The organism is Lysinibacillus sp. GW821-FHT14F06, from assembly GCF_058803665.1.
The window spans coordinates 15874-58917 of sequence record NZ_JBXAPF010000027.1 but is presented as its reverse complement, the minus strand read 5'-3'; the positions used below and the strand labels follow the sequence as shown (position 1 = coordinate 58917).

The 43044-nt window shown below is 37.0% G+C and carries 54 protein-coding genes; 47 read left to right on the top strand and 7 right to left on the bottom strand.

Annotated features, from left to right (window positions below; genetic code table 11):
* Positions 1 to 233: 233 nt before the first annotated feature.
* The 38 genes from AC1RNS_RS19845 (at position 234) to AC1RNS_RS19660 (ending at position 24763) form a co-directional block, all read left to right on the top strand.
* The gene (locus AC1RNS_RS19845; protein ID WP_492995162.1) at positions 234 to 362 is read left to right on the top strand and encodes a hypothetical protein; all 129 of its coding nucleotides are present in this window, start codon (positions 234 to 236) and stop codon (positions 360 to 362) included.
* A gap of 26 nt (positions 363 to 388) precedes the next feature.
* Positions 389 to 931: a hypothetical protein gene (locus AC1RNS_RS19840; protein WP_492995160.1), complete on the top strand. Its 543-nt coding sequence runs from the start codon at positions 389 to 391 to the stop codon at positions 929 to 931.
* Positions 932 to 1148: 217 nt separating this feature from the next.
* A complete protein-coding gene (locus tag AC1RNS_RS19835) occupies positions 1149 to 2090 on the top strand; it encodes a terminase small subunit (RefSeq protein ID WP_492995158.1) in 942 nt (313 codons plus the stop codon).
* A complete protein-coding gene (terL, locus tag AC1RNS_RS19830; RefSeq protein WP_492995157.1) occupies positions 2071 to 3531 on the top strand; it encodes a phage terminase large subunit in 1461 nt (486 codons plus the stop codon). The genes AC1RNS_RS19835 and terL overlap by 20 nt, the downstream gene beginning before the upstream one ends.
* 13 nt (positions 3532 to 3544) lie before the next feature.
* The gene (locus tag AC1RNS_RS19825; RefSeq protein WP_492995156.1) at positions 3545 to 4885 is read left to right on the top strand and encodes an anti-CBASS protein Acb1 family protein; all 1341 of its coding nucleotides are present in this window, start codon (positions 3545 to 3547) and stop codon (positions 4883 to 4885) included.
* Positions 4878 to 6155 carry a minor capsid protein gene (locus AC1RNS_RS19820; protein ID WP_492995154.1) on the top strand — a complete coding sequence of 426 codons (1278 nt, stop codon included), beginning with the start codon at positions 4878 to 4880 and terminating at the stop codon, positions 6153 to 6155. The genes AC1RNS_RS19825 and AC1RNS_RS19820 overlap by 8 nt, the downstream gene beginning before the upstream one ends.
* Entirely contained in the window at positions 6148 to 6303 is a 156-nt protein-coding gene (locus tag AC1RNS_RS19815; RefSeq protein ID WP_427545358.1) for a hypothetical protein, read from the top strand. Before AC1RNS_RS19820 ends, AC1RNS_RS19815 begins: the two co-directional genes overlap by 8 nt.
* 82 nt (positions 6304 to 6385) lie before the next feature.
* Positions 6386 to 6613 carry an Acb2/Tad1 domain-containing protein gene (locus AC1RNS_RS19810; RefSeq protein WP_492995153.1) on the top strand — a complete coding sequence of 76 codons (228 nt, stop codon included), beginning with the start codon at positions 6386 to 6388 and terminating at the stop codon, positions 6611 to 6613.
* Between the two features lie 14 nt (positions 6614 to 6627).
* Positions 6628 to 7758 carry a DUF2213 domain-containing protein gene (locus AC1RNS_RS19805; RefSeq protein WP_492995152.1) on the top strand — a complete coding sequence of 377 codons (1131 nt, stop codon included), beginning with the start codon at positions 6628 to 6630 and terminating at the stop codon, positions 7756 to 7758.
* Between the two features lie 25 nt (positions 7759 to 7783).
* A complete protein-coding gene (locus AC1RNS_RS19800; RefSeq protein ID WP_492995151.1) occupies positions 7784 to 8230 on the top strand; it encodes a structural cement protein Gp24 in 447 nt (148 codons plus the stop codon).
* A gap of 14 nt (positions 8231 to 8244) precedes the next feature.
* Positions 8245 to 9144, top strand: a complete 900-nt coding sequence (locus AC1RNS_RS19795) for a DUF2184 domain-containing protein (RefSeq protein ID WP_492995150.1) — start codon at positions 8245 to 8247, stop codon at positions 9142 to 9144.
* Complete coding sequence (locus tag AC1RNS_RS19790; protein ID WP_492995149.1) at positions 9144 to 9473, top strand: hypothetical protein; 330 nt, start codon at positions 9144 to 9146, stop codon at positions 9471 to 9473. The genes AC1RNS_RS19795 and AC1RNS_RS19790 overlap by 1 nt, the downstream gene beginning before the upstream one ends.
* A gap of 20 nt (positions 9474 to 9493) precedes the next feature.
* Positions 9494 to 9859, top strand: coding sequence for a DUF4054 domain-containing protein (locus AC1RNS_RS19785; RefSeq protein ID WP_492995148.1), 366 nt, complete (start codon positions 9494 to 9496; stop codon positions 9857 to 9859).
* Entirely contained in the window at positions 9860 to 10315 is a 456-nt protein-coding gene (locus AC1RNS_RS19780; protein ID WP_492995147.1) for a hypothetical protein, read from the top strand.
* Positions 10315 to 10656, top strand: a complete 342-nt coding sequence (locus AC1RNS_RS19775; RefSeq protein ID WP_492995146.1) for a hypothetical protein — start codon at positions 10315 to 10317, stop codon at positions 10654 to 10656. Before AC1RNS_RS19780 ends, AC1RNS_RS19775 begins: the two co-directional genes overlap by 1 nt.
* Positions 10653 to 11138 carry a phage neck terminator protein gene (locus AC1RNS_RS19770; protein WP_492995145.1) on the top strand — a complete coding sequence of 162 codons (486 nt, stop codon included), beginning with the start codon at positions 10653 to 10655 and terminating at the stop codon, positions 11136 to 11138. The genes AC1RNS_RS19775 and AC1RNS_RS19770 overlap by 4 nt, the downstream gene beginning before the upstream one ends.
* A gap of 4 nt (positions 11139 to 11142) precedes the next feature.
* Positions 11143 to 12168 (top strand): DUF3383 family protein, encoded by a 1026-nt coding sequence (locus AC1RNS_RS19765; RefSeq protein ID WP_492995143.1) that lies wholly within the window; start codon positions 11143 to 11145, stop codon positions 12166 to 12168.
* A 13-nt stretch (positions 12169 to 12181) separates the two neighbouring features.
* Positions 12182 to 12571, top strand: coding sequence for a phage structural protein (locus tag AC1RNS_RS19760; protein WP_492995142.1), 390 nt, complete (start codon positions 12182 to 12184; stop codon positions 12569 to 12571).
* A gap of 22 nt (positions 12572 to 12593) precedes the next feature.
* On the top strand, positions 12594 to 12863 hold the full coding sequence (locus tag AC1RNS_RS19755) for a hypothetical protein (RefSeq protein WP_492995140.1): 270 nt from the start codon (positions 12594 to 12596) through the stop codon (positions 12861 to 12863).
* Between the two features lie 124 nt (positions 12864 to 12987).
* Positions 12988 to 13110, top strand: a complete 123-nt coding sequence (locus tag AC1RNS_RS19750; RefSeq protein WP_429987405.1) for a hypothetical protein — start codon at positions 12988 to 12990, stop codon at positions 13108 to 13110.
* A gap of 4 nt (positions 13111 to 13114) precedes the next feature.
* Positions 13115 to 15310, top strand: coding sequence for a phage tail tape measure protein (locus AC1RNS_RS19745; RefSeq protein WP_492995138.1), 2196 nt, complete (start codon positions 13115 to 13117; stop codon positions 15308 to 15310).
* A gap of 11 nt (positions 15311 to 15321) precedes the next feature.
* Entirely contained in the window at positions 15322 to 15843 is a 522-nt protein-coding gene (locus AC1RNS_RS19740) for a phage baseplate protein (protein WP_492995136.1), read from the top strand.
* Positions 15843 to 16166 (top strand): phage baseplate plug family protein, encoded by a 324-nt coding sequence (locus AC1RNS_RS19735; protein WP_492995135.1) that lies wholly within the window; start codon positions 15843 to 15845, stop codon positions 16164 to 16166. Before AC1RNS_RS19740 ends, AC1RNS_RS19735 begins: the two co-directional genes overlap by 1 nt.
* Positions 16159 to 16995 (top strand): phage protein, encoded by an 837-nt coding sequence (locus tag AC1RNS_RS19730; RefSeq protein ID WP_492995134.1) that lies wholly within the window; start codon positions 16159 to 16161, stop codon positions 16993 to 16995. The genes AC1RNS_RS19735 and AC1RNS_RS19730 overlap by 8 nt, the downstream gene beginning before the upstream one ends.
* On the top strand, positions 16992 to 17510 hold the full coding sequence (locus AC1RNS_RS19725; protein WP_492995132.1) for a Gp138 family membrane-puncturing spike protein: 519 nt from the start codon (positions 16992 to 16994) through the stop codon (positions 17508 to 17510). The genes AC1RNS_RS19730 and AC1RNS_RS19725 overlap by 4 nt, the downstream gene beginning before the upstream one ends.
* An 11-nt stretch (positions 17511 to 17521) precedes the next feature.
* Positions 17522 to 17818 carry a PAAR domain-containing protein gene (locus AC1RNS_RS19720; protein WP_492995131.1) on the top strand — a complete coding sequence of 99 codons (297 nt, stop codon included), beginning with the start codon at positions 17522 to 17524 and terminating at the stop codon, positions 17816 to 17818.
* A gap of 5 nt (positions 17819 to 17823) precedes the next feature.
* Complete coding sequence (locus AC1RNS_RS19715) at positions 17824 to 18168, top strand: contractile injection system sheath initiator (protein WP_492995130.1); 345 nt, start codon at positions 17824 to 17826, stop codon at positions 18166 to 18168.
* Positions 18158 to 19336 (top strand): baseplate J/gp47 family protein, encoded by a 1179-nt coding sequence (locus AC1RNS_RS19710; protein WP_492995129.1) that lies wholly within the window; start codon positions 18158 to 18160, stop codon positions 19334 to 19336. The genes AC1RNS_RS19715 and AC1RNS_RS19710 overlap by 11 nt, the downstream gene beginning before the upstream one ends.
* The gene (locus AC1RNS_RS19705) at positions 19329 to 19997 is read left to right on the top strand and encodes a hypothetical protein (RefSeq protein WP_492995127.1); all 669 of its coding nucleotides are present in this window, start codon (positions 19329 to 19331) and stop codon (positions 19995 to 19997) included. The genes AC1RNS_RS19710 and AC1RNS_RS19705 overlap by 8 nt, the downstream gene beginning before the upstream one ends.
* Positions 19994 to 20302 (top strand): hypothetical protein, encoded by a 309-nt coding sequence (locus tag AC1RNS_RS19700; protein ID WP_054770887.1) that lies wholly within the window; start codon positions 19994 to 19996, stop codon positions 20300 to 20302. The genes AC1RNS_RS19705 and AC1RNS_RS19700 overlap by 4 nt, the downstream gene beginning before the upstream one ends.
* Positions 20295 to 20894 (top strand): hypothetical protein, encoded by a 600-nt coding sequence (locus AC1RNS_RS19695; RefSeq protein WP_492995126.1) that lies wholly within the window; start codon positions 20295 to 20297, stop codon positions 20892 to 20894. The genes AC1RNS_RS19700 and AC1RNS_RS19695 overlap by 8 nt, the downstream gene beginning before the upstream one ends.
* 1 nt (position 20895) lies before the next feature.
* Positions 20896 to 22569 carry a hypothetical protein gene (locus tag AC1RNS_RS19690; RefSeq protein WP_492995124.1) on the top strand — a complete coding sequence of 558 codons (1674 nt, stop codon included), beginning with the start codon at positions 20896 to 20898 and terminating at the stop codon, positions 22567 to 22569.
* Positions 22569 to 22784 carry a hypothetical protein gene (locus tag AC1RNS_RS19685; RefSeq protein WP_492995122.1) on the top strand — a complete coding sequence of 72 codons (216 nt, stop codon included), beginning with the start codon at positions 22569 to 22571 and terminating at the stop codon, positions 22782 to 22784. The genes AC1RNS_RS19690 and AC1RNS_RS19685 overlap by 1 nt, the downstream gene beginning before the upstream one ends.
* On the top strand, positions 22784 to 22939 hold the full coding sequence (locus tag AC1RNS_RS19680; protein ID WP_492995120.1) for an XkdX family protein: 156 nt from the start codon (positions 22784 to 22786) through the stop codon (positions 22937 to 22939). The genes AC1RNS_RS19685 and AC1RNS_RS19680 overlap by 1 nt, the downstream gene beginning before the upstream one ends.
* A gap of 81 nt (positions 22940 to 23020) precedes the next feature.
* Positions 23021 to 23446 carry a hypothetical protein gene (locus AC1RNS_RS19675; protein WP_492995119.1) on the top strand — a complete coding sequence of 142 codons (426 nt, stop codon included), beginning with the start codon at positions 23021 to 23023 and terminating at the stop codon, positions 23444 to 23446.
* A 105-nt stretch (positions 23447 to 23551) separates the two neighbouring features.
* On the top strand, positions 23552 to 23752 hold the full coding sequence (locus AC1RNS_RS19670) for a hemolysin XhlA family protein (protein ID WP_492995117.1): 201 nt from the start codon (positions 23552 to 23554) through the stop codon (positions 23750 to 23752).
* A gap of 1 nt (position 23753) precedes the next feature.
* On the top strand, positions 23754 to 24023 hold the full coding sequence (locus AC1RNS_RS19665) for a phage holin (RefSeq protein WP_492995115.1): 270 nt from the start codon (positions 23754 to 23756) through the stop codon (positions 24021 to 24023).
* Entirely contained in the window at positions 24023 to 24763 is a 741-nt protein-coding gene (locus AC1RNS_RS19660; RefSeq protein WP_492995114.1) for an N-acetylmuramoyl-L-alanine amidase, read from the top strand. Before AC1RNS_RS19665 ends, AC1RNS_RS19660 begins: the two co-directional genes overlap by 1 nt.
* A gap of 757 nt (positions 24764 to 25520) precedes the next feature.
* On the opposite strand, the gene AC1RNS_RS19655 is transcribed toward AC1RNS_RS19660, so the two are convergent.
* Complete coding sequence (locus tag AC1RNS_RS19655) at positions 25521 to 26387, bottom strand: hypothetical protein (RefSeq protein WP_492995112.1); 867 nt, start codon at positions 26385 to 26387, stop codon at positions 25521 to 25523.
* Positions 26388 to 26668: 281 nt separating this feature from the next.
* On the opposite strand from AC1RNS_RS19655, the gene AC1RNS_RS19650 reads away from it, so the two are divergent.
* The 7 genes from AC1RNS_RS19650 (at position 26669) to AC1RNS_RS19620 (ending at position 33997) form a co-directional block, all read left to right on the top strand.
* Positions 26669 to 27100 carry a BrxA/BrxB family bacilliredoxin gene (locus tag AC1RNS_RS19650; protein ID WP_492995110.1) on the top strand — a complete coding sequence of 144 codons (432 nt, stop codon included), beginning with the start codon at positions 26669 to 26671 and terminating at the stop codon, positions 27098 to 27100.
* Positions 27088 to 27882, top strand: coding sequence for a class I SAM-dependent methyltransferase (locus AC1RNS_RS19645; protein ID WP_492995109.1), 795 nt, complete (start codon positions 27088 to 27090; stop codon positions 27880 to 27882). The genes AC1RNS_RS19650 and AC1RNS_RS19645 overlap by 13 nt, the downstream gene beginning before the upstream one ends.
* 127 nt (positions 27883 to 28009) lie before the next feature.
* Positions 28010 to 28222: a DUF6366 family protein gene (locus AC1RNS_RS19640; RefSeq protein ID WP_492995107.1), complete on the top strand. Its 213-nt coding sequence runs from the start codon at positions 28010 to 28012 to the stop codon at positions 28220 to 28222.
* Between the two features lie 142 nt (positions 28223 to 28364).
* Complete coding sequence (locus tag AC1RNS_RS19635) at positions 28365 to 29126, top strand: ANT(4')-I family aminoglycoside nucleotidyltransferase (protein ID WP_492995175.1); 762 nt, start codon at positions 28365 to 28367, stop codon at positions 29124 to 29126.
* A 471-nt stretch (positions 29127 to 29597) separates the two neighbouring features.
* Positions 29598 to 30425 carry a nucleotidyl transferase AbiEii/AbiGii toxin family protein gene (locus AC1RNS_RS19630; protein ID WP_492995106.1) on the top strand — a complete coding sequence of 276 codons (828 nt, stop codon included), beginning with the start codon at positions 29598 to 29600 and terminating at the stop codon, positions 30423 to 30425.
* 847 nt (positions 30426 to 31272) lie between these two features.
* Positions 31273 to 31959, top strand: a complete 687-nt coding sequence (locus AC1RNS_RS19625; protein WP_492995105.1) for a response regulator transcription factor — start codon at positions 31273 to 31275, stop codon at positions 31957 to 31959.
* Positions 31946 to 33997, top strand: coding sequence for a HAMP domain-containing sensor histidine kinase (locus AC1RNS_RS19620; RefSeq protein WP_492995104.1), 2052 nt, complete (start codon positions 31946 to 31948; stop codon positions 33995 to 33997). The genes AC1RNS_RS19625 and AC1RNS_RS19620 overlap by 14 nt, the downstream gene beginning before the upstream one ends.
* Positions 33998 to 34601: 604 nt before the next feature.
* Here AC1RNS_RS19620 and AC1RNS_RS19615 read toward each other — a convergent pair.
* Both AC1RNS_RS19615 and AC1RNS_RS19610 read right to left on the bottom strand, forming a co-directional pair.
* Complete coding sequence (locus AC1RNS_RS19615) at positions 34602 to 34943, bottom strand: hypothetical protein (RefSeq protein ID WP_492995102.1); 342 nt, start codon at positions 34941 to 34943, stop codon at positions 34602 to 34604.
* Between the two features lie 410 nt (positions 34944 to 35353).
* Entirely contained in the window at positions 35354 to 35524 is a 171-nt protein-coding gene (locus AC1RNS_RS19610) for a hypothetical protein (RefSeq protein ID WP_492995101.1), read from the bottom strand.
* A 991-nt stretch (positions 35525 to 36515) separates the two neighbouring features.
* On the opposite strand from AC1RNS_RS19610, the gene AC1RNS_RS19605 reads away from it, so the two are divergent.
* Both AC1RNS_RS19605 and AC1RNS_RS19600 read left to right on the top strand, forming a co-directional pair.
* Entirely contained in the window at positions 36516 to 37124 is a 609-nt protein-coding gene (locus AC1RNS_RS19605; protein WP_492995099.1) for a YpjP family protein, read from the top strand.
* Positions 37125 to 37309: 185 nt separating this feature from the next.
* Complete coding sequence (locus AC1RNS_RS19600) at positions 37310 to 38584, top strand: oligosaccharide repeat unit polymerase (protein WP_492995097.1); 1275 nt, start codon at positions 37310 to 37312, stop codon at positions 38582 to 38584.
* A gap of 49 nt (positions 38585 to 38633) precedes the next feature.
* On the opposite strand, the gene AC1RNS_RS19595 is transcribed toward AC1RNS_RS19600, so the two are convergent.
* From AC1RNS_RS19595 to AC1RNS_RS19580, 4 genes are all read right to left on the bottom strand, one after another.
* On the bottom strand, positions 38634 to 39284 hold the full coding sequence (locus AC1RNS_RS19595; protein ID WP_492995096.1) for a FusB/FusC family EF-G-binding protein: 651 nt from the start codon (positions 39282 to 39284) through the stop codon (positions 38634 to 38636).
* A gap of 848 nt (positions 39285 to 40132) precedes the next feature.
* A complete protein-coding gene (locus AC1RNS_RS19590) occupies positions 40133 to 40531 on the bottom strand; it encodes a hypothetical protein (protein ID WP_492995095.1) in 399 nt (132 codons plus the stop codon).
* Between the two features lie 495 nt (positions 40532 to 41026).
* Positions 41027 to 42031 (bottom strand): alpha/beta hydrolase, encoded by a 1005-nt coding sequence (locus tag AC1RNS_RS19585; RefSeq protein ID WP_492995093.1) that lies wholly within the window; start codon positions 42029 to 42031, stop codon positions 41027 to 41029.
* A gap of 820 nt (positions 42032 to 42851) precedes the next feature.
* Positions 42852 to 43044: hypothetical protein (locus AC1RNS_RS19580; RefSeq protein ID WP_492995092.1), on the bottom strand; the 193-nt coding region annotated here is incomplete at its 5' end.

Genomic DNA, 43044 nt, shown 5'->3' with positions numbered 1-43044 from the left:
TGGTCAATCAGAACCAAAGAGGGCATTAGCCAAAAATAAAATGGTCAATCAGAACCAAAGAGGGCGTTAGCCAAAAAAAATGGTCAATCGAAACCAAAGAGGGCATTAGCCAAAAAAATGGTCAATCAGAACCAAAGAGGGCATTAGCCAAAAAAATGGTCAATCAGAACCAAAGAGGGCATTAGCCAAAAAAAAAATGGTCAATCGAAACCATAAAAAGGAGTGCACGACGAATGTTATGGATGAGTATTAAATCATTGCAAAATTTCATGATACAATCTCTTCCTCAAACAGGTATTACTCCTGGAAAAGGTCGTGAAATTAACTTCACATTAATCTCAAACAACAAACTACATTTATAGACTCGCGCTTGGAACGAGGAAATCAAATGCAAACATTGGAAAATGATGAATCAGAAAAAAAGCTAATTACTTCAATTAATTTACCTGCTCCAAACACAGTTACAGTGGACAAGATTGTGGGTTTGTACTCAGTATCAGATAAACTATTAAAGCGACTTAACAAACTGGATAGTGAAGTTTGTCTCGACCCACAAAGATTGTATTTGGTTATCGAAACGTCTTTTTTAGGGAAAAAACGTCTATTCGCTACACCGTTTAGAACTAATATTCCCAAAGGACATAAACCTTATAAAAAACTGAGGAAAATGTCTGGTACTGGAACGACAGGTAAAGGACGTACACATGGACTTCATATTGCTAAAACAATCCCTATATTGAAAAAAGAACTATTGAATAACCGTCATTCAAAAGCGTATAAACCTTTAATGGAGGATGGAACATTCTTTGGTTTAATCAAAGATATTACAAATTGGATTAATTTATTTGAGGGTAATGAAATAGCAGAAGACTATTCACCTAATGAATATTCTGTCCAGTTGAAAAAATTAGTTAAAGCAGACAATAACTGAGGACTTAAAACGACCTCAAAAAAACAGATACCTTTGACATTCATTTGTTAAAAAGTATCTGTTTTTTTATTTCATATTTATATAAAAATAATAACCGGAATTATTCTAATATGTTACAAGTGTTCTAAACGTATCATTACGAGTAATCAATAGTTGGTGGGGTTTTGGAACATGAGATTTAATGTTTGAACGTTGGAGGTGGTGGTGATTATGAGATATGGCTAGAGCAAGAGACCCAAGGCGTGACCAAGCCTACGATATTTACAAAGCCCATAACGGTGATATAAAGCTGAAAGATATAGCGGAGCAGTTAAGTGTATCTGAGGGCACTGTACGAGGTTGGAAGAATAAAGATAAATGGGATGAACGTCTTGAAGCGGAATCGAATGGAACGTTCCAATCAAAACAACCAAAAAATACGGAACGTTCCATAAAAAAGAAACCGAAGCGGAGCGACGTTAAATCAGAAGCGGAATCGCAAGCAACTGTACAATTTGAAATCGTCCAGAGTGACGGTCTCAACGATAAACAGTTGCTTTTTTGTATGTATTATGTTAAATACTTCAATGCTACGAAAGCTTATCAAAAAGCCTATCAATGTGACTATATAACCGCTAACCGGAATGCTTATCGAATGATGGTAAATGAGGGTATAAAAGAAGAAATCATTCGATTAAAACAACAGCTTGCTGACAGTGTAATGTTGGATGCTCGTGATGTGTTGCAAAAGTACATTGATATAGCATTCGCTGATATGAAAGATTATTCAGATTTTGGTACAGTTGAGGAAATCTTAAAAGATGAAACTGGCAAGCCGCTTCTGGATTATCAAGGCGAGGAAATGACATATCAACGTACATATGTCCACTTGAAGAATGCTGATGAAGTTGATGGCACAATCGTAAGCGAAGTAAAAAAGGGTAAAGATGGTTTCAGTGTAAAACTTGTAGATAAGATGGCAGCACTTGCGATGTTATCAAAATACACCGATTTATTAAATGATGAGCAGCTAAAGCGATTACGTGAAGAAAAGTTAAAAGTAGATATTGCAAAAATACGTTCTGAAACAAATGGTGCTGGTGGTCGCAACACCACAGGCGTTGATCTAAGTAATTTAACACCAGAGGAGTTGAGGGCTATTGCCAATTCTAAGCGATGAGGAAATGAATGCATTAGCATATGAAGCGGAAAAAGAACTGGCAACCCGCTTCTACCGTGATTATGTTGAATATGTACATCACGGCCATTACGAGCATTATAAACATACTGAATTAATTTGTGATGTGCTTCAACGTGTTGCTGATGGTGAACAATTATCCATATTAATAGAGATGCCACCACGACATGGGAAAAGTATGACGGTAACTGAATCGTTTCCGTCTTTTTATTTGGGTAAAAATCCTGATAAGCGGGTAATTGCTGCTGCTTATTCAGATGGGCTCGCAACTAAGTTCGGTCGTCTGAATCGTAATAAGTTCAATGAATTTTCGCATGATCTATTTAATGTAGAGTTATCTGAATCCAATGCGGCCACAAAGGATTGGGGAATCCAAGACAGACGGGGCGGTATGATTTCTACTGGTATAGGTGGTTCTATTACAGGACAAGGTGCCGATTTAATGATTATTGATGACCCTATAAAGAATATTAAAGAAGCAATGTCACAAACAATAAGGGACAATATTTGGGATGAGTGGGAGGCAACATTATCAACTCGTTTACATGATGGAGCGTCCGTAATCGTTATTATGACACGATGGCATGAGGATGATTTAATTGGTCGCTTACTTGCTCGGAGTCCTCGTAAGTGGGTGCGATTGCGATTACCTGCCATTGCAGAGGATGAACAAGATTTATTAAACCGTGAAATAGGTGAGCCGTTATGTCCAGAGCTCGGCTTTGATGAGAAATGGGCTGAGGAAAAAAAGGCAGAGGTTGGATCGCGGACGTGGGCGTCTCTTTATCAACAACGCCCCGCTCCAGCTGGCGGTAATATATTCAAACGTGAATGGATTCGTTATTATGTTCGTTCGGAAGAACAAAAGCGTCAGTGGGGCTTGAGTGACAATGTCATTGTATTGCCTATCCATTTTGACAAAGAAGTACAGTCATGGGATTGCACTTTCAAAGCAACAGATACAAGCGATTTTGTAGCGGGTGGTGTATGGGCAAGGAAGAAAGCACAATATTTTTTGCTTGACCAACATCATGCACGTATGGGCTTTGCTGATACATTAAAAGCCATTGAAGCGATGTCTGATAAATGGCCGCAAGCGCGGAGTAAGTACATTGAGGACAAAGCCAACGGTTCAGCAGTAATTGAAATGCTGCAGAAGAAAATTTCTGGCATTATCCCAGTTAATCCTGATGGAGGGAAAGAGGCAAGAGCGCACGCTGTATCACCGTTATTTGAAGCGGGTAATGTGTATCTCCCACATCCAAATATGTGTCCTTGGGTGAATGATGTAATAGAAGAGCTTGTATCGTTCCCTAATGCTGCTCATGATGATTTGGTAGATATGACTACACAAGCATTGAATCAACTATATACAAACAATACAAATCCGCTTGATAGATTTAGAAAATGGGCGGGTTTTTAGGTGGTGATGAATATTGAGTCTACTTGAACAGGCTAGGCAGTATAAAGAGGACTTTATGCAAGGGCATGGCAAGGCGAGTGAAAAGGATAAACTTACTCGGCAAGTACCAGGTGTGCGCCGTAAACTGACACATGCAGAAATATCAGGTCTGTATGCAGATAATCCAATTGTACAAAATATTGTTGATATTCCAGCCGAGGATATGACAAGACACTGGTTTACATTACGTATGAAGGATGAGCAGCTTGCTCGAAATATTATGAGCCGATTGGCTGATCTCAAAGCAAAAGAGGCCTTCAAGAAAATGAGAATGTATGAGCGTATGCGTGGTGATGGCTTTATCTCACTGGGTGTCACTCAAAAGAGTAAGTTCGACTTGCAGGATCCGTTAAAGTTGGAGAATTTAAAATCAGTTGATTACTTACATCCGTTTTCGAGTATGAAAGTAAGTGAGTTATTAATTAATGATGATGTCTTTGATAACAACTATGGAAAGTTGGAAAATTTACGGATTAATCGTGCATCTCGGAGCGGTATACAAGCCGTAGAAACAGAATCGCTTGTACATTACTCGCGTGTATTACATGACCAAACGAGGCGATTAGAGGACGAAGAACAGGGCATGTCGCTGTTAGAGACACTATATGATGCTATTACTGTGCTTGATACTTCCTTGTGGTCTGTGGGTCAGATACTACATGATTTCACATTCAAAGTGTATCAATCTAAAGATGTGGAAAACTTAACAAAAGAGGAAAAACGAGAGCTTGGTATGATTATGGATTTCATGTTTCGTACAGAAGCATTAGCAATTATCGGAGCAGATGAAACTTTGACCAAGCAAACAACGCCTGTATCCGGAATTAAAGACTTGCTTGATTTTGTATGGGAATATATAGCCGCTTCTGCTCGAATGCCTAAAAGTGTTATCAAAGGGCAAGAAGCTGGTACACTCACAGGCGCACAGTATGACGTCATGAATTACTATGCACGTATTACCTCAGCACAGGAAAATGAGCAAAAGCCGCTTCTTGAACAACTTATCCGCATGTTGTTGTGGGCTGAAAATGAACCAGGTGGAAGCATCGATCCAGACAAAGTTGAATGGGAAATTAAATTCAATCCGTTATGGTCAGTTGATTCGAAAACAGATGCAGAGATCCGGAAAATTGTTGCTGAAACTGACCAAATTTACATTTCTAATGGTGTTATAGGTCCTGACGAAATTAGAAAGACACGCTTTGGACAGTTCGGTGTGTCTGATGAATTCAAATTCTCTGGCGATGATGCCGATTGGCAACGCATAGCTAACGAAGTATACGGCAAGTGGAAGGAAAACGGCACACATGGCTAAACATGTACCCCCTACTCGTTTTCCTGATGTTGTCACGGCGTCTTATTACCGCTCCATCGATAAACTTGTACAAGAAGCGGGCAAGATAACATTAGCCATCTATGATACACAATTAAAAGAATACATCGACAACAACCGCGCAGATAGTAGCGGTTTTTTTGTTGAGGATGGGCCACTAGATTTTATTAAAAAAGTGTTAAATAGCATGAAAAATGCGATAACCCATACCTACTCACAACGTAAAGTAAATGCAACTGCTAATTCTTTCATGAAAAATTTAAACCAAGTGAATAAAACGAATATGGAACAGCAGGGCAGAGTACGCGGTATTAATCCAAACGACTCAGAGCCTTGGCTTGGACCATTCATGAAAGAAAATGTTGAGAAAAATGTAGGCTATATCACAAATATTCGTGATGATTACACCAAAAAAATTGAAAACATCGTACTAGATGGTGTAAATAATGGCAGTAGTCATAAGCAGATACGTCAGCAACTTGAGGACCAAATCGACATGTCTCGTAACCGAGCAGAATTTGTGGCTGTAGATCAAACTGGCAGCCTTTTTGGACAGATGACTGCCCAACGTCATCAAAATATGGGGGTCAATCGTTTTAAATGGCGTACGTCAAAAGATGAACGTGTACGAGACTCGCATAAAGAGCTCGAAGATAAGATATTTTCTTATGATGATCCACCTGTTGTTGGGCTACCTGGCGAGGACTTCCGTTGCCGGTGCATTGCAATACCTGTATTTGATGATGAGGAGGAAGAGATTGAATCAACAGCAGAACAACCTGTAAATGAGGAATTGACAGAGGAAGAAACGAGGGCTGTGAATCAATATATTAGCTCGGATTCCTATAAATTGAATGATAAGTTGAGAAGAGAATTGCCTCTTGATAAGCAGGATGAGATTCTAATAAAAAATTTAGATGCAGCCTTAAAGAAAGTACCAAAATATGAAGGTGATTTAAGTCGTTCGTTGTATTTTTATAATGAAGAAGAATTAAATAATTTTATGAGTAATCATATGCTAGGTTCTGTAGTGGTGTATAATGAATTTATTTCCACTACCAAAGGTGATGTTTATAATTTTGATGGTCAAGTTCAGTTGTATATTTTGGATGCTGAAAATGGCAGAAATATTAGTCATTTCAATGAAGGTGAACAAGAAATATTATATGAGCGAGAATCGAAATTCAAAGTGAAAAACATCGAAGAAATAAATGGCACTTATCACATTCAATTGGAGGAATACGATGAGTAATAAAAAACCTTTCAGCGATCCAAGATGGACACAGCCGTTAGGGGGAAAAGTTATTGGTAAAGTTGAGTTTACGGAAGAGGAAAAACAAGAAAACAAAAAGAAGTTTCGAGAGCACCTAAAGAAAATCGGTGTCATAAAAGAAGAGTGAAAACACGTAACGGCAAAAGGTTAGGTGTTTTTATTTTGGTCAAAATCCCAAACACTTGTGATTTTAGAAAGGGGGTGAAACTATGCCAAAAGTAGGCGAACATCTAAATCCAATCATTGAAAATAATTTTAAGTACCATGCTCCAAAGGCTGGTCAAGCTGAGAAGTATGAGGCAATTAATGAGAAAGCAAAAGAACTTGCTTATCTTATTGATGGCATGTGTCCAAATAGCCGTGAAAAATCGTGTGCTATGACACACTTAGAGGAAACAAAAATGTGGGCAAATGCTGCTATTGCACGAAATGAATAATTGGAGGAGATAGCTTGAAATTACAACGCTATGACCGCAGTTTAATAAACGATTATGCAGAGACACCAGAAGGGTATTTAACGGTACGTGTGCCGATTACTCGTCCTGGTGTTTTTCCATATCAACGAACAGACGGCACGGTGCAAATGGAAGCGAAGCTGCCTGATGAGATTTTTAGCGATTTAACAATCCATTCTGCACGGAGCAAGCCAATTACAGACAACCATCCAAATGAGCCTGTGACACTTGATAATTACAATGTTTATGCAAAGGGTATGAGCCATACGGATGTACAAGTCGAGGATTTGAAGTTGTATATATCCATGACGATTACAGATAAAGCTCTTATCCAAAAAGTGCATGACGGTAAGCGAGAAATTAGCATAGGCTTTATGTCAGATGTTACTGCTGAAAGTGGTTCGTACAATGGACAGCCGTATGAATACGTCCAACGCAATATCGAAATTAACCATATTGCCATTGTTGAGCAAGGGCGAGCAGGTTCAGAAGTGGCTATTCGTTCTGACAGCGATGCATGGCAGATTGATGCAAATGAAAAAGGAGGAACAACATTGGTAAAGTACAAAATTAACGGTGTAGAATATGACATTGACCCAAAGGTAAAGGCTCACATTGAGAGTTTAGCGGCTTCCACTTCAACAGATGAAGATCCGGAGGAAGAGGAAACAGAACCAGAAAAAAAGGAAGAGCCGAAAAAGAAAAAAACGGATACTGCAGATGCACTACAGGCACGCTGTGACATGCTAACAGTTTCAAATCACAATCTTAAATCAGAAAATGAACGTTTAAAGCAAAGCCAAGTATCGCAGGATGCACTCGATAAACAAGTAGAGGAACGTGTTGCGTTAATTACATCTGCAAAACAATATTTAGGGGATTCGTTTGACTTCGTAGGTAAAACAGATCGTGCAATTAAAGAAGCTGTTGTTGCTGCCGTTGTTCCAAGCTTTAAAGCAGATGATAAATCAGATGAATATGTAAATGTTGCATTTGATATGGCTGTAGAGCAAGTAAAAACGCAAGGCTTTTCTTCTACTGGTGCTAACTCGATTATTACAGGTGATGCAAGTCAAAATACAAATGTAAATGCAATGCGAGCGCAACGTTTAAACATGCGTTCTTAATTTACTTATAAAGGAGGGCTATCAGATGGCCATTACAGAATACGGACAATACATGCCGATTGCGGGTAAACCAGGACAATTAGCAAATTATCAGGAGTATGCTGCAGACAGTTATCCTGCAAAGGAAGTTATTCCATTTGGTGCAGCTGTGCAATTGAGCGCAGATGGCACAGGGATTGTACCAGTTAAAGTAGGCGGTTCGCCAATCGGCATTGCATTAGCGCGCGAAATCCATGATTACACAACCAATGTAGATGACCAAAAATATTTAGTCGGCCAACCGGTACCAGTTGTTAAGCGTGGCAATATTTTCGTTGTAGCAGGTGGCGATGTGACTAATGGATCTGAAGTACAAGTCGATGCAACGACAGGAAAATTCGTTGCCAGTGGTGGCATTGATTTTTCGCGTGCTGTATTCCGTGCTAAAGCATCTGCTGATGCATTAGTACAAATTGAAATTAATTTACCTTAAAGGAGGAACAATCAATGTCACAATTTCGTGAAGATGCTTTACTACGCCCACAGGATCTAGAGGCGGTAGATAAAAAAATTTATGAGCCGAAAAAAGAGGAACTAAAGGCTCGTACCATTTTAAATGTAAAAACAGATGTACCTGCAGGAGCGGAGACATACTCCTATGATGTGATGACGCGCTCAGGTGCAGCTAAAATCTTAGCACCAGGAGCAACAGATATTCCATTAGTGGATGCTGATTTAAAGCGTCATACGGTCAATATTTACTCTATTGCAACAGGATTCAATATATCTGTACAAGAAATCCGTAACGCAGAAATGGCACGCCGTCCTGTCGAGGTGACAAAAGCCGATACCGCACGTAAAGCAATTGCGGAAAAGGAGAATAAGCTTGTCTGGATGGGTGACAAAGAACATAACATTTTAGGCGTGGTCAATGCCACAGGTATTCAAGTGCTAGCTGTGCCAAACAATGAAGCGGGAGCATCAACAAAATGGAAGGATAAAAAAGGTGTTGAGATTGTAGAGGACATCAAAAAGGCGAAAAACTTGGTCAATAAGTTACCTGGTCACATTGCAGATACGTTATTAGTAGCTGCAGATCAGTATGAGCACCTTGAAAAAGTCTACAATGAGCACACAATGCAAACGTGCTTACAGTACATTCAATCACAAAATTGGTTCAAGCGTATTGATTATACATCTGATATGAACGGACAAGGCACGGCAGGAACAGATTGCTTCTTAGTATTCGATTCGTCACCTGATGTTGTTGAAATGCTTGTATCGATGGATATTACACGCCATCCACAGGAGTACAAGTTCCCGAATTACAAAATTCCATTAGAAGAGCGCTGTGGCGGTGCTATTGTGCGTTATCCAATGGCTATCGTTCGTGGGGAGGGTATCTGATGTTAGTACACAACAAAGGCAATTACACACGTGTTGCAAATGATGTAAAAGTTATTCCTGGTGCAAACACTTTAACAGAAACGGAATTTAAAGCTTTTGTAGGACATCCAATCATTATGGGTTTAATTCATAGCGGTGAAATGATAATTCCGGAAGGGCAAGCCACTTCTGGTGTATCTTCTCCTAAAGATTTAGATGCAGATGAAGCAATTAAACTTGTAAAAGATACGTTCTCTATCGAATTTTTAGAGAAATTTAAAGAAGATGAGAAACGTAAAACTGTTTTATCTGCTATTGATGCACGAATTGCTGAAATTCAAGGCAAATAAATGAAAGTGAGGTGTATTTTATGCCTGCTTTAACAACAATTGAACGTGTACGCTTGTTAGGTAGTGAATTTGACGTTGTGCCTGAAGCAAGATTGGAGATGTATATTGAGGATGCTTCGTTGGAGGTGTCCTCTTTGGGCATCCCTGTGGCGCATCATGAGCGCCTTACACGCTATTTAGCAGCACACTTAGCCATTCTATCAACAGAGCCGAAACAAGCTGTTATACGCGAAAAAGTAGACGTTATAGAGCGTCAATATAGTGATCCAAATAAAAACTTAGGGCTGTTAGGGTCGAAATACGGACAAGAATACCAACGAATTTTAGAAGATTTAGCAGAGTTAGAAAAAGAACCGAAAAAACACTTGAATTTGATGGTGATATAGATGGGTGTACAAATTCAAAGCAGAAACAATATTCCTCGTATCCTACAGTCTCTACGAGATTTAGGAAAATATGAGATTGAAGTAGGGATTTTCGGTAACGCTGAATATGTCATGATTGCAGCTGTACATGAGTTTGGTGTCACGATTCAGAAAGAAAAAGGCTCGATTGTCATTCCCGAACGCTCATTTTTGCGAACTACATTCGATGAAAAGCAAGATGAATGGTTTAAATTCGTGAAAAAACAATTAGAACATGTTTTTAGTGGCCGCATAAATGTTCGGACATTGTGTGAAAGGCTTGGTGCAAAAATGGTAGCGGATATTCAGGAAAAACTAACTGATTTAGATACGCCACCCAATGCACCAGCAACTATTGCTCAAAAAGGCTCTAGTAATCCGCTAATTGATTCAGGTGGCTTGCGTATGCGTATCACTTATAAGGTGGTGCGTCGTTAATGCCTGAAAAAATGTTGTTTGGCTCTGTTATCCAATCGCAAGGTGTGCCTTTTATTGCCCATATGCAAGGTGAAGGGAGCTACGTTGACAGTGAATGGGTTACAGGGCAAGAAGTACCTAAAGAAATGATAGGAATTATTCTACCTCTCAGCAATGACGATTTAAAGTATGCGGAAAATGGCACATATACAGTGAAAGAAAAGAAATTGCTAACTGTTGACCAAATACCTGAAAGCACTAAGGTGGAGTACAATGGGCAAAAATATACTCTGCAAGCTTTTAAAGATTATTCCGTATATACAGACGTCAATATATATTTGTTGAGGTGGCGTGAGAAATGAATTTAATGAAATTAATTAGTAATGAAATAGTTACTGATACGTCTATAACGGTTATTCGTGCGGACCAGCTCGGAAAGTTGCCATCTTTGCCATATGCTACTTACAAAATCATTGGAGATAGGAAAGGGCGAGGGCGTGAAAATCTTTCTCGTACGGACCAACCTGACGCCTTAATCGAAACACGATCACAGGAACGCAATGCTACAATTTCATTCAATGTTTACGGAACTTCGCATGATAACGCTTATGAAGTAGCTTCACAGCTTCGCAAGTGGTTTGAGGGGCGAGGTTCTTTCTTTTTGGATGGGTTGGGCGTAGCAGTTGCTAGTATTTCAGATGTACAGAATCGAACCACTTTTTTAATCGATTCCTACGATGAAAAGTGGGGATTTGACGTAATTATTCGTTACAACGAAACCGACGAATATGAAATAGACTACTTTGACAAAGTGGAATATGAACTAACAGTAGAAAGGGAGTGAAGGCATGGCTGCATCTGATAAATCACGTTTTGTTGAGGTCAATATCACACGTGAGACAAAGCCAGTCAGTGAAAAGGGCTTCGGGTTGCCGTTGATGTTGGCGACAAGTAAAGCCTTAGATTATAAGGTTTACACAGATATTTCCGAAGTAGCTGAGGACTTCGAAGAAACGTCACGCGAATATAAATTAGCTACTCGCATGTTTGGACAGTCGCCAAAAATTAGAGAGTTAGCTTGCTATGGTGTTGAGTATGCTTCGGGAAAGGGCGAGGTAACTGCTCTGTCTGCTGCATTAAATGACCTAGTGAAAACTGACAATGATTGGTTTTACTTAGTATCAACAGCAAACAGTGATGCAGAAATCAAAGTGCTATGTGAATGGATATCCACGCAGGAAAAAATTTATGGTGTGACCACTCAAAACATTGCATTAACGGAAGAATTAAAAAATCTATATGAAAATGTATTGTTATCAGTACATGACGATGAACACGCTTATCATGCGGAAGGGCTTATTGCATACGGTGCACCGCAAGTCATTGGCTCCTATGTGTTTAGCCATAAGCAAGTCAATGGTGTCCGCGCTGCCAAGCTATCTAACGCGGAGATTAACAAGATCATCTCTAACAACGCCACAACTTGTATCAGCGAAATGGGCTGGTTAATCAACGCATCCGGAAAAGCCGTTGGTGGCGAATATTTAGACGTGATTCAAGCTGATTATTTCCTACGTGCACGCTTACGCGAGGATATATTCCAACTACTAGCAACTGTCAAAAAAGTACCGTATACAGATGCAGGTATCGCAATGGTTGTAGCTCGCATGGATACACGCTTTAAATCTGCTTATCGCCAAGGGATTATCGCAGAGGATGACAATGGCGATCCGGATTATCAAATTACATTCCCACGTCGTAAAGACATCCCGAAAAATACGATTGCCCAGCGCATTTTACCAGAAGTTAACTTTAGAATCATCATCGCAGGTGGCGTGGAAAAAGTACAAATTAATGGTGTTTTGGCACTATAAGGAGGGACTTTAATTGGCTGTACACAATTTTAAACATACACAGGTCGTTGTGGCAGGGAATATTATCACTGGTTACGGTGATGGTGATGCGATTTCCGCAGAAGCAAACGAAGATAAGTGGTCACAAAGCGTTGGTGCAGACGGTAATGTGACCTATAACGAATCTAATAATGAAACAGCAACACTCACATTAAAATTAAAGCCTAGTTCGGCATCTGTACCTGTTTTGCATCAACTCTATAAAAGTGGAGAGTCGTTTGATTTTATGATTCATGACACAGAGTTAAATACGCGTGTTACAGGTGAAGATTGTCGTATCCAAAAATGGCCCACATTTTCGCGTGCAGAAGAAATGGAACCACGCGAGATTGTCATTTTAGCGGCACATTATAAAGAAGATTAATAATAATTAGGAGGAATTTAACATGGCATTTAAACCAAAAACACAGGAATACACATCAACAGAAGGCGGTAATCAGTATACATTTCAGACTGTGTTACCCTCTGTTTGGGCAAAAATAGAGGATAAAATTACGGATAAGGGTGGCAAATTATTAGTATCTATCGCAATGCCTGAAATGCTAGAAAAAGTAGTGGTGACACCATCGGGGTTGAAATTAGATGATTTTGAATCGTGGGCGGAGTTAGAAGAGGTAACAATGGCAGCCTATCGTTTTCAACGCAAAGGAAAATAAAGCATTATTTCAGCTGAGGGGCATTGAACATGTCCCTCATTTCTATGTTGAACAGGCGAATAGTCGATTTTGGCGTTATTTAATTCCAGAATATTTTCCTGCATACAAGCCAGCAGATATTGATTTGTTAAGCCAAGAAGAAATCTTAGAGCACTTAGCAGCAATACATGAGCGTAGAAAACGTGAACAAGAACAAAGGCAACGTAGTGAAAAATACTTAGCAGCTTTGTTTGGGAGGAAGGTGTAAAAACATGTCTACATTACGTGATATGTATGTATCTATGCGCTTTCGCGATCAGGCTTCTTCGGCTTTACGAAATATAGATAGGCTAGTAGATCAAATTGAACATGGTTTCCATAGCCTTGGTAGCAGTGTAAATACATCTACAAGTGGGTTCCATTCATTAGTAAGAGAAGTCGGTCGACTGGAAACAGAATTAAGTAGTACACGCACAGAGATGCAGGGGTTACGAAATCGCATCGATGAATCCGAACAAGAAATGGCGAATCTACGTAATGAAGTGAATCGCTTAAACAGTGCTGCTAGTGAAAGTAACAGTATTTTCACAGGCATGGCAGGCAAGGTCACAGCGGTTGTTGGAGCACTAGGCGGACTCGCATTGGGTGCATCTGTGATTTCCGCAGCGATAGAAATGGACACAGCATTCAGTCGACTAGAAGCACGTACAGGCAAAACAGAAGCAGAATTAAAAGAGCTTGAAGGTGTAGCCAAAGACGTATTCCGAGCAGGATTTGGCGAAAATATTACGCAGGTGGCTGATGATGTATCAACGTTAGGGGCAATGTTTAAAAATTTAAAAGGTGATGCCTTAACGGAAGTTGCCATAGGTGCGGCGACTATTGCACAAACATGGGATGCAGAATCAAAAGAAGTTGGCCGTACTATTCAATCAATGACACGCAATTTTGAAGGTCTAAGTGAAACTAAAGCATTGGATTTAATGACACATGCTTTTCAAAAAACGGGTGACTACTCAGATGATTTACTTGATACGTTTAACGAGTATAGCGTGCATTTTAGTAAGCTTGGATTGTCTGCAGAAGAATTTACAGGCATTTTGATTTCTGGTGCTGAAAATGGCGCATGGAACATGGATAAAGTCGGGGATGCTGTGAAAGAGTTTGGTATCCGTGCAATCGATGGCTCAAAAGGAACAAAAGAAGGTTTTGCTGCTATTGGTTTGAATGCAGATGAAATGGCTGATAAATTTACAGCAGGCGGAGAAACAGCAAACAATGCTTTCGCTGCTACTCTTGCAGGATTAGCAACTATGAAAGACCCTGTAGAGCAGAATGCAGCAGGGGTCGCACTTTTTGGCACGATGTGGGAAGATTTGCGGGAAGATGTGGTCTTATCTATGGCAGACTCAACCTCTGCTGTAGCTGGTTTTGAAGGCTCTACTGAGCGTGCAGCAGAAGCATTACAAAATAACTTTGGCTCACGTACAACAAAAGTGTGGCGAGACTTGCAGTTAGGAATGGTAGAAGCCTTTCAAAGTGAAGAAATGCAAAACTTCTTAGGTAGTGTCATGAGTGACATTGAATCGGCTGTACCAAGTATCAAAAATGCCTTTTCATCCATGGCAGAAGTCATTACAAACAATGTTGAGCCCGCCTATGCAGGTTTTAAAACAGGTGTTGGTTGGATAATCGAAAATAAAGATTTAGTGGTATCCGCATTGACTGGAGTTGCAGGCGGTTTTGCGCTGCTTAAAGGAATTACATTTGTTAAAACAGCGTTAGATTTATATAAAGCTAGTACGTTCGCTTCTACATTCGCCACACAGGGCTTTAACGCTGCCTTGAGGGCTAATCCGATTGGTCTTGTTGTCACAGCAATTGGTTTATTAATAGGAGCAGGGGTCTACCTGTATCAAAACTGGGACACGGTGAAAGTAAAAGCGGGAGAATTGTGGGATAAAACAAAAGAGGTATTTGGTGGTATTTATGATTGGGCGTCTCAAAAGATACAGCCAGTAACGAGCTTTTTCAAAGGGCTCTATGATAAATTTATCGACTTTAGAAACGCAATTACTAACTTTAAACCGCCTGAATGGGTTTCAAAAATCGGTGGAGCAATTGGCAAAGCTGCTGGAGCCGTAGGTAATTTTATAAGTGGATCACATGCGACAGGGTTAGAACGAGTGCCTTACGATGGCTATGTAGCAGAATTGCATAAAGATGAAACCGTACTAACAGCTCAACAATCATCTGCTTTGCGAAGTGCAGGGATGTTGTCTCAAAACTCTGATGGCACACCAGAACTAAACATGGGAGGCGGAGGCACAACTCAGCAAGCACCAAATGCAGGCGGTGGAGGTCACCAATTTATTTTCAATATTACAGGTGATAATCCGCTAGACATAGCCCAAAAAGTGCGAGAAGCAGTTAGCGATTTGCTAGGTGAAGAAATGCAAATTATGTAGGTGGTGATAGGATGCCTTATATAAAGGATGTTTTAATTGATGTTATCACAAAAGTTTCAACGCCCGAATCTTCTACTACAACAGATCATGCATTGGAAGATGGTGAACAGATTACGGACCATGTAAAAAGTAATCCTATCACCATCTCATTAACAGGTAATATCCTTGATGATACGGAAGAAAAAGTATTGAAGCTTAGGGAGTACCGAGAAAAAGGCGAAATCATCGATTTTGATTATATGACAGCCTTAAAACATGTTGTCATTACAGACTTTAGTCGGGACTATGAAGCTAAAATTAAAGATGGCTATGCTTTCACAATGACATTAAAGCAAATTAAAGTTGCTAAGGTTGCTAAATTTGTAAGTGTATCAGTGCCAGTGAAAAAACAAACCAAACCTGTAAGTAACAAAGGGCGGCAGCAAACGAAAAAGACACCTTCTACCGCATCTAAAACAAATAAAGCTAAATACACTACGCCACCTAAAAATACATCTAGCGGTGGTTTAGCTGGATTGGAGGGGCGTAAATAGTGGATGAATATATTGACATTGATAAACTTGAAATTCCCTATGCTTTTGAAATAGATTTAGCTGGTGAGGTTTTTGAATTTGAAGTCAATTACAACCATGCTCATGATTTCTTTACCATAGATTTATTTAAAAATGGTGGGGCTCTTGTAGTTGGGGAAAAGCTTATCTTGAATCGTCCATTATTCAGAAATCGCATAGATATACAGTTACCAAAAGTGCAAATTATACCGTTAGACCGAGCTAATTCAGCGACTCGTATCACCTACGAAAATCTGAATGAGACGGTCTTTTTATATGTGAATGAAGGTGAAGAAAATGAGTAATTTATACATGCGAAAAACTGCTTTTCTTGTAAGTGATCGAGAAATATCAGATCCACTAACGATTAAATTCAGTGTGCCATTTGGAGATGATGAAAAAGTCGATACCATTGATATACAAGTTTTTAACTTGAAAGATGATACAATTAACGCCATTTCTACAAATAAAATAGCCATTTTAAGTGCGGGCTATGTAGATGACAATGGCGTTATCTTTAGTGGCACACTTAAAAAGAAGGAAACGAAGTGGGAAGGGCTAGACAAAATTACGACTTTTAAGTGTATTGATTCAAGTTTAGATTATACGAAAGGGGTTATCAAAAGAACATATGGACGAGATACCTCAGCTTCCCTCATTTTAAGAGAGTTAGCTCGTGATGCAGGCCTTGCAATCGGTGACATTGATTTACCTGTAGATTTTGTCTATCGAAGTGGAAAAGTGTTGAATGGAAAAATTAAAACTCTTGTCGCTGAAATTGCAAAGGATTGTGAGGCAAAGCTACACATTAATAAAGGGCGCATCTATGTACGTGACAGTAAAAAGGGCGATAATTTAGGGCTCGATATTTCTAAGGAAACAGGATTGATTGATGAACCAGAGGAAGTCGAGGAAGAAATGAAGGACGAAAAAGGTTCTAAGTTGAAAAATGACAAGAAGAAAATCAAGGGTTATAAAATCAAAGTATTGCTCAACCATAGGATTACAACTGATGTCATTATTAAACTTACATCTCGTAAAGTAAGCGGTGTTTTTCGTGTTTCTAAAGGTGAGCATAAGGGCGATACATCTGGCCAAGAATATTACACAGAATGCGAGGTGGTACCGGTATGACAAAAACATCTATGACTCAATTTGTAAGTGAATCTATCGAAGAAAGCCTGATGAATGTTGATACATGCCTCATTTGCGAAGTTCTTGAGGTAGATATGAATTTGTATAAAGCTGACGTTTTGCCATTACACGACCCAGAAGCTACACCGATTTTAGATGTACCTATGGCATTTTGGCAAACAGAGCAATTTGTTATCCAAGTGCCATTTAAAAAGGGTGACAAGGTGTTAGTTGTATGCTCGCAAGCTGACATTGACCCTCTAATGTTTGGTGGAGGAAAGGCTGCAAGTAGGTCATTTAGTGCCAATGATGCATTAATAGTGGGTGGCGTTCATTATTTCACAAAGCCACTGCAAAATGAGCATCCTGATGACCTTCTCCTCTCTGATAAGATTTATAAAAATAAAATTCGTATTACTCCAACTGGCGAAATATTTATGGAATCTGAGGAAAATATCAATATCATATCCAAAAAAGATGTAAATATAAAAGGCGAAAATGTTTGGATTAATTAGGGGGGATTACTATGCCAGCGGCAATACGAAAGGGCGATATATGTAAAGGTCATGGCTGTTTTGTTCCCAGGCCCAATGACGAGGGCAGTCACAATGTCTTTATCAACAATATACCTGCCCATCGAGTGGGTGACCATTGGATGACACATTGTTGTGGCTCTATATGTCATGATTCAGTGGCAGCAACTGGATCTCCTAATGTATTTGTAAACGGAAAAAAATTATGCCGTGTGGATGACCTAACAGAATGTGGCTCACCTATGGGCAATACACACAGCCCAAACGTTTTTGTTAACGATAGAGGGTGACAGGAATGCATACTTTTAAGTATAACGATGACGGCGATTGGATATTTAATGAACTAGTACATGGTGATGAGCAGCTCATACAAAATTTAAAGCAACTGTTGCGCACAACGGTTGGTGAATGGATGTTCAATGATAATCATGGCTTTCGTAGAGCAGTCATTGAGCAAAAGATACCTAATAAAAAGCAAACAGTTCAAGCTATGCATGATTGCTTGTATCAAGAGCCACGTGTAGCCGAGGTTCTTAGTGTGGAGTATGATTTCAACCGTATTAAACGCCATCTTACAATTAATTTCAGAGCAAGAACAGTAGAGGGGCATGAGATAGGAGGGGAGGCTATTGTTAACTAAATCGGGATTTAAGCGGCAACGTACGGCTGATTATTTGCCAATAATTGAGGAGCAAGCAAGGGATTTATATGGCGAGGATGCCGATTTATCAGATCGTACACCTGTTGGTAAAATGATTCATTTGCAGGCCCAACAAAGGGCGGAAGATAATGAGCAACTTGAGATGGTCTACAATGCTCGCTTTGTCGATACTTCGGAAGGAGCAACGCTAGAGGCTAATGTCAACCGTGCCTTACTTACTCGCAAACGGTGGATTAAAGCCACTGGCGAGGTCGTTGTCACTTTAGATAAAGGTACAAAGATCTATATAGGTGATTTGTTTCGGACGAAATACAACGTGTATTTTAAAGCTTTAGAGGCTATAGATGCGGTGGAAGATGGAAACTATCGAGTAGATGTTGAAGCCCTTGAATATGGCGCAATAGGCAATGTAGAACCAGGAGATATAAGTATAATTGTGAACCCACAAAGCGGCATCAATTCGGTAACGAATCCAGATGCTTTTTTTAATGGTCAAGATGAGGAAACAGATGCAGAATTGCAGGACCGTTATTATGATTCTCTCGGTAAAGTAGGGGCAAGGCGAGTGGAATCCATAGAAGCAAATGTACTTGATGAAGTGGAAGGCGTACGAGCAGCTATTGCAATTGAAAATGACACAAATGTTGTGGATGAAGAAGGACGCCCCCCTCACTCGGTCGAAACGGTTGTGTTAGGTGGTTTAGATGAAGATGTTGCGATGGCTATCTTTAGAAAAAAAGGTGGCGGCATACAAGCGTATGGACAAACTGTTTATACATTTAAAGATAGTCGTGGCATCTTACATGAAATTGGTTTTACTAGAGCAACAACAGTCAGTCTTTTTGTAAAGGTATATATCAAAAAGAGCAATCAATATCCATTAAATGGTGACAATTCAGTCATTGGTCAAGTAGTCAAGTATATTGGTGGCACATACAATGATACGCTTTATCCAGGTGTAGGTATGAGTAAAGATGTCGTTTGTGCAAAGGCAGAGGCTAGGGTCTTATCAGTCAATGGTATTGAGGATGTTCGGGTGGAATTTTCGAAAGATGGAATCACTTATGAGTCGCACAATGTAACCATTGCATTTCCCGAAGTTGCAGAAACGGACGAGTCTAAAATCGAGGTGCTGTACCTTGTCTAATCAACGATTACAAACTTTATTAGACCGTATGCCTCGTCAATATGCAAAAAATGAAGAAAGTAATAACTATAAGCTCCTAAAAATTATTGCTGAAAATGGTGTGGAGAATTTAGCAATACAACAAACCATTTTAAAGTATTGGGATGTGGACCAATCAGAAGGGTACGGATTAGATCGACTAGGCAAAGATGAGGGAATTTCTCGCGGTGGTTGGGATGATTATGAATATCGCAAAATGATAAAAATTCAATGTATTCTCAATCTTTCCGAGGGTGATATAGACACCATGAATCAGATTATGGACGCCTATATGGGCAATGATTTCATTGGCTTTGAGGAAGGGTGGAGAGAGTTTGAGCCAGCTACACTATTACTCAATATTCGTGCTTCAGCTAAAACTATTCCGGATACCTTAATTAAACGTATTAAGACTGCAGGTGTAGGAATCTACATCTTTTTGAATGAACTTAACGAATTTATTTTATTATACGCCGGCACATATGCATGGCAGATAAATTATAAAATTTGCAGTCGCTTTAAAACAGCACCAACGCATGGAGCATTAGGAAAAGAAATTATCAATGTTATCGATGGCATTTACGGCTTTAAAACAAATAGTCGTATTTGTGGTCGATTTAGGGCAGGGGGTACAAAGCAATGAATGAGATACAGCCATTGATGCTTGAGCTAGTACAACAATACTTAAGTGACATGGTAGCAGGTGCAAAAGTAACCATTGATGGTGTTGTCCATGATAAAGAAATCTATCATACAAGCACAAAATATGGATTAAGAAAGTATGTAAAATTGTCCATGGAGCAAGGCTTGGTGACTCGTGCAGCATTAGTTGATAGCCATGGCCGCGAATTGTATGTAAAAACCATGAACTATCAAAAAGGAGTCCAAGGGTATGTGATTGCATTCCCTCTACAGCTCGAAGCGAAGGAAGTGAAAGTAAATGCGTAAGCTCATGAATGGGGAAATACCATTAAATTTTAAAACGAATCCGTATGATCGTACACAATGGCATGATGATGTAACGGATCCAGTAACCGGAGAAGTCATTGAAGATGGTACACCTTTCATGTCAGAGTTTGGGAATAATTTTGAGTGGGGAATCTATAATGCCTATCGCTTTATAAATGAAATATATCGACAGATGGAGCGTATGCGTGTGCAGTTGGAACTTGATGGCCGCGTACCAGGTAACAGTGGAACCTTTGCAGACGTGTTAGATGGTAGTACCAATAAAATCGTACTTGATAAGACATTGACTGATATTATCGAGCCTGTAAATATCGGCACCACGGTTTTAAAAGTTGCAAGCGTAGAAGGATTTACAGCTTTTACACAAGTAACAATTTTTGATGATCTGCACATGGAAGATGTCATTATCACAGCTATCGGAACAAATACAATTACTGTACAGGCACTGCAGCATAATTATAAAAAAGGTGCAAAGGTAGCTCGTAGTAATGTAGCCATCGACACACTCAATGCTGAAATGGGTATTGGGGATTGGCAAACTTATCATGTTGAGTTAGTGGAGGTGGTTTAGGATGGCAATTTATTATTGGAACCGATTTAAGGCAATTGCACACCATACGTATGATTATAGGTGGCAACTAAGGGGTACACAAAGTATGCATACATCTGGGTGGAATATAAGTAATAAATTCTACACTGATTTCATTTGGAACCCAGACACTAAAGAATTTACCCTAACTGGACAGGTATATAATTATTCAAATGTACCATTAGGCACATTTTTTTACTTTGTGGCAGGTAGTGCTTTAACAGGAAATGCTATAACTCGCTATAACATGATGGAACGAGACTCACAGTATACAACATATTCTTTTTGGGAAACATTCTCTACAAGTCCCGTAATAGTTTCATCTACGTATAGTCAAGGTGAGTATTTAACAACAATTACTGCCGATGAGAAAGCATATATAAATAATGCAAGGAATAGCGATGGATATTGGTATGTAAGGGGAGCAAAAGTAAACACAGCACCTAATTATACACAAATACCAATACAATCTACTAAAAAAGATATACCTATCACAATTAATCTAGCCAATTATTTTAGTGATCCACAAGGAGATGCATTGACCTATACTGTATCTTCAGGTAATCCAAGCGTAGCGACAGCAACAGTCTCAGGTAGCACATTAACTCTTACTGGTAAAGAGATTGGCAGCGTATGGATCACCGTGGATGCAAACGATGGTGAATTTACCACTTCGCAAGGTTTTGCATTAAATGTAACTAATACAGTGCCAACAGTATCTGTGACCTCACCAAATGCAAATATGACCCTGTATGAAAATGATGTATTCAATCTTGCTGGCTCTGCAGCTGATACAAATGCCAATCAATCAGTTACAATTTACGCCCAAGTGAATTTGGAGCAAAGGATTGTTTTAGGCATAGGACTAAGTAATGCAGCTATTCCGTTTAACAAACAATTGAAATTTAAGGGTGGAAAATTGTATGATGGCGAAACAGCTATTACAGGCAACCTTACCGATGGCGTACCACATATTCTAAAAATATGGGCGCAGGATAGCGATGGTGGGCAATCTCCTATCACAGAGCGCACTTTTTACGTGGTACCAAACCGTCCACCAATCTTAACAGTGGATGCTATGCAACCGTCAGGCATCATTAATACAGACAAGTTTTCAATAACAGGTACAGCGAGCGACCCAGACAAAAATACTGTTACAGCTGCTTATCGATTAAACGGAGGTAATAGCGTAGAGTTGGAAATTGTAGAAGGTAAATGGACTTTTGATATTACTTTGGCGCAGTTAGTAGTGGGGCAAAATACCATTGTTATTGAGCTAATAGACAGTTACGATTTTAAGGTTTCTAAAACTATAAAATTTAATAAAAACGAAGTGAAAACGCCTATTTTGCAATCTGTAGCGAGGTACAAAATTTCTCCTCCTAAAGGTTCCGCGAAGGGCGTTTTATTGTGGATTCAGCGTGATGAGGCACTTGATTTAACCGTTGATTTATCTATGACACTCAGAGGCGAGCAAGAATCCTATGTACCACTCACAGCTACGCATACAGTGCCAGTTTATGAAGGTGTTGTGGAAGATGAGTTTTACTATGAAACTCAGGAATCAAGGGATAATATCATTCTCAAACTAACTACTACTAGACCTAACGTAAATATTAACAATAAAATCTATTTAATTATGGGGGTGCTTGAATAATGTTGAGAAGAAAAAGGTTGCCAGATGGTACATTTGGTGAACTTGAAAAAGTAGGCACCATTCCCACAACGGATGAACAGGTTAAGTCATTAGGAGAGCAGTTAGCCCAAGAGAAAGTGAAAAATATTCAAAAGGACATACTTATTAACAATCTTGGTACACAACTAACTCAATTAAAGCTTGATGTTATCACAATGAAAGGCGGTGGAGAGTGATGAATTTTTGGCAAATTGCTTTTATCTCGAGATGGGTAACAGCTGCTCAATTACGTATATCAGTGAAAACGGAGGCGAATCCATTTGGAGAAATTACGCCTGAGCAGTACAAAGAAATTACAAATGAAGAATTTGAGGCGCAGTCAAAAGACTAGCGTTATTTTTATTGTTAATTTTAGAAGGAAATGCTTCCTTTTTTGTAGAATAATAGTTATGCGAAAGAGAGGAAGATGTATATGGTGAAAATTGATATCAAAAATCATAAAAGTGAGTGGGAACGTTATAGTGAAGAAACTAAAGGGGGATTATATTTTGCATTAGCTCATTTCTTAGCAAAGCCAAAAGGCTTTGTGTTTAGAGATGACTTTCAAAGTGCGTATATCAAGTTTCTAGAAACGATAAAAAAAGAACCAGTTTCTGACCCGTCATTCAAAGGTAAAATATCCCAGTTAAGTCAATTCCCTTTATTTGGTCATGAAAATCGTATTTATGGTTATCATGAGGATAATGACCTTTATCTCAATAGTAGAGGAGTGGAATTTTTCTTCTTCTTAAAAAATGATATTTTGTCATATGGAGAAGAAAAAGAGCTTGACTTGTTTTTAAATCGAGAAATTAGGAGATATATCCCCAGTATGTTTTTAAACGCTGTAGACAAATAAACAACTAGCACTCTCAGTTGAGGGTGCTTTTTATATTCCCAAGCGTTTGGGAGTTTGCCTTCCGGAAATTTAGGAGGCTTTAATATTGGTAAAGTGGGTGAGTCAATGGAAGAACGACGAATTGGTAAGTTAGAACACGACATGACAGATGTTAAAACTCGTTTAGCTGTAGCTGAATCAAACATCAAAGAAATTCGAGAGGACATCGGGGGCATCAAAGACAATACAACATGGATATTACGATTAGTTGTTGGTGGGCTTATAGGTGCTATATTAACTTTTATTCTAAATGGAGGATTGATGTGACATGAAAATTAACTGGAAAGTACGCTTGAAACATAAGCCCTTTTTAGTGGCAGCATTTGCATTAATACTATTATTGGTGCAACAAATTGGTGCTTTATGTGGCTACGACACAACAATTTATAATGAGCGAGTAACAGAGTTATTTAACACTGTGCTCGCTTTTTTAGTGCTGATTGGTGTGGTTATTGATCCAACGACAACTGGTACTGCAGACAGTGACCAAGCACTTGGATATAACAAACCACGTGATGATTTGGAGGGGAATAAATAATGGTAGTAATACGTAAAAAGCTAGTATCTGATGCTCAAGCAGCAAAGGTCACAAATGGAAAAGGTAATACCAAAAGAAAAGTAGTTGTTCACGGCACAGATAATTACCGTACAGGGGCAGATGCGGATGCACATGCCCGCTTACAAGCAAATGGCAATAGTCGTTCTGCTTCATGGCATTGGCAAGTAGATGATAAAGAGGCAGTACAATCTTTTGAACATACTTGGCAATGTTGGGCTGCTGGAACAGCTAAAGGTAATTCGGAAGGCATCCATGTTGAAATGTGTGTGAATGCTGATGGTAACTACAACAAAACATTAGAAAATACTGCTAGGTTAGTTGCAAAAATCTTAAAAGACGAGGGACTATCAATTAACGATGTTGTGCAACATAATTATTACAGTGGCAAAAACTGTCCTCGTGAAATTCGCGCAGGCAATGTCGCTTGGAATATCTTCTTGAAAATGGTTAAGAACGCTGGCACTACTCAGCAACTAAAGCCAGAAACTGACAATAATAAATACCGAGTTATGACAGGCACATACAGTACAATTCAAGCCGCTGAAAACGTACTGGATGTATTAAAACATCGGTTTGGTTGGGTGGCTTACATTGAAAAAGACGGCACAAAATGGCGTGTTAAAACAGGTACATTTACTGGAATGAATGCGGCACGAGATGGAGTAAATAAAATAAAAACAGCGAAACTTGCACAAGTTGCAAATGTTGTAGCTGCATAATATCAAAGCCCAGGTACTCAATTAATTTTGAGCCTGGGCTTTTTATGGTTTAGTATTCTCTCACTTCAACTAAAATATTAACTATTATATTAAATTTTCTTATAAAATTTATGTGTTATAAAAAAACCCACTCCTGCTAATAAAATTCCCAATACAATAATTGAAGAAATTATTAAAGTATTCATAATATACACCCCCGTTGTTATTTTTTAAATAACCCTGAACGAATTAATGATTAGGTATAAGAATTTATTTCATACTTCGAAATAGATTGCATCAATTCTTCCTTCCAATCCCTACCTAATAACCAAAATATAACAGTGTCAATAATTAAAGTCAATAAATATTTAATGTTTATCATTAAAGAAGTATCAATTATTTACAATGCTTTGTTTGTGCAGTAATTATAAGAAGGATTTTTATTAAATAATAAAACGGAAGAAATCTCAATTGGGAAATAAAATATGTACCTGTTTATAGATAATAAGTATGCTAACTTAAAACTCAAGTTGAAGAATTGCTTTTAAGTCATATAAATAAATGACCAGGCATTAGTTATTAAAAAAGCCACTCATTTGAGTGACTAAATTGTTTATTGAACAGGCATTATTCAGGAATTCCATTTAAAGGATTTACAGAATGGCACAATGACCACTGATCGATTGATTGGGTTATATATTACTATTCAGCAAAGACGAAATAAATAGAAAAGATAAAGACCAGCAAAGCTATTTTTTTAGCTAAGCTGGTCATTTTTTCATTTAACTATGGAATCAACTGCTGAAATATAAGGTTGAGCATCTAGTGATTTGTCATTCATACGTATAATGATTGTCCCAGCTTGGTAAGTTCCAAAAGATTTCCCTTGAACTTCTTTAGCCTTTTCTTCACTTGGCCACTCATAAATACTAACAGCTTCTGTTGTTATTACCGTAGTACATTCTAAACTAACACAATTATGGCTGTTATCTCTAGGTTCTGGAGTACTCAAACCAGTACTTTGAAATGCTTTTAGAATATCCTCAGCAGAGTAAGATGCTGTTGATTGTTGTAGATCGGCTTTAGTTGTTAAATGTTCTTCTTTGACTTTGTAATCAAATTCATATACACCAATTTTATCTAATCCTGTTTGTGCTCTGCCCTTATTTGATAAAGCAACTTTACCATCTGCAGCATAAGACTTTGCTAAACTATCTTTTATATTCACTCTAACAAAAATGGAATCAATTTTTTCTTTTTTATTTTTAGCTAAGTCACTAGTAGATTCCACTAATTTACGCAAGCCCTTTTCTTCTGTTAAAGGTGTCACTAAAGTGACATACCAAATACTTCCATCAACTCGTTCTTCTTCAATGGCATAATCAAGTTTGCTTTCATTATTCTCTTTTTCCAGCTTTTCTTCTTTAGGTTTAGTGGATGTTTCAACTTTTGCACTATCTTTAGAATCATTGGCTGATTCTGAGCTGTCAGTTGGAACCATAATAAATCCAATAACAAATACAATAATGGATATACCTAGAACAGGACCGCCTTTCGTTTTCTTCTTTTTAATAAATCCGAGTACTAATAAAACAAGACCTATAAAAAAACCTAGTATTCCTAAAAGTGCTAACAATGCTCCCATTTCAAATTCTCCTTTTATGTATGATTAATCTTTTTTAACTATACCAAAATTACCATTTTTCGTTAATACTATTTATTCCATGCTAATAAGATGTCTGTTCAACATCTATAGAGGCTTCAATTATTTAATGTTATTTATTAAAGATAAAAAGCAACCAAAGCAACAAAAAAGCAACCAAAATTCTGAATGCAAGTGAATATCGGTGAAATCGAAACATTATACATTGTAGAAAAACCTTGCTATAATAACCTTTGCGAATACATATGAAAGAGGGTAAAAGCATGAACGCTTACGATGAATATATGAAGCAGGTTGTGAAACCGATGCGTGAAGAGCTGGTGGGGGCTGGCTTTACGGAGCTGACGACCGCTGATGCGGTGAATGAATTTATGGCAGAGACGAAGGGGACTTCGTTGGTGGTGATTAACTCGGTTTGTGGTTGTGCGGCGGGGCTGGCACGTCCGGCAGCTCGTGAGGCTGTGGCGGCGGTGATGCCAGATCATCTGATAACGGTTTTTGCGGGGCAGGATCCGGAAGCGACTGCAGCGATGCGTAGTTTTTTTGAGGATGTACCACCGAGCTCACCATCAATGGCAATTTTAAAGGATGGGGAACTGGCATACTTTATTCCACGTGAGCAAATTGAAGGATTCCCAGTAGAGCAAATCGTTACTCATTTAACAGGTGTTTTAGAGCAAACATGCGAGAAATAAAGACTATTGTTACGACAGCGGGCAGACCAGACGATGTATCGATGGCGCTCGCTGCTTTTGCATGTAATGAATTAGGGGCTTCCTTTGAGCCACGAAAAAAACGTTCTATTCGTAAAATCTCGGAGGAACTTCATGTACATGTAATAGTTGCTGGAAAAAATCGCTTTGAATACTATGCTTTTGGGGCAAATGAACCGTTTTTCTTTCATCCCAATTCAGCGGCATTTCGCTTAAAGCGTGTAGCTCGTGGAGAAGCAGAGCCATTTTTAGAAGCGGCGCAGCTAGAAATAGGAGACTCATTGCTTGATTGTACGCTTGGACTTGCCGCAGATGCTATGCTTGCCGCATATACAGTTGGTGAAGAAGGGCTTGTCGTAGGGCTTGAAGCAAATCCAAATGTGGCGTTTATTGTCAAGCAGGGGATGCAAACCTATGATACTTCAGAGCTACCATTAACGGAATGTATGCACCGTATTGAAGTGATTCAAGCAGAAGCTACTCGTTATTTAAAAAATTTGCCAGATAAATCTTTTGATGTTGTCTATATGGACCCAATGTTTGAGGAGATTATTGGTGAGGCTACTAATTTTGAGGCGCTTCGACGAGCAGGAGAGCATCCTTCATTATCAGATGAATGGGTGCGTGAAGCACAACGTGTGGCGAAAAAGCGGGTTGTGTTAAAAGCCCACTTTCGTTCAGAATGGTTTGCCAAATATCAATTTCAGCGCTATGAGCGATTGACAGCGAAGTTTCATTATGGTGTGATAGATACCTCTAACTAATAAAGGAGGAGCATTTAGCAGTATTTGCTAAAGCTCTTCCTTTATTATCCTAAAATTCAAAATATGATAATATATAAAGAATAAGAGAAATCCTTGACTGCTAAAAATAAATACGGAGGTGATTTATATGGATTCGAAAGAAACACCACAAGAAAAAAGAGAACGTTTAAGGCAAAATGAATTGAAAAATAATCCTTTAGGGACTTTGAATGAAGGATTAAATCGAGCAGAAAATGGAAATTTAGTGGATGTATCAGGTGGCATGGGTTGGAAAGGTATGATTTTTTTAATTTTTGTGCTGTTTATTGGCTATATCATTTATAGTTACTTCTATACGTAAAATATTTCCCCTATTTTTAACAATGGAGATGTGAAAGGAGAAATTGACAATGACACCAGAGAAGATTCCCCGTTAAGCCCGAGGCCCACCTTGGTCTATCTATCAACGCCATCCTATAACAAATTTAAAAGGAGAGACATTGATAATGGGTCCAAGTAAAATGACTAGAGAAGATAAGATGAATATTGTAATGACGATTGTTAATCAACTTTTAATGAAATATGGTGCAAAGGTAAAAGCAATAGGTTTGTATGGTTCTTTGGCAAGAAAAACAGATGGACCATATTCTGATATTGAAATAAAATGTGTACTCAATTCTTTAACAGAGAGTTTTTCCTATGAGTGGACAGCAGGAGATTGGAAAGCTGAAGTGAATTTTAATGATGTTGAATCGATATTAGAAGAAGCAATAAGTGTTGATGAAGAATGGCCACTAACACATGGACAATTTCTTGATATTCTTCCCCTCTATGACCCTGATTCATTTTTCAATGACCTTAAAGTAAAAATGAATTCCATAGATTCATCTGTTTTTAAAGAAGTGATTTGCCAGACATTAGTGGAAGAAATGTATGAGTACATGGGAAAAATTAGGAATATTCAAGTTCAGGGTCCCGATTCATTTTTACCTATTTTAGCGATGAAACTGGCATTGGGGGGTGCCATGATTGTCGGCCTACACCACCAACGATGTTATACAACCTCTGCCCAAGTTCTATCAGAAGCCCTAACATATACTGATAAGCCAAAAGAATTTGCAAGTTTATGTGAGTTGGTGATGACTGGCAATCTTTCGAATCCACAGCAAATTATGTTAGTTTGCGAAGGTTTTTGGGATTCACTAGTATCATGGTCTACACGACATGGATATATGATAAATGTTTCACAGGAAATACCCTGGTAATTTTAGTGCTTTACTCTTTGAAAATAATGTGCTATAATTATTAACGTGCTATTTTAGGTGGCATATTTCCGTAATCTGGCATTCTGCTTTTTGTTTTTGTAGATACTTATTCACACTGGCGCATGCTTTGGGGCTGCAAGGACGCAAAAGAAGGTTGGGTTTGCGTTGCTTAAGTTAGAAGGCACACAGTGGAATTTTACCGCGGTGATGAAACAATCGTGTTTCAAGATAATATTCCCCAGATGATTGGGTTGAGACTTTTACAATTTACGAAAATGTTACCTATTAAATACTAAAGGGGTGGCTTCGCAATTGCGAGGCTGCCCCTTGTCTAATTCAGTAACCTTTCGCTCAGATGAACGAAAGGTTTTTTGATGCTTATTGGTATATATTACCGTTTACTCCATTTCTACTTTACGTCATAATTGTAATTAGAATTTTAGTAAAATTTTGATAAAGGTGAGGATGACAATGAGAGATGTAAACACGATATCAGTGAATATTATTGAGCAATTAACAAAGGTGGCAAAGGATCGAGAGGAAAGCTTTGACACACTTATAGCACTTTATTGTCAAGAAAGGCTTTTTTATCGATTATCCATTTCTTCCTATCACGATCAATTTTGGCTTGCAGGAGATTCTTTATTGTTCGCTGTAACAGAAGGTGTTGTAAAGCCCCCAAAAAATGCTACACTTGCAGCCAAACCAGTTGCTTATCATATAGATATTATAAAGCAAGCATACAAGGAGATTTGTTCAATGGAGGGGCAAGAGGATGGTATTGAATTTTTAGGGGACGAATTGACTATCTCTTTAGAAAATGAATGGCTTTATATTAAAATACCTACGAACCTGGCGCATTTGAAAACATACATAACATTACAGGTTAACTTTATGAAGAATACACCTGTGGCATCTAAAACAATGGCTTATCCAACATTGTTCCAATCGGCTTCTCCTGTACTGATAATAGAAGCTCCTGAGCATGTTATTGCATCTAAATTTGCAGAAATATATAAAACACCGACCTTAGATACAACAGTGAATGCCATTCAAATAATTTTTGCATTGATCAAGACACAAACAATAGAAGGGCGGGTCTTACAAGAATGTATTGTTTCTTTATTAGATCAACAGCGTCACACTATAGAAAAGGAACACCCATTTTTTATGAGGCAGGCCAAAACGGAAATAGTAACAAGAGAAGTACAAGAGTTCCTTAGCCCCATATATGATGAGATTTTGCATGAAGAAGAATTTTTAAAATATTGGGATTGTACACAACTAAAATGGCAATGAAGATAGAAAAGTCCGTGATTTCACGGACTTTTTTGTAAGAGATAGATTGAAGTAGTTCTTTTAACATTAAACAAATGATAGGAGCATTGTTTACACGACTTTTTAGATTAAATAGCCCCATTATCAATTTCTAAGCTCCTACTGAAAACTCCCTTTGCTTATTATCCTAACTCTCTCATTAAATGTCAGTAAATTTCATAAATCATTGGCGGGTATTTCCAATATCTCGCAATAGCTCTTACGTTTTACCCGCTATTCAATAAAATCGTAGCATGAGTATGACGTAAACTATGAACAGTAATTTTTGGTTCACCATCCTTGTCAAATATGCCAGCCTTTAAAATAGTATTCCATTTTGTGAATTGCAGCTCAACGTTATAGAGCTTCTTTTTTTGATTATTAAAAATTTGTTCGAAGGAATGATTTTGCTTTTGGGAGTATTAACCCTTCCGAAAAAACAAAATTTCGCTTTACATGTTCCTCTTGCTTATTCTTGTCACTTAAACAACGCTTCAAATTCTGCACTTGCTGACGATAAGAGCCATGGCTTCCACCTTCACTAGCATTTGCTCTGAACTGTCTCTTCTCTTAACCAATTAAGCAAGAGCCGTTAGTGTAGGCTAATTGCAATATTATCTAGAATTTTAATATTGAACTTGTGTTATTGAATCAGGAAAAACACAAATCCTCTATTTGGCATTATTACTCCACATTGGAAAACTGGAAAACAATAAGAAAATCTTAAGAATTGGTGTATAAGTTTGTTAAGATTTAATTAGTATTATATCCTTAGACGAATCCTATAAGGTGATCACATGAGCCTAAAGAGATGGAGGAGTGAAAGTAGTTGAACATTTTGATTTGTGATGATGATAAAGAAATTGTAAGGGCGATTAGCATTTACTTAGAAAATGAGGGATATCAAGTATACAAAGCTTACAATGGTATTGAGGCAATCGATCTTATTCGGGATCACGTTATTCATCTAATTATTATGGATATTATGATGCCAAAAATGGATGGTATTACGGCGACGATGAAGATTCGTCAAGATCATATGATTCCGTTAATAATGCTTTCTGCTAAGTCAGAGGATTATGATAAAATACTCGGATTAAATATCGGAGCAGATGATTATATGGCCAAGCCGTTTAATCCATTAGAACTTGTGGCTAGAGTGAAATCACAGCTAAGAAGGTATACGACATTTGGGAGTCTTGGGGTAAGTAGTGATGTATTGCAAACGGGCGGACTGATAATTGATGATGAACAGAAAGTCATCACTGTTGATAAACAAGAGGTTCATTTGACACCAGTACAGTATAAAATTTTAAAGCTTCTCACAGCAAATGCTGGGAGAGTGTTCACAATGGAAGAGATTTATGAAAAGGTATGGAATGAAAGGGCCATTAATCCAGAAAATACGGTTTCTGTTCATATTCGAAAGATTCGAGAAAAAATAGAAATTAATCCAAAGGAGCCGAAATATTTAAAAGTTGTATGGGGGGTTGGGTATAAAGTTGAGAAATATTAGTCATGCACTTATTACGAAAGTGATTGTGTTTCTGATTGCCATTGTTTGTTTAACTGGTACATCGAGGGCAATTATCAACATGGAATTAAATGGGATTCATCTTAGTAGTATCAATCAAAATAATTATTTTGAAAGCCGAGCATTCGCTGATGAAAATTACAGCCTTATTGCCTCCTTAGCACTATTAATCGGAAAATACAAAAGTGAAGAACATATTTTAAGCGGTAAGACACTAACACAAGAAGATATTAGAGAAATTGAAGAAAATCTATATTATGAATTCCGCAATTCATACAGATATAATCCTAGTTTGAATGAAATGGAAAATAGGCGCATATATCAAGAAACATATGCAGATGACATAAATCGTAAAAAAGACGAAAGAATGAAAGAACAGGTAAGGGAATTTTATCGGTTACTCAGCACATTAGAAGCATATAAAGGAATCGAGTTTTATGCGAGTGACGGTAAACATGTATTCTCCAATAGTGAACTAAATAAGAAAGAGCAATTTGAATCATTTGGTGCATATATGCTATTTGAGAATTATCAACAAAAGCTTTATCCAAATGAAGTGAAGGAAAGTCAATATTTGGATTACTTTACACATGAAGTTGAAAAGTTGAATCCACAAACAGACGTCATTTATGTTGCGTTTAAAGAATCTTTCTTACAACAAAAAATGTCAGAATGGGAAAAAGACAAAGGAATTGCCCAAAATCACCTCAATGAATTCATTATATATCTAATAGGCTTTATTATAGCTTTTGTTTATTTAATCATGGTTATTGGAAGAACATCATTTAATGATAAAGAAATTCATTTTTATGTCATTGACAAACTATATAATGATCTCAATATTGTGATAGTCGCGAGTTTAATAGCGATGTGGATAGCAATGATTATTGAAGTATTACATGATATGTACATGCTTCTCACGATACCTATTTTTATCATTGCTTTACTGATGCTTTTATCGCTCGTAAAGCATATCAAAAATAGATCATTATTTCAGCATACACTCATATATCAAATTCTCAGAAAGGTTTTTCTTTCGGTGAAACATGTATTTGATAATGGCAGTATGGCTGTGAAAATCGTGCTGCTTGTCATTGGCTATCCAATAGTTATTGCTGCGACGTTTTTTGTGTCTCCCATTACCATAGGTCTAGCTGCCTGGTTTGCGATGAAAAAGGTGAAGTCGTTTAACCGCATTAAAGAGGGCGTAGAGCAAATTAAGAATGGAGATCTTCATCATCGAATTGAAGTAGACGGAAAAGGGGAGTTTAGCAGACTTGCGGAGAATATTAATAGTATTACCGATGGGTTAAAAAAGTCGGTGGATAGTGAAATCAAGAGCGAACGTTTAAAAACAGAGCTCATTACGAATGTTTCGCATGATATCAGAACGCCTTTAACGTCAATCATTACGTATGTAGATTTATTAAAAATAGAAAACGACCCTGAATTAATTGCTGAATATATAGACGTGTTAGACCAAAAATCGAAAAGACTTAAGCTCTTAACGGATGATTTATTTGAAGCAGCTAAAGCGTCAAGCGGAAGTATGCCTGTCCGGTTAGAACGGATTGACATCGTATCATTACTAACACAAGGAATAGGTGAAATGGGAGAAAAAATTGAAGCGTCGTCATTAGATTTTAAGTTAGCCTACCCAACAGAAAAGGTGTATGTGAAGGCTGATGGTAAGCTCCTATGGCGTTCTGTCGAAAACTTATTCTCGAATATTTTTAAATATGCACAGCCTGCATCAAGGGTATATATTGGGGTTGAAGATTTAGGGAATGAAATACTCGTGACATTTAAAAATATTTCAGCATATGAATTAAATATTTCTGTCGATGAGCTAATGGAACGCTTTAAACGAGGAGATGAATCTAGATCAAGTCAAGGCAGCGGATTAGGGTTGTCAATTGCTGAAAGCCTTATTCACATCCAGCACGGAAAGTTCTTAGTTCAAGTAGACGGCGATTTATTTAAGGCGATGATTTATCTCCCGAAATTTTCAAATGAATAATGCAGCAAAGGAATAGGATATTTGAGTGTCCTATTCTTTTTCAGTGTATAGGCATAGCTATTGCAGGAGGAGCAACAGTTACGCTATCACGTATAAAGAAACGCACATTTTTGTAACTGAGCAATTTCAGTAAGTGCCTTTTCAGAAGATATTATTCAGAAAGGGCTATTTATCATGAAGGAATACATGTATCTGTACTGGGTCCACCTTAAAGATCAGAGAAATAGAGAGTATCGTAAGTAGCATCAAGAGAATGTTCAAGTTCTGCTTTTTTTGATGGCGTTTCAATCTATTTCGGGCTGTGAAATAGTTGGTTTTTGCAGATGAAATGACCTTAATTTTGTGGAAGACTTATCTCATAAGTTTTTATTTCGGGGATAATTGAAGTAGTTGTGTGGATGAACCATTTCCAGAAAGTAATTAAGAGAAAAAAGACACTCAACTGATGTTCCTGGCATGATTGATATGGTGAGCTTCTACTATAATATAGACCTGATGTTAGCAGTATACTTTTAATCAATGTTAATTATAGTAACAGTGCTGAAAAAAGCATTAACAAGAAGGGATAAATCCTTCGCGTTAATGCCTTTTATTTTCACTTAGCTTAAATAGATCTTTTATAAGCATTCATTGTCGAAGTATATTGGAATAATTTAGGGTTGACTAGTCCCTCACGTAAATCCATCATCCCTAATTGTCCCATTCTATTCAGTAAAGGAATCAACCAACTACCACTTGGAGCACCTTGTAACACTTTAATTTGATCGGATGATAACTTTGAAACTTTACTAGCATCAATAGGTTCTTTGGTATTTTCTATTGCTTCTTGAAAAGCTTTCACATCAGTTTTATACGTATTCTCGCCAATTTGTTCAGTAAAACCTTTATATCCGTAAGCTCCTTGAAGGATAATTAACCTTATACCCATATCTTCCATAGAAACCATTTTTAAATACACCTCTCTTCAATGGATTTCTAAATTATAAATGTGGAATATTTATAGTTCTTTCAATGGTGTTCCAAGGGTAACTTTGTGAAGTAGAATTAAACTTATATCATGCAGAAGTTCCACTTGAGATATTTAAGTCTGAATTAAAAGTTACTTTATGATAAAACCCATTCAAATATTCTGTCATTATTAAAATCTTAGGAATCAACATTAATTTTATAATCTCGATTTTGATAAGTAATACGCTCAAGCATCGAACCATTGATTGTCATTTCCATATCCATCTTCCATTGCTCCTACGGCAACAGTGCCTGAAACTGCATGAGAAGTTTGCTCCAAGCCAGTATCCTCAGTTTGTTCATTGATTGTTCTAACTTGTGATGCTATTTGATCAATATAGAGAGCTGTTAATGGTGGTGTGGACTATTTATTAATTCTTCGTTAACTTTAGCAGCCTCATCGGAAGTTTCTAATGTAATAGTCCAATCAGGATGTTTTGTTTTTAGATTTTCAATTAATGGAGCTACTTCAATCATATCTTTCTCTACTTCTGAAGCTTCAGCACTATTTAGCCCCAATAAACCACTTATTTTAGCACATGATAATTATCGTACAAATAATTCCATGTTTAATACTTTTAAACAAAGTAACTAATTTTATTTTTTAATGAACTTTATTGTCACTTCAGAAAATGTTCATTATTAAGTAGGCTTAAAGTCAGTCATCATGCATTTTCAAATTGTTCAATTTAAGATGTATAATAAATGATACATATAGAGATGCCATTAGTGTATGATAATTGGATATGCAAGAGTAAGTTCAAAAGACCAGAATTTGAAAAGTAAGTAGATGAATTGGAAAAATTTTGTTGTTTAAAAATATGTATTATCTTAATTATGTGTAAAAGTATTTAATGTTAATTAGTGAGCCTAATCATATTTGTTGGAACAAAATTTATTCATATGATTAGGATCTCAAATAAAAGCTTTTTTGTAAGAAAGTGATTTTTATATTTAACAAATAAAAAAGATTGAAGCGGTTTGCCCCAATCTTTCTCACTCACACATTCCTATACACACGCCGTATATTTTTTGCTCCAATTAGCCCTAGAGTTGCCCCAAAGAAGTGCCTCAACCAGCTCCAATTTAAAGCATTTTTTTTACATCATTGCATTAAATAAAATTCAGAAATAATAGCAAAAGCTTGATAACACGGCATTATACATACGAATTGTTTTCAATTTGCATTATGACTAAATTAGTCAGTGAAGCATAAAGATGATAAGTAACCTAACATTAATAAAAGACCAATACCCATTGCGATTTCCATGCTTGTACCTCCTTTAAAAAAACGACACATTTATCTGCACATACTTTCCTTCAAGTAAGTGCAACATTGCTTTAACTAACATTCATAGGTGATTGAAATTTCCACCAGTGCATGAAGTTTCTCTTTATACATAAATATTGTACAATGAATTTTAGAAATATGAAACCTTTTATTAGCTTGTACGTATATATTAGTAGCAGAATTACCAATTTGTACATAAAAGAGAGAAGGTGTTAATTAATGAAGAAGTGGGTTAAAAAGAGTATTGTCATTATGGTTGCGTTTTTAACATTTGGATTAATTACGCCAACACATGAGATATGGGAAGCATTTGATTATAATCCTTCAAATCGTGCTTCAATAGGTCCAGATCAAGGGACAGGCACTGCCCTTGCTGCAGCACCAGATAACACCCAGGTAGTGCAAACAGAAATACAACAAGACCCAGTAAACTATAATTCGTTACTTATAGATGCTGCGAAGGAACAATCCTACATAAAGTTCGGCACAAAAATTGGTCCAAAAATCAGCAATGAATTTGATGCTATTATTTTTCCAAAAATGGAGGAAGCTATTGCGATGACAGTAGCTGGCTTAGATAATACATCATTAGCATCCTTAACAATCTCAGAAAGACCAAGTGGAAATTATGGAGAAAAAATCTTTAATGTCATTAATAATGAAACAGGTAATGATTTAATTCGTTTCCATGTGCGTACTGAAAAAAGACCACAGGAAGGCTATTATTATAACTTCCATTATCATAGTGCGGAGGATAACTTCATGGCACACTACAATTTAGGAGATATCTATTGGGAGAAAAATACTCCTCCAAAATGGTTGTCATAACAATGAAAAGCCATTCACGCTAGGTCGTGAATGGCTTTTTCTCAGACTATTCTGTATGAATTTTAAAATAATGTTTTTTATATACAAAAATAGTAAGGTGCTAAGTTAGCTATACTATTTTTGTTTTACATATATAGTAATATAGTTTGATATTAGGAGGGAATGCATCCTCGGATGTGAAAAGCATGAAACAATTTTTTGGAAAATTAAATAAAATCGATACATTTTCACCGTATTTCTTTTTACCCTTTATTTTAGTACTCTATTTTTTCACAAGTATGTTTGATTGGCATAAGTTTGAACAATTTAATATAACTGTATCGATTTGGCCACCCGTTATTTTAGCAGTGATTTGCTATTACATAGGTGTTTACGTTATTGACAAACTACAATGGACCATTCCTTCATTTGGTCTGTCATTTTTAAGCAGATATGTGATTCATTTTATTGTGTTTCTTACTATTCTTGGTTTAGGTGCTTATATATTAATGACGTTTGAGGGCGGATTTGGTATTTCTGATGAATCTAATCGCCGGAATCTAGATCCAAAGCTGAACTTCTTTAGTCAATTACTATGGTTTGGCGTTTTATTGCTATTGTCGTACAAAATGATATTAGAAAAGCATATGAACTGGAAAAAGGCATGCATATATGGTGTTATTTTTGCGGCTGTAATGTTCTTATTTTTATTAATGGCTTACCGAACACCATTGATTATTATGTTGTTTACTGGCATTATCATTTTCCACTACGTAGTGAAACGAGTGAAACTAACATGGTTTTTAACAACGTTGTTTGTTATTGGTTTTGCATTCTCCATGTTTAGTTTTTTACGAGTAATATCGGAGGATCAATCATTAGCATTTAATAATCGAGATCAGCCAGATATTGAGTTGTTGGAAGAAGAGGCAAAAGAGAAGCTATTAACGGCCGAACAAAAGGTGAACTTAACCCCACAATGGATACGTGCCATTAATGCGGAAAGTGTGACTAGTCATATTGTGTTAAGTACAATTATTGAATATACACAACAGGAAGGCTATTTACATGGTCAAATCCATAAAGGAATTTTTAGTACAGTATTACCTGGTAAGCAAATTTCACCTCGAATGAAGGTATCAGAGGTTGTCAATTCGATTAGTGTAGAGAAGGGAATAATTATCACACGTGAAAATCGCACGACTACGCCGACCTTTATTGGTCAATTGTTTTTAGATGGCGGCTATTTATTAGTGGCGATTGGTTTCTTCCTTTACGGTGCCTTAATTTCACTTGTTTATAATAAGGTGAAGCAAGAGGGTATCCGTAGTTTCCATTCAGTTGCTTATGCATTTATCATTACGCTTTTCACAGTTTCAATGCATACAGGATTACTTGATTTAATCTTAGTTTTGATGTTAGGCTTTGTTATCATTGCATCTTCCGTTATTAAAATGGATAAACAGACTGTCCGTTATTAAAGGCAAAAAGACTATCCCAGTTGGTGATAGTCTTTTTACGTTTCATTATTTATTGTGTGATGCGCTCAAAAAATGCCTGTGTCTTTTCTATATCCGTTACATGCTGATTACAAGCCTGGCTATCTGCGCAAATATAATTACTATGATTGGTGAACGTTCCGACGATATTTCCTTTGACAGTGGTTGTCAATAGACCTACATCAGAATGCCGATTGCAAAGGGCACATATACCTCGAATGGTTGTGTTGGAGAATGTGCCTTTGATTGCTTTTAGTTGTTCACCTTGCTCGATTACGATGTATTTTCGATGTGTACCAGGGTCATCCCAGGCTAAATAACTAATGTGCTGAAAATCCATCTCTTCAAGCTTTGGTAGCTTTAATTTTTTTTCTTTTTTAAATAGATTTTTCAGTGTGCTTGCTGTGACGGCTTTAAAGGGAATAACATAGGGAATTAATTGTGCTAAATACTCTTCCCCCTGTGCACGATCCATCACAGAAAAGACCTGTTCTATTAATTGTGCTTGCGCATCAGTAAGCGATAATTTTGACCTAATGTCGCTATCGATAATGCCATGTACGGCAAGGATGACATTTTTATCTTTTGTCGTAGCTAGTGCTTGCAATAATTTATTCATTTGTTGTTCAAGTAAATGGTAGTTTGCGACCGTTAAAAACGGCTGTATAGTTTGATTATTCATAAGAAATCACTCCTGTGTATTAGGCTTTTGAAAAATGATGGCCTAAAGAGATCATTCAAATCATTTATTTTACTTAGACCTCTTTGACCTGTAATAGGGAAGGTCTAGAGCATGCATTACAATAGAATGCTTTCATTTTGATACCTCCTTTAATGAAAACGTTGGTATATATAAGGTTTTATATAGGTTGAATTAAACGAGCAATAAAGAAGCAACTAATCTACATTAACTTGTTAAATATCTTCAAATCTTTGACTTTAACTTCATCAGTTAAGGGACCATAAGTACTTATAGATATATAAACATGAGCATGATTCAATTGCTCTTGTATAGTCTTGAAAATTACTCCATAACCATTGTATAAAAAGCGAAGATAAGACAGTGTGAATTTTTATATTTCAACTCATTCATTTTAGCAAATTTTGACCAAGCTCTCGTTAATGAACTGGTGTAGCTAGTCAATGGTAATGGTATATACTTTTATTCACACATAAAGTGTGCGATTTTTTATTTTTAGGAAGTAAATGAGAATACCTTGTTTTCCTCATCAAAGTGCAACTGTTTATTAATATAAATTTTGTTATGCTCATAGTCAATGGAATTTGAATTAATTCTTTTCAATATTAAAATATGCTTTTCAAAATAAGGATAGCTGGATTTATCAATTATTATATTAAGTCGCGTGATGTTAATTTACATTTTTGATTGTGGTACAAGCATTCAACACATGCTAGCAGCTACAAATAGGACAGAAAGATTTTATGTCGTTGAATAAGAAGCGGATAACATGAAGGGAGGAAGTGTAGTTGATATATGATGGGTCTTAACAAACTATTTGTTGCTTTCTTTTAACTATCAAAACTGCCTAAAATCATAAAATCTACAATAACTCCACTTACTGGATTTTCTGAACCTAATACACTAATTCCTAAAACTGTTACACCACTAATATTTGTAACATTAGCAGAGACATATTTTCCAGTAATATTCTTCTCTCTCATTTGTACTCTTGGCCTTAAATTTATTGAGGGATTTGTAGAATATACGCTTGACACTGCAAAGTCAATAGTTGATAATAGCGGATTACCATTAGCTAATGCATTGTCTGTAAAATAAAAAGTAGCTATACCATTTGCGTCTGATGTAGCTTGTCCATAAACCATGCGCTTTTCTTTTTTTGGTTTCGACTCTCCCGCTTTAAACACATGAAATAATGTTGGTGCTAGTGTAATAAATTCAATGCTCATAGCCATTCTCCTTTTAGTATGTATCAATGTATGATTCATAATATTCTATGAACTTATTTTTAGTTTATTACTTTAATGTTCTTGTTGATTCTTGTTTAAATAAAAGAGGACAACTTAATTTGTGGGAGTGGAAAGGAATATTTAGTGAACATTTTGAAGTAGATGATGGTGAAGAGGAAAAACAAAAAAAAGCAAAAAAGTCGCAGTAAAGATAATAATCAATGATAGAAATAGTAAATACTTTTGCTTGCATAATTAAAGAGTCTATATCCAACTAGTTTTACTAAGGGCTTCTTCCATGATCTAACCATGACAATTTTAGATTCCCTTATTAGTATCTCTTTTTAGAAGGATGGCTAATAAGGAAATCTTATAAGGTAAGTAATTGTCTATGTATTTGTCATGATGAAATTTTGTCATTGGATAAACAATATTATCTCCTGCAAAATGATAAATAATTGCACAACGCTAGAAGTTCCTACTAAATATATTTTATTATTGTGTAACTTTCTTCATAAAGTCTAGCTCTTGAGCTATATTGTATTGTGCTTCCTCTGTTGAAAAATCACCATTATAACTATGTGCTAGATTCGATTCTTCAGGAGTAATATATAATGTAACATCTATTCCTAAAGATGATAACTTTTCTTCGAAATCTAATGCTTGATCAGTGAAGGTTGCAAATGTTCCCTCCGTTAAATAAGTACTTGGAAAATCCACATTTACATTTTCGATAACATTTGCTTCAGCTACCTCGGAGATACTTTTAAATTCATTTGAATCAAAATAAGCTCTAATCATACCGTTGAAAAGCCAGTTTGTAAATGCAAAACCTGTATGGTCGACACGTTTTATATCTATTAAAGCACAATTTAAAATAACTCCTTTTATTGTTATATCCTTTGTTACCTTAAATCCATATTTTTCTGCATATTCATTATTAGTTTGAATAATCGTTAATTGGCCTGCTAATTGTCCACCAGCCGAACCACCAGAAATCACAAAGTTATTTTTATCGATACCATATTGTTCTGCATTCTCAGCAACATAACTTAGAGCCTCTGTTGCTTGAATAATTGGTACAGGATATAAATAATCAGGGGATAAGGCATAATTCATTGAGACTACAATGTATCCTTCATCAACAAAGTGCTGAACAGATTCTTCATCATCAACTTTATCACCCCATGCAAAACCGCCACCATGTATATTAAAAAGTACAGGTCTTGTAGTTGGTGTATCTCCTTCTGGTACAAAAATATCTAAATAATTATTAGGAAAATTACTTGCATAGGGTACATTTCTATATACTTTTGTATTATCACTTAATACCTCTTCGTTTTGTTCCACACGCTCATCGTAACTGTATTCAGCACCTAAAAAACTTCCTGTAACCTTTAGAAATGGTGCTGGATTAAAATGGTTAATAATAATAATCAATAATATGCTTGTTGTCAATATAATTACCATCCATTTGAATATTTTTAAAAATTTTCTCATAATTTTTATACTCCTTTTTAATTGTTCGAAAATGATACCCCTGCAGAAGAATTATCAAATATTTTATTGTCCATTTTTGGTGCTAGTTTATTAGAGTTATATCGTCAGCAAAGTAATTTTATGTAGCTCAAAAAGGAGGGTATTCTTTGTAATAATAAAAAAATAAAAGAGTCACTGCTGGTCCTTCAGTGACCCTTAAAAAGGTAGGTGAAAATTAAATGCCTTTTCACAATTAAAATATGACATAGCTCACGGTTTTGTATAGGAAGTTGCCTAGAGAGGTATATAAAAAAACGTAGCGTCGACACACGCTAAAGCTTAGAAGTGGTTTTGCTCCTTTTATGGCTAATTAAAACACATCTACTAATATAAGACATAGGGACAGAACTGTGAATAAAAGAGCACCACCCACAGTAAAGAAATATTTATTGGATCAATGAATATGACTGTATGGGAAATAAAGTAAAAAAGTGAAATGGTTTAACTGTAATTGGGATAATAAAACAGCACAGTAGGGATATTGAAGCAATGTTACCCAAAGCAGCAATGTAGTTATGAAAAGGTCAAGCATGTGATAACAATGGTGAGGTTATGATCGATAGTAGAAAAATTGATTTGCACAATGTAATTGTCATGTATCAAATTAAATTAGTTAAATAGATTTTGGAGGGTTTTACCTATTTGAGATTATAGCCCATGCTTTACATATTATGACTAATATAATGAAACTGATTGTAGGTTAAAAACAATTTGATTTTATTCACATAATAAAAAATAAAGGAGAATGATACAATGAGTTTTGGCCATTATTCGAATTGGATTATATACACTCAACATTCTTATGTTCAAGAACCTGATGGAGGTGATTTCCAATGATGCCAGGAGGAATGCCGATGCCGGGTGGAATGCCGATGCCGGGTGGAATGCCGATGCCGGGTGGAATGCAGATGCCGGGTGGAATGCCGATGCCGGGTGGAATGCCGATGCCGGGTGGAATGCCGATGCTGGGTGGA

Bases quoted from the DNA above. Each gene is read 5' to 3' on its own strand.
- AC1RNS_RS19840 (WP_492995160.1), top strand. From the start codon at position 389: ATGCAAACATTGGAAAATGATGAATCAGAAAAAAAGCTAATTACTTCA.
- AC1RNS_RS19670 (WP_492995117.1), top strand. From the start codon at position 23,552: ATGGAAGAACGACGAATTGGTAAGTTAGAACACGACATGACAGATGTT.
- AC1RNS_RS19730 (WP_492995134.1), top strand. From the start codon at position 16,159: ATGAGTAATTTATACATGCGAAAAACTGCTTTTCTTGTAAGTGATCGA.
- AC1RNS_RS19655 (WP_492995112.1), bottom strand. From the start codon at position 26,387: ATGGGAGCATTGTTAGCACTTTTAGGAATACTAGGTTTTTTTATAGGT.
- AC1RNS_RS19745 (WP_492995138.1), top strand. From the start codon at position 13,115: ATGTCTACATTACGTGATATGTATGTATCTATGCGCTTTCGCGATCAG.
- AC1RNS_RS19630 (WP_492995106.1), top strand. From the start codon at position 29,598: ATGAGAGATGTAAACACGATATCAGTGAATATTATTGAGCAATTAACA.
- AC1RNS_RS19755 (WP_492995140.1), top strand. From the start codon at position 12,594: ATGGCATTTAAACCAAAAACACAGGAATACACATCAACAGAAGGCGGT.
- AC1RNS_RS19770 (WP_492995145.1), top strand. From the start codon at position 10,653: ATGAATTTAATGAAATTAATTAGTAATGAAATAGTTACTGATACGTCT.
- AC1RNS_RS19595 (WP_492995096.1), bottom strand. From the start codon at position 39,284: ATGAATAATCAAACTATACAGCCGTTTTTAACGGTCGCAAACTACCAT.
- AC1RNS_RS19645 (WP_492995109.1), top strand. From the start codon at position 27,088: ATGCGAGAAATAAAGACTATTGTTACGACAGCGGGCAGACCAGACGAT.
- AC1RNS_RS19675 (WP_492995119.1), top strand. From the start codon at position 23,021: ATGGTGAAAATTGATATCAAAAATCATAAAAGTGAGTGGGAACGTTAT.
- AC1RNS_RS19785 (WP_492995148.1), top strand. From the start codon at position 9,494: ATGCCTGCTTTAACAACAATTGAACGTGTACGCTTGTTAGGTAGTGAA.
- AC1RNS_RS19835 (WP_492995158.1), top strand. From the start codon at position 1,149: ATGGCTAGAGCAAGAGACCCAAGGCGTGACCAAGCCTACGATATTTAC.
- AC1RNS_RS19685 (WP_492995122.1), top strand. From the start codon at position 22,569: ATGTTGAGAAGAAAAAGGTTGCCAGATGGTACATTTGGTGAACTTGAA.
- AC1RNS_RS19615 (WP_492995102.1), bottom strand. From the start codon at position 34,943: ATGGTTTCTATGGAAGATATGGGTATAAGGTTAATTATCCTTCAAGGA.
- AC1RNS_RS19605 (WP_492995099.1), top strand. From the start codon at position 36,516: ATGAAGAAGTGGGTTAAAAAGAGTATTGTCATTATGGTTGCGTTTTTA.
- AC1RNS_RS19740 (WP_492995136.1), top strand. From the start codon at position 15,322: ATGCCTTATATAAAGGATGTTTTAATTGATGTTATCACAAAAGTTTCA.
- AC1RNS_RS19820 (WP_492995154.1), top strand. From the start codon at position 4,878: ATGGCTAAACATGTACCCCCTACTCGTTTTCCTGATGTTGTCACGGCG.
- AC1RNS_RS19810 (WP_492995153.1), top strand. From the start codon at position 6,386: ATGCCAAAAGTAGGCGAACATCTAAATCCAATCATTGAAAATAATTTT.
- AC1RNS_RS19690 (WP_492995124.1), top strand. From the start codon at position 20,896: ATGGCAATTTATTATTGGAACCGATTTAAGGCAATTGCACACCATACG.
- AC1RNS_RS19845 (WP_492995162.1), top strand. From the start codon at position 234: ATGTTATGGATGAGTATTAAATCATTGCAAAATTTCATGATACAATCT.
- AC1RNS_RS19715 (WP_492995130.1), top strand. From the start codon at position 17,824: ATGCATACTTTTAAGTATAACGATGACGGCGATTGGATATTTAATGAA.
- AC1RNS_RS19700 (WP_054770887.1), top strand. From the start codon at position 19,994: ATGAATGAGATACAGCCATTGATGCTTGAGCTAGTACAACAATACTTA.
- AC1RNS_RS19600 (WP_492995097.1), top strand. From the start codon at position 37,310: ATGAAACAATTTTTTGGAAAATTAAATAAAATCGATACATTTTCACCG.
- AC1RNS_RS19640 (WP_492995107.1), top strand. From the start codon at position 28,010: ATGGATTCGAAAGAAACACCACAAGAAAAAAGAGAACGTTTAAGGCAA.
- AC1RNS_RS19790 (WP_492995149.1), top strand. From the start codon at position 9,144: ATGTTAGTACACAACAAAGGCAATTACACACGTGTTGCAAATGATGTA.
- AC1RNS_RS19660 (WP_492995114.1), top strand. From the start codon at position 24,023: ATGGTAGTAATACGTAAAAAGCTAGTATCTGATGCTCAAGCAGCAAAG.
- AC1RNS_RS19795 (WP_492995150.1), top strand. From the start codon at position 8,245: ATGTCACAATTTCGTGAAGATGCTTTACTACGCCCACAGGATCTAGAG.
- AC1RNS_RS19590 (WP_492995095.1), bottom strand. From the start codon at position 40,531: ATGAGCATTGAATTTATTACACTAGCACCAACATTATTTCATGTGTTT.
- AC1RNS_RS19720 (WP_492995131.1), top strand. From the start codon at position 17,522: ATGCCAGCGGCAATACGAAAGGGCGATATATGTAAAGGTCATGGCTGT.
- AC1RNS_RS19680 (WP_492995120.1), top strand. From the start codon at position 22,784: ATGAATTTTTGGCAAATTGCTTTTATCTCGAGATGGGTAACAGCTGCT.
- AC1RNS_RS19695 (WP_492995126.1), top strand. From the start codon at position 20,295: ATGCGTAAGCTCATGAATGGGGAAATACCATTAAATTTTAAAACGAAT.
- AC1RNS_RS19765 (WP_492995143.1), top strand. From the start codon at position 11,143: ATGGCTGCATCTGATAAATCACGTTTTGTTGAGGTCAATATCACACGT.
- AC1RNS_RS19780 (WP_492995147.1), top strand. From the start codon at position 9,860: ATGGGTGTACAAATTCAAAGCAGAAACAATATTCCTCGTATCCTACAG.
- AC1RNS_RS19775 (WP_492995146.1), top strand. From the start codon at position 10,315: ATGCCTGAAAAAATGTTGTTTGGCTCTGTTATCCAATCGCAAGGTGTG.
- AC1RNS_RS19665 (WP_492995115.1), top strand. From the start codon at position 23,754: ATGAAAATTAACTGGAAAGTACGCTTGAAACATAAGCCCTTTTTAGTG.
- AC1RNS_RS19800 (WP_492995151.1), top strand. From the start codon at position 7,784: ATGGCCATTACAGAATACGGACAATACATGCCGATTGCGGGTAAACCA.
- AC1RNS_RS19650 (WP_492995110.1), top strand. From the start codon at position 26,669: ATGAACGCTTACGATGAATATATGAAGCAGGTTGTGAAACCGATGCGT.
- AC1RNS_RS19815 (WP_427545358.1), top strand. From the start codon at position 6,148: ATGAGTAATAAAAAACCTTTCAGCGATCCAAGATGGACACAGCCGTTA.
- AC1RNS_RS19725 (WP_492995132.1), top strand. From the start codon at position 16,992: ATGACAAAAACATCTATGACTCAATTTGTAAGTGAATCTATCGAAGAA.
- AC1RNS_RS19585 (WP_492995093.1), bottom strand. From the start codon at position 42,031: ATGAGAAAATTTTTAAAAATATTCAAATGGATGGTAATTATATTGACA.